General features: G+C 44.0%; 53 protein-coding genes and 1 pseudogene (1 of these 54 running past the window's edge). 17 read left to right on the top strand and 37 right to left on the bottom strand.

Going from position 1 to position 57671, the window contains the following annotated elements:
- The 7 genes and pseudogenes from MHH60_RS14905 to MHH60_RS14935 form a co-directional block, all read right to left on the bottom strand.
- Positions 1-608 (bottom strand): annotated as a pseudogene (locus MHH60_RS14905) (hypothetical protein); the annotation flags it as partial.
- 150 nt (positions 609-758) lie between these two features.
- On the bottom strand, positions 759-1316 hold the full coding sequence (locus MHH60_RS14910) for an outer spore coat protein CotE (protein ID WP_036687755.1): 558 nt from the start codon (positions 1314-1316) through the stop codon (positions 759-761).
- Between the two features lie 226 nt (positions 1317-1542).
- Positions 1543-2565, bottom strand: a complete 1023-nt coding sequence (locus MHH60_RS14915; protein ID WP_051491532.1) for an HD-GYP domain-containing protein — start codon at positions 2563-2565, stop codon at positions 1543-1545.
- 164 nt (positions 2566-2729) lie between these two features.
- Positions 2730-3716 carry an aromatic acid exporter family protein gene (locus MHH60_RS14920; RefSeq protein ID WP_036687757.1) on the bottom strand — a complete coding sequence of 329 codons (987 nt, stop codon included), beginning with the start codon at positions 3714-3716 and terminating at the stop codon, positions 2730-2732.
- 93 nt (positions 3717-3809) lie between these two features.
- Positions 3810-4646, bottom strand: a complete 837-nt coding sequence (locus tag MHH60_RS14925; protein WP_076133791.1) for an ABC transporter permease — start codon at positions 4644-4646, stop codon at positions 3810-3812.
- Positions 4646-5455, bottom strand: a complete 810-nt coding sequence (locus tag MHH60_RS14930; protein WP_179088864.1) for an ATP-binding cassette domain-containing protein — start codon at positions 5453-5455, stop codon at positions 4646-4648. Before MHH60_RS14930 ends, MHH60_RS14925 begins: the two co-directional genes overlap by 1 nt.
- A 17-nt stretch (positions 5456-5472) precedes the next feature.
- On the bottom strand, positions 5473-6495 hold the full coding sequence (locus MHH60_RS14935; protein WP_076128360.1) for an ABC transporter substrate-binding protein: 1023 nt from the start codon (positions 6493-6495) through the stop codon (positions 5473-5475).
- Positions 6496-6766: 271 nt separating this feature from the next.
- Between MHH60_RS14935 and MHH60_RS14940 the strand changes: the two genes are divergently transcribed.
- A complete protein-coding gene (locus MHH60_RS14940) occupies positions 6767-8473 on the top strand; it encodes an alpha-amylase family glycosyl hydrolase (protein ID WP_076133793.1) in 1707 nt (568 codons plus the stop codon).
- On the opposite strand, the gene MHH60_RS14945 is transcribed toward MHH60_RS14940, so the two are convergent.
- Entirely contained in the window at positions 8460-9140 is a 681-nt protein-coding gene (locus tag MHH60_RS14945; protein WP_076133794.1) for a hypothetical protein, read from the bottom strand. The two genes, MHH60_RS14940 and MHH60_RS14945, sit on opposite strands and share 14 nt — an antisense overlap.
- A gap of 142 nt (positions 9141-9282) precedes the next feature.
- Here MHH60_RS14945 and MHH60_RS14950 point away from each other — a divergent pair, with 142 nt between their 5' ends.
- A complete protein-coding gene (locus tag MHH60_RS14950; RefSeq protein ID WP_036687997.1) occupies positions 9283-9522 on the top strand; it encodes a hypothetical protein in 240 nt (79 codons plus the stop codon).
- A gap of 2126 nt (positions 9523-11648) precedes the next feature.
- Here MHH60_RS14950 and MHH60_RS14955 read toward each other — a convergent pair.
- The gene (locus MHH60_RS14955) at positions 11649-11876 is read right to left on the bottom strand and encodes a hypothetical protein (RefSeq protein ID WP_038571602.1); all 228 of its coding nucleotides are present in this window, start codon (positions 11874-11876) and stop codon (positions 11649-11651) included.
- Between the two features lie 122 nt (positions 11877-11998).
- Here MHH60_RS14955 and MHH60_RS14960 point away from each other — a divergent pair, with 122 nt between their 5' ends.
- Positions 11999-12625, top strand: a complete 627-nt coding sequence (locus tag MHH60_RS14960; protein ID WP_076128352.1) for an FMN-dependent NADH-azoreductase — start codon at positions 11999-12001, stop codon at positions 12623-12625.
- A 103-nt stretch (positions 12626-12728) separates the two neighbouring features.
- Here MHH60_RS14960 and rsgA read toward each other — a convergent pair whose 3' ends face one another.
- From rsgA to MHH60_RS14980, 4 genes are all read right to left on the bottom strand, one after another.
- A complete protein-coding gene (rsgA, locus tag MHH60_RS14965; protein ID WP_076133795.1) occupies positions 12729-13820 on the bottom strand; it encodes a ribosome small subunit-dependent GTPase A in 1092 nt (363 codons plus the stop codon).
- A 382-nt stretch (positions 13821-14202) separates the two neighbouring features.
- Entirely contained in the window at positions 14203-14874 is a 672-nt protein-coding gene (locus MHH60_RS14970) for an HAD family hydrolase (RefSeq protein WP_076133796.1), read from the bottom strand.
- A gap of 160 nt (positions 14875-15034) precedes the next feature.
- Positions 15035-15490: a DUF3939 domain-containing protein gene (locus MHH60_RS14975; protein ID WP_036688004.1), complete on the bottom strand. Its 456-nt coding sequence runs from the start codon at positions 15488-15490 to the stop codon at positions 15035-15037.
- 120 nt (positions 15491-15610) lie between these two features.
- The gene (locus MHH60_RS14980; protein ID WP_076133797.1) at positions 15611-16207 is read right to left on the bottom strand and encodes a DUF2087 domain-containing protein; all 597 of its coding nucleotides are present in this window, start codon (positions 16205-16207) and stop codon (positions 15611-15613) included.
- Between the two features lie 179 nt (positions 16208-16386).
- Here MHH60_RS14980 and MHH60_RS14985 point away from each other — a divergent pair, with 179 nt between their 5' ends.
- Together MHH60_RS14985 and MHH60_RS14990 are read left to right on the top strand one after the other, a co-directional pair.
- Positions 16387-17391: a YpdA family putative bacillithiol disulfide reductase gene (locus tag MHH60_RS14985; protein ID WP_076133798.1), complete on the top strand. Its 1005-nt coding sequence runs from the start codon at positions 16387-16389 to the stop codon at positions 17389-17391.
- A gap of 1 nt (position 17392) precedes the next feature.
- Positions 17393-17836 (top strand): DUF441 domain-containing protein, encoded by a 444-nt coding sequence (locus tag MHH60_RS14990; protein WP_036688009.1) that lies wholly within the window; start codon positions 17393-17395, stop codon positions 17834-17836.
- 68 nt (positions 17837-17904) lie between these two features.
- Here MHH60_RS14990 and MHH60_RS14995 read toward each other — a convergent pair whose 3' ends face one another.
- The 3 genes from MHH60_RS14995 to MHH60_RS15005 all read right to left on the bottom strand — a co-directional run bounded on the left by MHH60_RS14995 (position 17905) and on the right by MHH60_RS15005 (position 21288).
- On the bottom strand, positions 17905-18840 hold the full coding sequence (locus tag MHH60_RS14995; RefSeq protein ID WP_076133799.1) for a DUF4179 domain-containing protein: 936 nt from the start codon (positions 18838-18840) through the stop codon (positions 17905-17907).
- On the bottom strand, positions 18833-19351 hold the full coding sequence (locus MHH60_RS15000) for a sigma-70 family RNA polymerase sigma factor (protein WP_076133800.1): 519 nt from the start codon (positions 19349-19351) through the stop codon (positions 18833-18835). Before MHH60_RS15000 ends, MHH60_RS14995 begins: the two co-directional genes overlap by 8 nt.
- Before the next feature lie 188 nt (positions 19352-19539).
- Positions 19540-21288, bottom strand: coding sequence for an ABC transporter ATP-binding protein (locus MHH60_RS15005; protein ID WP_076133801.1), 1749 nt, complete (start codon positions 21286-21288; stop codon positions 19540-19542).
- A gap of 122 nt (positions 21289-21410) precedes the next feature.
- Between MHH60_RS15005 and MHH60_RS15010 the strand changes: the two genes are divergently transcribed.
- Complete coding sequence (locus MHH60_RS15010) at positions 21411-21926, top strand: hypothetical protein (RefSeq protein WP_038571616.1); 516 nt, start codon at positions 21411-21413, stop codon at positions 21924-21926.
- A gap of 113 nt (positions 21927-22039) precedes the next feature.
- Here the strand turns inward: MHH60_RS15010 and MHH60_RS15015 are convergent, their stop codons facing one another.
- Positions 22040-22357 (bottom strand): HesB/YadR/YfhF family protein, encoded by a 318-nt coding sequence (locus tag MHH60_RS15015; RefSeq protein WP_076133802.1) that lies wholly within the window; start codon positions 22355-22357, stop codon positions 22040-22042.
- Positions 22358-22851: 494 nt separating this feature from the next.
- On the opposite strand from MHH60_RS15015, the gene MHH60_RS15020 reads away from it, so the two are divergent.
- The 3 genes from MHH60_RS15020 to MHH60_RS15030 all read left to right on the top strand — a co-directional run bounded on the left by MHH60_RS15020 (position 22852) and on the right by MHH60_RS15030 (position 28090).
- Positions 22852-24600 (top strand): ABC transporter ATP-binding protein, encoded by a 1749-nt coding sequence (locus MHH60_RS15020; protein WP_076133803.1) that lies wholly within the window; start codon positions 22852-22854, stop codon positions 24598-24600.
- A gap of 58 nt (positions 24601-24658) precedes the next feature.
- A complete protein-coding gene (locus MHH60_RS15025) occupies positions 24659-26746 on the top strand; it encodes an ABC transporter ATP-binding protein (RefSeq protein ID WP_076133804.1) in 2088 nt (695 codons plus the stop codon).
- A gap of 108 nt (positions 26747-26854) precedes the next feature.
- Positions 26855-28090 (top strand): winged helix-turn-helix domain-containing protein, encoded by a 1236-nt coding sequence (locus MHH60_RS15030; protein ID WP_076133805.1) that lies wholly within the window; start codon positions 26855-26857, stop codon positions 28088-28090.
- Here the strand turns inward: MHH60_RS15030 and MHH60_RS15035 are convergent.
- The 5 genes from MHH60_RS15035 to MHH60_RS15055 form a co-directional block, all read right to left on the bottom strand.
- On the bottom strand, positions 28085-28549 hold the full coding sequence (locus MHH60_RS15035; RefSeq protein ID WP_038571625.1) for a hypothetical protein: 465 nt from the start codon (positions 28547-28549) through the stop codon (positions 28085-28087). The two genes, MHH60_RS15030 and MHH60_RS15035, sit on opposite strands and share 6 nt — an antisense overlap.
- A 44-nt stretch (positions 28550-28593) precedes the next feature.
- Complete coding sequence (locus MHH60_RS15040) at positions 28594-29307, bottom strand: hypothetical protein (RefSeq protein ID WP_076133806.1); 714 nt, start codon at positions 29305-29307, stop codon at positions 28594-28596.
- Between the two features lie 16 nt (positions 29308-29323).
- The gene (locus tag MHH60_RS15045) at positions 29324-30268 is read right to left on the bottom strand and encodes an ATP-binding cassette domain-containing protein (protein WP_076133807.1); all 945 of its coding nucleotides are present in this window, start codon (positions 30266-30268) and stop codon (positions 29324-29326) included.
- A 253-nt stretch (positions 30269-30521) separates the two neighbouring features.
- The gene (locus tag MHH60_RS15050; RefSeq protein WP_036688030.1) at positions 30522-30869 is read right to left on the bottom strand and encodes a four-helix bundle copper-binding protein; all 348 of its coding nucleotides are present in this window, start codon (positions 30867-30869) and stop codon (positions 30522-30524) included.
- A gap of 91 nt (positions 30870-30960) precedes the next feature.
- Entirely contained in the window at positions 30961-31980 is a 1020-nt protein-coding gene (locus MHH60_RS15055) for a CobW family GTP-binding protein (RefSeq protein WP_076133808.1), read from the bottom strand.
- Positions 31981-32145: 165 nt separating this feature from the next.
- On the opposite strand from MHH60_RS15055, the gene MHH60_RS15060 reads away from it, so the two are divergent.
- The 5 genes from MHH60_RS15060 (at position 32146) to MHH60_RS15080 (ending at position 36882) form a co-directional block, all read left to right on the top strand.
- Positions 32146-32664 carry a MogA/MoaB family molybdenum cofactor biosynthesis protein gene (locus MHH60_RS15060; RefSeq protein WP_076133809.1) on the top strand — a complete coding sequence of 173 codons (519 nt, stop codon included), beginning with the start codon at positions 32146-32148 and terminating at the stop codon, positions 32662-32664.
- Between the two features lie 501 nt (positions 32665-33165).
- Positions 33166-34203 (top strand): ArsR/SmtB family transcription factor, encoded by a 1038-nt coding sequence (locus MHH60_RS15065; protein ID WP_081388868.1) that lies wholly within the window; start codon positions 33166-33168, stop codon positions 34201-34203.
- Positions 34204-34356: 153 nt separating this feature from the next.
- Positions 34357-35025 (top strand): ABC transporter permease, encoded by a 669-nt coding sequence (locus tag MHH60_RS15070; protein ID WP_179088865.1) that lies wholly within the window; start codon positions 34357-34359, stop codon positions 35023-35025.
- A gap of 22 nt (positions 35026-35047) precedes the next feature.
- Positions 35048-36067 (top strand): ABC transporter ATP-binding protein, encoded by a 1020-nt coding sequence (locus tag MHH60_RS15075; protein ID WP_218640667.1) that lies wholly within the window; start codon positions 35048-35050, stop codon positions 36065-36067.
- Positions 36064-36882: an ABC transporter permease gene (locus MHH60_RS15080; protein ID WP_076133813.1), complete on the top strand. Its 819-nt coding sequence runs from the start codon at positions 36064-36066 to the stop codon at positions 36880-36882. The genes MHH60_RS15075 and MHH60_RS15080 overlap by 4 nt, the downstream gene beginning before the upstream one ends.
- A gap of 305 nt (positions 36883-37187) precedes the next feature.
- Here MHH60_RS15080 and MHH60_RS15085 read toward each other — a convergent pair whose 3' ends face one another.
- Both MHH60_RS15085 and MHH60_RS15090 read right to left on the bottom strand, forming a co-directional pair.
- On the bottom strand, positions 37188-39494 hold the full coding sequence (locus MHH60_RS15085; RefSeq protein ID WP_076128294.1) for a thiamine pyrophosphate-dependent enzyme: 2307 nt from the start codon (positions 39492-39494) through the stop codon (positions 37188-37190).
- A 25-nt stretch (positions 39495-39519) separates the two neighbouring features.
- Positions 39520-40530 carry a 2-oxoacid:acceptor oxidoreductase family protein gene (locus tag MHH60_RS15090; RefSeq protein ID WP_143766640.1) on the bottom strand — a complete coding sequence of 337 codons (1011 nt, stop codon included), beginning with the start codon at positions 40528-40530 and terminating at the stop codon, positions 39520-39522.
- Between the two features lie 322 nt (positions 40531-40852).
- Here MHH60_RS15090 and MHH60_RS15095 point away from each other — a divergent pair, with 322 nt between their 5' ends.
- Together MHH60_RS15095 and MHH60_RS15100 are read left to right on the top strand one after the other, a co-directional pair.
- Complete coding sequence (locus tag MHH60_RS15095; RefSeq protein ID WP_036688050.1) at positions 40853-42196, top strand: amino acid permease; 1344 nt, start codon at positions 40853-40855, stop codon at positions 42194-42196.
- 20 nt (positions 42197-42216) lie between these two features.
- A complete protein-coding gene (locus tag MHH60_RS15100) occupies positions 42217-42693 on the top strand; it encodes a hypothetical protein (RefSeq protein WP_143766636.1) in 477 nt (158 codons plus the stop codon).
- A 135-nt stretch (positions 42694-42828) separates the two neighbouring features.
- On the opposite strand, the gene MHH60_RS15105 is transcribed toward MHH60_RS15100, so the two are convergent.
- The 10 genes from MHH60_RS15105 to MHH60_RS15150 form a co-directional block, all read right to left on the bottom strand.
- Positions 42829-44280, bottom strand: coding sequence for a nicotinate phosphoribosyltransferase (locus MHH60_RS15105; RefSeq protein ID WP_076128292.1), 1452 nt, complete (start codon positions 44278-44280; stop codon positions 42829-42831).
- 51 nt (positions 44281-44331) lie between these two features.
- Entirely contained in the window at positions 44332-44871 is a 540-nt protein-coding gene (locus MHH60_RS15110) for a cysteine hydrolase family protein (protein WP_076133815.1), read from the bottom strand.
- Between the two features lie 29 nt (positions 44872-44900).
- On the bottom strand, positions 44901-45671 hold the full coding sequence (locus MHH60_RS15115; protein ID WP_036688055.1) for an NUDIX domain-containing protein: 771 nt from the start codon (positions 45669-45671) through the stop codon (positions 44901-44903).
- Between the two features lie 241 nt (positions 45672-45912).
- Positions 45913-46362 carry a RicAFT regulatory complex protein RicA family protein gene (locus MHH60_RS15120; protein WP_076133816.1) on the bottom strand — a complete coding sequence of 150 codons (450 nt, stop codon included), beginning with the start codon at positions 46360-46362 and terminating at the stop codon, positions 45913-45915.
- 25 nt (positions 46363-46387) lie between these two features.
- Positions 46388-47974: a tRNA (N6-isopentenyl adenosine(37)-C2)-methylthiotransferase MiaB gene (gene miaB / locus MHH60_RS15125; protein ID WP_076133817.1), complete on the bottom strand. Its 1587-nt coding sequence runs from the start codon at positions 47972-47974 to the stop codon at positions 46388-46390.
- 273 nt (positions 47975-48247) lie between these two features.
- Positions 48248-49342: an NADH:flavin oxidoreductase gene (locus MHH60_RS15130; RefSeq protein ID WP_076133818.1), complete on the bottom strand. Its 1095-nt coding sequence runs from the start codon at positions 49340-49342 to the stop codon at positions 48248-48250.
- Between the two features lie 148 nt (positions 49343-49490).
- Positions 49491-50336 carry a rhamnulose-1-phosphate aldolase gene (gene rhaD / locus MHH60_RS15135; protein WP_036688060.1) on the bottom strand — a complete coding sequence of 282 codons (846 nt, stop codon included), beginning with the start codon at positions 50334-50336 and terminating at the stop codon, positions 49491-49493.
- Positions 50337-50379: 43 nt separating this feature from the next.
- Positions 50380-51636, bottom strand: coding sequence for an L-rhamnose isomerase (gene rhaA, locus MHH60_RS15140; protein WP_076133819.1), 1257 nt, complete (start codon positions 51634-51636; stop codon positions 50380-50382).
- A 39-nt stretch (positions 51637-51675) separates the two neighbouring features.
- Positions 51676-53142, bottom strand: coding sequence for a rhamnulokinase (gene rhaB, locus MHH60_RS15145; RefSeq protein ID WP_076133820.1), 1467 nt, complete (start codon positions 53140-53142; stop codon positions 51676-51678).
- Positions 53143-53169: 27 nt separating this feature from the next.
- Positions 53170-54321 (bottom strand): iron-containing alcohol dehydrogenase, encoded by a 1152-nt coding sequence (locus tag MHH60_RS15150; protein WP_076133821.1) that lies wholly within the window; start codon positions 54319-54321, stop codon positions 53170-53172.
- Between the two features lie 358 nt (positions 54322-54679).
- Between MHH60_RS15150 and MHH60_RS15155 the strand changes: the two genes are divergently transcribed.
- On the top strand, positions 54680-55435 hold the full coding sequence (locus MHH60_RS15155) for a DeoR/GlpR family DNA-binding transcription regulator (protein ID WP_076100077.1): 756 nt from the start codon (positions 54680-54682) through the stop codon (positions 55433-55435).
- An 84-nt stretch (positions 55436-55519) separates the two neighbouring features.
- On the opposite strand, the gene MHH60_RS15160 is transcribed toward MHH60_RS15155, so the two are convergent.
- The 3 genes from MHH60_RS15160 to zwf all read right to left on the bottom strand — a co-directional run.
- Complete coding sequence (locus tag MHH60_RS15160) at positions 55520-56161, bottom strand: class I SAM-dependent methyltransferase (RefSeq protein ID WP_076133822.1); 642 nt, start codon at positions 56159-56161, stop codon at positions 55520-55522.
- Positions 56162-56344: 183 nt separating this feature from the next.
- A complete protein-coding gene (gene gnd / locus MHH60_RS15165; protein WP_076133823.1) occupies positions 56345-57238 on the bottom strand; it encodes a phosphogluconate dehydrogenase (NAD(+)-dependent, decarboxylating) in 894 nt (297 codons plus the stop codon).
- Positions 57239-57309: 71 nt separating this feature from the next.
- Positions 57310-57671, bottom strand: partial view of a glucose-6-phosphate dehydrogenase gene (gene zwf, locus MHH60_RS15170; RefSeq protein WP_076133824.1) — the final stretch only. 1174 nt of this gene lie beyond the right edge of the window; only the last 362 of its 1536 coding nucleotides appear in the window; its start codon lies beyond the right edge, outside the window — the gene reads right to left on this strand; the stop codon is at positions 57310-57312.

Genomic DNA, 57671 nt, shown 5'->3' on the forward strand with positions numbered 1-57671 from the left:
TACCGCGACGCAGGTACGACGCGGCCGGTGGATTCCCGGAGGATGATAAACTCCGGGTCCATGCCCATCAGCAAGCCGCTGCGGCCCGGCTGCTCCAGAGCCAGCTTTCGTTCCAGCGCTAACGCTGCGGACCGATAAGGCTCGGGCAATCGTTGCCCGGAGGTCCTTACTAGTGGAGTGACTCCCTCCACCACATACCTCCGGTTCCCCATTGCCCTCAGCAGGACCTCACCGCTATCCAGCCCCAAGCTGTACAGCGTGCGGACAGCAATCCGCTGGAGCAATTTCATCACCCCGCGAAGCTCTCCCCGCGCTCGGCCTCCCGTGGTATTGCTCTCGGTATTAGCAAAGCTCACAGCTTCGTTGTAATTATCGGTGGCCGCACGCATTCCAAGACCCGCTCCAAGCAAAGAGATGTGGAGCACAGTCAAATGATAAACCAATATCTTATAACACTGCCTGTGGCCCTTCTCAGTAGCATGTGAAGCATATGTATCGACAAAACGTTTTCCAGCTGGCGTCAGCGTCGCTTCAACCCCGCTTCTAAGCAATCTAGACTCTCTCTCTGCCACAGACAATTCTGAATACACCTTATGACCTTCATTCATACGCTTTAGCGCCTCCATCCGAGCGTGAACCTTTTTTCATCCTAAAAATAAATAAAAAAAAGGAGGGCATTCGCCCTCTACGCCGCCGCACTCCCTACATATAATGGACCATAACCCATTGATACTCAGTTAACGGCGGCGTATCCTTCCTTACAGCTCATCATCCAGATTGTCAGGGTCCAGATCATCGTAATCGAAGCTATCACCTTCAAAATCATAATCCTTGTCTTCTGGATCATCACTTTGCTCAGTGACATACACACGGACTTTGGTCTCAGCCACCAACTCCACTTCGAATTCGCGCTCTACGCGAAGTGTCACACTGCCTCCGCCTGGCGATACGCCCGCTTCTACACAGTTGGGTTCCTGCGTTGCCTCCGCAGAGACCTCAACTGTTGAAGTGCGGTGTCTCGTGTCCAGGTAGGAAAGCGGAATGAGCTCCACATAAGAGACTGTTTCCTTTGCTACCTCGGTCTGCTTGTTCTTGTCGTACGAGTACCAGATGTTTACATCATAAGTACCAATTACTTCGATTCCGTTCCCGGCGGCAACCGCTTCGTATTGGTGGTTGATAATCCAAGCCCCCAAAATACTAGTCGGATGATGTGGCGGAGTCACGGTATGGGTTGCTGTAGAGAACTTACGACCTTTGCCGCAAATTGCCTTCGTAATGATCTCCCTTGTTTGACGTTTATGGCTTAATGACATCTTTGAACCTCCTCCATACAATCATTCACTATCAAGTGTATGCAGGTTCTAGGCATTTGTTGATTGTTAGACTATAAATAAATTTGAGTAAGCCCTCAAGAAGGCTTTTTCAGGAGACTCATAGTTCATTTTATTTCAAAATTTGTACATATATGAGTAGATTCCAAAAATGGTCCAACCTGTTCCAGAGCCATTCCTAACCCCTCTAAAAACCTTAAAACACCAGCTATTGCGGGATTACCCGCACAATTCCAAGCGATCTATGTTTGCTTAAGTCAATAAAATCCTCATCAATATTCACCAGAGGCCGCAAAGGGTCTGTAGCAAGAATCATAACAATTTTTCCTTTTCGCCCATCTGTCAATTCCACTTCGTTCCCTAGCATTGACTGCATTAACTTATTAATAAACACTCTGCAAATATAAGGGTCGAGCTTACCGAACACACTCTCCTCCATTTGCAGTAATACTTCGTATAAAGGAGCCGCTTTGCGATAAAAACGGTCGGAGGTCATTGCGTGAAACACATCAGCCACAGCAACGATCTTACTGAAATCAGTAATCCGGTTCCCAAGCACACCAAATGGATAACCACTGCCGTCCATTCTTTCATGATGCTGTAAGGCTACTAGCGCTTGGGTATGGTTTGTGCCTACCGTATCCCTGATCATCTCATACCCAAAGGTCGTATGCTTTTTCATCAGCTGAAACTCTTCGTCGGATAATGGACCGGGCTTGGTTAATATGTCATCCGGGATTCTCATTTTGCCGATATCGTGAAGAGTCGCTGCAATGGTCAACATGCTCAAATCCTCAGACTTTAGCTTCAACCATTTGCCTAGCAAGGTAGATATTATGCCCACAGCTACATTATGTCTGTATGTATAATCATCTTTGGTCTGCAAAGCAGCCAATACTCCGTAGAAGTCATTTTTTTCGCTTACCTGCTGGATAAACGGAATCACTTCATTTCTAACTTCCAGCATAGGAATTCTTTTATTTTTGTTATGACGAATCTGTTCAAAAATATTCTCAATCGCAGCTGTACAATCATCAATTGCAAGCTGGAAAAATTCCGCGCTATCCAGCTGGACGACGTCATGAGATTCCAGAGTGATCTTATGTTGACGAATTAATCTAATATGTTCAGCACTCAATAAAGTCAATGCGGGTAAAACAAATACTCCTTTGTCATTAAAGAGGTTAGCTACTAGTTGTTTTCCGATAAATGATTCCATATCTTTGTCCATACGCCTCACCTGCCAATGCGGAAAATTCGTATATGAATTTCCTGCTTGAATTTGAACTCACCCTATAATTGTTAATCCCTTTCGGAGATCAACTTTTAGTTCATACATATTTTATCGTGATTTCAGGGGCGAATGTTAATACTTCACTTTATTAAAGCCTAATTTTAAGCTTTTTTACGGGTGAGCAAACGTTTCTCAGGCTTATAGCTAACCGGTATTTTATGGCGTTTTGCAATTTTCAAATAAAGTGCCAATTCTCTGCAAAGCTGCAAAATCGCTGATCGCACTTCGAATTCCTCACGTGTCTCTGGCAAATCCATGCTTTCAAACTCTTGTTCAAGCTCTTCCAGCAAATGTTCAGTGCGGCCTGTATATTCTTCAGCCAAAACATCTCCGCTAAGCTGGTCGAACAATTCAGCTACCATCTCTCCATGCGGTAAATGGCGATATACTTGAGAAATCAGCTGCATCATGCTTTGTATCGATTCCAGCTGCTCCTTACGCATATAGAAGTAGACATTCCAAGCTTCATCAGGATGAATCACATGATTCTCCATCTCGCGAGTAGCTGCTGTTAGTCCCCGTTGCACTGCATTATCCGCATCAATTAATTCTTTGCCATCCCACATATACGCAGGTTCACGCAAAGTGCGGGCCATCTGAGTAAAAATAACTGAGAAGTATCGATCCACTTCCTTGCGGATTCCATAAATAACTCCCCCAGTCTGTGGCATGTAAATTAAGTTGACCACCCCCGCTGAACCGAGTCCTATGGCCAGTAGCTCTACTTGCTGCAACAACACATGTAGCGATAACTCAGCTTGTCCAAACACACGAAACACAATAACAGAGCTAGTGACAATCCCTTCCTTGTAGCCGGACTTCACAATCATCGGAAAGCCAACAAGAACGTACAGTCCAAGTACCCAGTAATGAAACCCTAATATCCAAAATAAAATGCACCCAAAAAAGAGTCCCACGAGCGAGGCCAAAAAACGCGCCGTTATCGTCCGGAAACTCCTTTTCAAGGTAACCTCCACACCCAGAATGGCTAAAAGCCCTGCACTTTGTGCATTGGGTATGCCTACTGCAGACGCGAGAAGAACGGACATTAACGTCGCAGCAGCTGTTTTAATCACACGAAATCCCATAACCCTATCTCTCCTTAAAAGCACTAACCGTTAATAGGTAAAGATATAGTCATGTTACAAGATTTTGTGAACGGACACAACGTTACATTAGACTTACCGCCGGTACAACAAGCGCTTCTCCAGATACACTACCAGTTGATACATTGCTGTTGCTACGGCTGCAATAATCAGCAGACTGGACATCACAAGCGTGAAATTAAACACCTGGAATCCATATATGATCAGGTACCCAAGACCGGATTTTGCTACTAGAAACTCTCCTACGATAACCCCGACCCATGACATTCCCACATTCACCTTTAGGGTAGAGACCACCGTTGGAAAAGATGCCGGAAGAATCACTTTAAAAAACACCTGAACTTTAGTAGCTCCAAAAGAGCGAACCACCTTCACCAGATTAGGATCCACACTGCAAAAACTATTGTAAACAACAAGTGTAGTAATAATCACTGTAATCGATAAGGTTGTCACAACGATTGCGGTGAAACCCGCCCCGAACATTACGATGAAAATCGGCCCCAAGGCCACCTTCGGCATACTGTTAAAGACAACCATAAACGGATCAAGCACCGCTGATAAAAACGGAGACCACCAAATAATCACTGCCAGCAGCGTTCCTAACAAGGTTCCCAGAACAAAGCCTACCGCAGTCTCTCCTACCGTCATCCCTAAATGAGGCCACAAGCTTCCACTGATCATATCCTGCCAAATCTGCTTGAAGATTTTTGTCGGGTAGCTGAACAATAACTCATCAATCCAGCCCATTCTTGCTCCCGCTTCCCACAACACAAAGAACAGCAGCAATAGACTGCTTCTTACAGCAATAACCTGATTACGCCGGCGCTGTTTAGTTTTTTTGAAATCCACATGCATTTGCTGCAGCCACAGTTCACGGGAAGCTAAGACTCCCGCTTGCTCTGTTCGTTTCATTAGCTTTCCCTCCCTTCTATCTCCATCTCTGTCCATACTTCATGAAAAAGCTCTGCAAACCCTGGCTGATCACGCGCATACAGCGGTGGGGCCGAGCGGATTAGCTCCGGAACAGGAAAAACTTTACGAATCTTCCCTGGATTTCGCTGCAATAAAATAACCCTACTGCTGACCGCAATCGCTTCTGACAGATCATGCGTGACCAAAATAGCCGTGGTTCCCCGGCTGCGTAAGGTCTCTGAGACTAAATCTTCCAGCTGAAGTTTGATCTGATAATCAAGTGCCGAGAACGGCTCGTCTAGCAGCAGCAGTCCTGGATTGGTAGCTAATGTTCGTACAAGAGCCACCCGTTGCCGCATCCCTCCGGATAACTGAGAAGGATAGGCCTGTTCTTTCCCTTCTAATCCCATCTCGCGTAGCAGCTCCAAAGTCCGTTTATGACTTTCCTCGTTTAAGCTTCCGGTCAGCTCCAGTCCAAGCACGGCATTGTCAAGAATACTCCGCCAAGGAAAAAGATAATCCTGCTGCAGCATATATCCAACCTCAGGTGAAGGGCCTAGAATGGGTTGGCCATTTACGAATACTTCACCCTCAGAGGGCTGCAGCAGTCCAGCAATAATCGATAGGAGAGTCGTCTTGCCACAGCCACTTGGGCCTACTAAGCTGACGAACTCTCCTTGCTCGACATTAAGATTTAGATCCTCAACGGCCAGTGAAGCTTCCCGATCGCCGAGATAGGCATGCGTTACTCCCTTTAATTGCACTACTGGAAGCAAGGTCATCCCCTCCTTATAGTTAACAAAATCCATTTAGGATCTTATCTCTCTTATTTAGAGCTACTGCTCTTTATGGTCTTTTCAGCTTTTTCAGCAAAAGTATTGTTCACGATTTTTTCTGCTGGAACACGTTCTTTAAGTTCACCTGCGTTATCCATAACATCCAGCAGATTATTCCATTCTTCGTTATCAACAACCGGATTAATGGCGTAGGTGTCCTGCTCCTTGTAACGTTTTACAGCAGAAATCACAATGTCACGATCCGTTTTATCAAAATAAGTTATTATGGCATCCGTAATTTCTTCAGGACTATGTTCCTTCACCCAAAGCTGAGCACGCTGGATGGCATTAGTGAACTTTTGCACGGTGTCTCCATTTTTGCTAATGTAGCTGTTTTTTGACATGAATACCGTATAAGGTAAATAACCGCTCTCCACCCCAAACGATGCCACTACAGCTCCCCGGTCTTCTCGTTCGAAGATAGAGGCCTGCGGCTCAAACAGCTGCACATAATCCCCAGTACCTGAAGCAAATGCACCGGCAATATTAGCAAAATCGATATTTTGGATCAAGGTAATATCCTTCGCAGGATCAATTCCCTTTTTAGATAAAGTAAACGCGCCTGCCATTTGTGGCATTCCGCCTTTTCTTTGACCAAGGAAGGTAGAGCCCTTCACTTTATCCCAATTAAAATCTCCATCAGCCTTCCGGGCGAACAGGAATGTTCCATCCCTTTGAGTCAGCTGTGCAAAATTAATGACCGGATCATCCGAACCCTGCTGATACACGTAAATGGAGGTTTCTGAACCAACCAACGCCACATCAATAGCTCCTGAGAGCAATGCGGTCATCGTTTTATCGCCACCGGGAATCGTCTGCAGCTCTACATCCAGCCCTTCATCTTTGAAGAAACCTTGAGTCAAGGCAACATACTCGGGTGCATAAAAGACAGAGCGGGTAACCTCCCCAATCTTCACCTTTACCGTCTCTGACTTTCCGCCGCAACCGGCAAGTACTGAAAAGCATAAAGTAATGATCATGAGCGACAATGACAGCTTTTTCCGAATCTTCATTCTTCATTCTCCTTTCTTACCGGGTCCTTCGCCCTTGCTTAAAGCATATGCACATGCCTACTGAAAGGTTAAAATCCCGAATATCGCGGGGAATTAAAAGAATATCCATGATAATAGCGGTTTTTATTGAATTTATGGATAAATATCACTGGATTTGCTGTTTTTATATCTGTGCAAACGTTTTACCTGAGGATTTGATTACAGTACTATAAGAATTAAAGCGCTTACCATTTCCTTTATAGGAAAATTGCAGCAGAAGGAGTTATTTTATATGAATAAACGAGCAACACCTATCGCCAAAAAACACACAATAAACGGACTTTTGAGTCTTAGCTTAACTGCCTTTCTGCTATCCGGTTGTTCAGGAAATAATAACAATATCCCTTCCTCTGCCTCCCCTTCTCCATCGCCAAAAGCAAATACAGCTCAGAATACTACTACTACACCTCCCGCTGCAAAAACGATAACCACTGACGAACAGCCCTCAACGGTTTATTATGAGATTTTTGTTCGTTCATTCTATGACTCTGACGGGGATGGTATCGGTGATCTCAAAGGGATTACCAAGAAATTAGATTATTTAAATGACGGAAATCCTGACACCACAGACGATCTGGGGATCGGTGGGATTTGGCTTATGCCTATCAACCCTTCACCAAGCTATCATGGTTACGATGTGACAGATTATCGTGCAATCAATCCAGATTATGGGACGATGGAGGATTTACAAGAGCTCGTTACGGAGGCGCATAAACGTGGGATTAAAGTAATTATGGATTTGGTCGTGAATCATACCTCTAAAGAACATCCTTGGTTCGTAGATTCCGCTAAAAATAAGGACAGCAAATATCGCGACTGGTACATATGGGCTGAAGATCAAGGACGCCCTGCCAATGGAGCTAGTGCCGCTGGTAGTGGCAGTGCATGGCACTCTTTACTGGGTAGTCATTATCTAGGTGGCTTTTGGGAAGGCATGCCTGATTTAAACTTCGATCATACGGAAGTTCGTAATGAAATGAAGACTATCGGCAAGTTTTGGCTGGAACAAGGGGTTGATGGATTCCGTTTAGACGCTGCTAAACATATTTACGAAGACCTTCTAAGCGACAAAAGCCAAGCCACAACTAATAAAAATGTATCTTGGTGGCAGGATTTCCGCAAAGCGATGAATGAAGTAAATCCTCAAGCTTATATTGTCGGCGAAGTATGGGAGAATTCTGCAGTCACCGTAGGGGCTTATTTGGATCAAGCCTTCGACTCTAGCTTTAACTTTGGGTTAGCTGAGACCCTTATTAATTCCGTGAAAACTGAAAAAGACAGCGGGACTGCCTTTACGCTGGAACGTACGTATAATTTGTACTCCAAAATATCTGATAGCCATTTTACCGATGCAATTTTTTTGACAAATCATGATCAAAACAGAGTCATGAGTCAATTAGACGGCAATCTGGATCATGCAAAAATGGCAGCAGCCCTGCTGTTAACCTTGCCTGGAAATCCTTTTATTTATTATGGTGAAGAAATAGGAATGCTTGGTGTAAAACCAGATGAAGGAATTCGTGAGCCCATGAGATGGATGACAGCGGATCAGGGTGAGGGGCAGACTACTTGGGAGGTCGGCAGCAATAACGCTGATGATGTTAGCATTAATGTCGAAAGCCAAACTAACGACAGCAGCTCACTGCTTAAAAGATACCGCGAACTCATTGCGTTAAGAAACAAAGTCCCTGCGCTCCGTGATGGCGGAATTCGAGACTACACTTCTGGCAATGCAGGGGTAATGGCTTACGAACGTATATCAAAAGAGGATCAAGTCCTCGTTGTTCATAACCTAACTGGAGATGAACAAATCATTACGCTTCATCCAAATGTCGAGGGTATCTCTTACACCAAGATCCAAAAGACAACTGCTGACAAAGTGACCTTAAATTCAGATCAGCTTACTCTTCCTCCCTATTCAACGGTTATTGTGGACTAGGAAAAGAAGAGGAATGAAACACCCACTCTGCCACAGAACCACATAATTGTGCTTTCGATATAGGAAGAGCTACAATCCAGTCTTGGGAAGGATCGCTGCTCATTCGCAGCAACCAGCCACTTGAATGATCACTTATGAAGCTAGCATACTGAAACTTCCAGCCATTTTCACTAGAAATACAGAGTCGCAATTCTCCCTCTGCGTCGAAGCATTTCATCACTCGTGCAAGATGGTTGGAATGGACATCATCTCCTGTCTCAGCAGCTAAACACTCTGAGAGTCTGTGAACCGTAGAGGAATCAGAGCCTTTTTTCAGCTCCTCGAACCTTTTTTTTGACATTAGTAAAGCCGGAATCCCGTGAGCAAAGGGCTCCATCGCTCTCTCACATTCGAACAACTCGAGACAAAAGCTCTCTGTTTCATCTCTGTTCTTCAGCACACACGGAGGAGAGTCCGGTGTATTATTGCAGTAGGCTAGTATTTTATCCTTATGTATTTGTAAACACAGATCTTTAGTTATCTCCTTCTCTCTATATTTGAATCTACCTATCCTTTCTGCTGTAGACGCAGTATTTAATAATTCATTTAATACTACTTGGTCGGTTACCCGATCTGGAAATAAAAATTCCGTTAAATCCGTTAAATCCGTTCGTTCTTTCTCATTCACATTATTGTATCCTTCCTGTATTACATATAAATGTATATTAAACTAGCAATCTTTATGTTATCATAAGCTAATTTTAAGGTAAAATTAAGAAACAAGGGGTATGATCATTAACATGAAATACTTGTAGCGAGGTGATTTCAAAATGAGAATGCTCATCACATTTCAGAACAAACTTGTACCTGTGTATTTCACAACAGAAAATAAACAGCCCACTCAAAAAGTACTTAGATTACTTAACAGTACGCTGGAGCTCAAAATTCAAAAGGGCAAAAGTGCCCTCCAGAAATGCCTCAATTCTCTGATTAGTATCGAAATTAAAGGCTCTGAAGCTATATTGCACAGTTACAGTGAAAATGATTCATTGGCGCTATCCCTCTATTAATGGAGGGGTAGTTTTTTTGTCACAACATTGCTGTCCTAAGCTTCTAATAAAGATCATCCTAAAAGCAGCTAAGAACTGCTGCTTGGACTCGTTGTCCTTTTGAAGCTAAACTTGATCAAAAATGACACTCCGTTTGATTTAGATACTATTTACGCATAAATAGGCATACATAGCTTAACTCTCAAAGTCAGGGACCTTGGTTCTGCTTGATGCTACATGGTTCTGCTTGGTTCTACTTGGTTCTACTTGGTTCTGCTTGGTTCTGCTTGATGCTACTTTGTACTGATTTGTGCTAATTCATAGCACATTAGGATTGCTGCTTGCCGGCCATCCCCATAGCCGACTGCTATCGGACTCAGCTGACCTTAATCGTAACTTTTTGGCTCATACGGAATCCTATCGGACCCCAGAGTCACTATTGGCGCGAAAAACACTAATTATCTACCTCAAAAAGCTGAATAGCTGCGCTGGAGTCCGAAACTCTGCTCTAATGCTCATAAATTCGCAAATAGCGTCATCTGAGTCCGTTGGGCGCGGTGGATGTTTATTTCTGTGATACAGATGTATGTATATCGGGTTAACCTGACATCCCATAGAGTTGTCACTCAACACTACAATAGCCACTGGGACTCTGGACCATTTTGGGGCTTTCCCTAGCATCTTGATCTAAATCCGAGCCTTCATTTATATTAGATACATTCACGCATACATAGCTTCTACTATTAGAGTACACGAGATTGGTTCTGCTTGCTGTTTGGGTTCTTCTTGGGTTCTTCTTGGGTTCTTCTTGGGTTCTTCTTGGGTTCTTCTTGGGTTCTTCTTGGGTTCTTCTTGGTTCAGCTTAGTTATGCTTGGGTTCTTCTTGGGGCTGCTATATAGCACATTAGGATTGCTGCTTGCCGGCCATCCCCATAGCCGACTGCTATCGGACTCAGCTGACCTTAATCGTAACTTTTGGGCTCATTTGGAATCCTATCGGACCCCAGAGTCACTATTGGCGCGAAAAACACTAATTATCCACCTCAAAAAGCTGAATAGCTGCATTGGAGTCCGAAACTCTGCTCTAATGCTCATAAATTCGCATATAGCGTCATCTGAGTCCACAGTAATCTAAATTCGAAACTCAGTTTGCTTTAGTTGCTATTGTCGCGTATATAGTTGCAATTATCGTGTACATAGTTGTTACTGTCGCGTGCATAGTTGCTACCATCGTGTACATAGTTGTTACTATCGCGTGCATAGTTGCTACTATCGTGTACATAGTTATTACTGTCGGAGCTTTAGTCGCTGCTTTTGAACTTATAGCCACTGCTTTCGGACTCATAGTTGGATGCTATCGGACTCAGTTGACCTTAATCGCAGCTTTTTGACTCATTTAGAATCCTATCGGACCCCAGAGTCGCTATTGGCACTAAAAACACTAATTATCGACCTCGAAAAGCTGAATAGCTGCGCTGGAGTCCGGAACTCTGCTCTAATGACTAAAAATTCGCATATAGCGTCATCTGAGTCCGTTGCCCGCTAAGGATAACTTGGAAGGTCACTTAGCGAGTGATTTATTGTCTGACGTTAACTTGGTTTGTGACTCAGTGAGTTACTCAGTAGGTGACTAGTTGTGTCAATCAGTGAGTTACTCAGTAGATGATTGGTTGTGTTAGTCAGTGAGTGACTTAGCCGTTAATATTGGTGTGTGACTCAGTGAGTTACTCAGTAGGTGACTAGTTGTGTCAATCAGTGAGTTACTCTGCGGGTGATTAGTTGTGTTAGTCACTGAGTTACTCGGTAGGTGATTAGTTGTGTTAGTCAGTGAGGTAACTCAGCCGTTAGCTTGGCGTGTGACTGACTTAGTGTGTAACTCGACAAATGACTTTGCATTGGTTAGCAGATTAGATGTAGCGGGTGGCCTGACCCTACTATGTCACCTGCCAAAAGTGACATTTGTCGTAGGTTGGCTTTCATTTGCTGACCCTTTATGCTGAAGCAATCTGCCCAGGACTAAAAAACGCAGAGCAGTGATCCCCCCTTAACGGGAGGATCACTGCTCTGCTATATTTACGGACTTTTTTAACCCAAGGACTCTGTCTCATTCAGCGAAAAATCTACTATTAGGAAGAGATAAGCAATTATCAGCTGATCTTGTAATTCTTCTGCTCTGCTTTTTCAGCTTTCTGGATTCGAAGTCTAAATAGCTTCACTAAATTCTGACGCGTATGCTCTTCGTGACAGCTGTCCAATTTTTTAATGATAAACCGATCGATGGACATGTCAATCGCTCCTTTTAGATCATTCTGGAACTTATAAAGACAGGAAATTATTTCCTGTTCTCTTGTATCACCTATTAACCTTGTTTTCATTTTTTCAAACTCTTTAAGCACAAACAAATTTCAAGAACAAAAAAATAATTTACAAACAAAAGATTACATGCTATATTAAATATAGTTAATATTAAATACACACATGCAAGGGAGAAATCATAATGTCTAAAGTTCTATTTATTAAAGCAAACAACCGTCCAGCAGAACAATCCGTAAGTGTTAAGCTTTACAATGAATTCTTGGAGAGCTACAAACTCAACCACCCAGAAGATGAAATTACTGAGCTTGATCTGTTCGCAGAGCAACTTCCATACTACGACAATACCCTGATCACTGGTATGTATAAAGCCGCTCAAGGATACGAAGCAACACCTGAAGAAGCAGCTGGTGCCGCTATCGTTAATAAATATCTTAATCAATTCATCGCTGCAGATAAGGTAGTATTCGGTTTCCCACTATGGAACATGACTGTACCTGCTGTATTGCACACTTATGTAGATTACCTTTGCCAAGCTGGTAAAACATTCTCTTACACTGCTGAAGGTCCAGTTGGTCTTTTGACAGGTAAAAAAGCAATCGTTCTGAATGCAAGAGGCGGTATCTACTCTGAAGGTCCTGCAGCAAGTGCTGAAATGGCAGTAAACTTCATCGTTGGTAACCTTAACCTGTGGGGAATTAAAGATATTACACAAGTAATCATCGAAGGCCACAACCAACTTCCAGCACAATCCGCTGAAATCATTGAAAACGGATTGCAACTGGCTAAGGAAACTGCTGCATCCTTCTAAACCATAACCATTTAGATTCAATTCAATAATTAAGGGCGCCCCTTAGCTGTCAAAAGCTAAGGGGCGCCCTTTTTCAATGTCTATGCCGTTATATCAATTCTTTTTAATATTCATCCAGCTCTTTACGCCACCCATAGCCTCTGGTTCTGGATGAACTCACTTTAGTGGAAGCTGCGCTTTTTCTCTTAAGCTTGGCTTCTTTATTATTTTGGTACAATACTTCTCGTTGTGTTTTTCGGTAGTTGAATAGCCTCTTCTCTTCCAGTTCACCTGTTTGGACTGCTTCCAGTACAGCACAGCCCTCTTCGCGTTCATGTCTACAGTTACTAAACCGGCACTTAGAAGCTAGACCGCTGATATCACTAAACGCTAGATCAAGTCCACCTTCATCTTCCCAGAGCTGCAGCTCCCGCATCCCCGGTGTATCTACGATAATCCCCCCATCCGGCAAAACAAACAGTTCACGGTGGGTAGTAGTATGACGTCCGCGGCTATCCCCTTCTCTAACATCCTGCGTAATCTGAAGGTTCTTCCCGCATAGCCAGTTGACCATTGTCGACTTCCCACAACCGGAAGAGCCCGTAAGAGCTACAGTTTGACCCTCACCAATGTATGGCAGCAGCTTCTCGCGTCCTTCATCTTGTATTGCACTAACAGCATGTACTGATACTCCGGGAGCCGCGCTCTCCATTTCAGCGATTTTACTGTCTGCATCCGGACAAAGATCCGCTTTAGTGAGTAGAATAACTGGATTTGCCCCACTATTCCAAGCCATGATCAGATATCTCTCCATCCGGCGAACATTAAAGTCATCATTCAACGCGCTGACCAGAAATAACGTGTCTACATTGGAGGCAACAATTTGCTCATCTTGTGTATTTCCTGCGACCTTGCGTGAGATCACACTCTGCCGGGGCAATACGCCATGTATAATTCCATGCTCACCGCCATCTTGCATCGCCAATGCTACCCAGTCTCCAATGGCAGGAAAATCACCCGAGGCTACAAATGTGTGTCTCAGCTTCCCGGCAAGCTCTCCCCACGTCTCTCCTACATCAGTTAACACTTTGTACTTACTGCCAAAATCACCAACGATTCTCCCGGGTATAAACTGTTTATCCTCTGCATGACTCCACTTTTCATTCCATTTTGTACTCCAGTTTTCATTCCAACCATATTGCTTTATGCTATTCATTCATTTCCTCCTAAAAGATATGTTTATGTTTTTTTCTTGCCCCTTGGCGTTTTCCGAGAACACAAAAAGCCGCCGGAAATAAAGACTCCGGCGGCGGTATATAGACATGTGGATTTATTACACCGAATCCAATCTTTCTACACACGCAAAAAAGCCACCGGACCCTATACGGTTCCCGGCGGCTCTAATAAGCATAATTGAGCTTACCTGCTAAACTGCACGAATCAATTATTCGGTAGCAGCTGTTCCCGGAAGACACGTATCCACAACAGTTGAGTTCATTACATTTAAAACTGTCATAAAACATCGTCTCCTTCCGAAATTTAAGATGCTGTTATCATAATTGGTGCAGCAGTAAAATGTCAACCCCAAATTTTCCAGATTACAAAATAGCCTTTAATTCTTTCAGCTCACGGATCATTTTCCAAGGTTGAATGTCCAGCTGATCGTCCCAAGGATGTTTCCTTTGCAGCCATATCCCTTCAAGGCCAGCCTTACCTGCACCCCAGATATCATTTACGGGATGATCCCCTATAAACAAGGTTTGATCCGCAGAGGCACCCAGCCTGTCTAGTGCCAATTGATAAATCGCAGGATCAGGCTTCGCAATGCCAACTTCTCCAGATATAACTATAGCTTCGAAGTACTCTCGCAGGCCGAGAATATCGATTTTGGTGTTCTGGATTTCTTTTTTACCGTTGGTGACCAGCCCCAAAGTATATCCATGCTCCACACAATACTCCAGAATCTCCAAAGCATGCTCCATGGCCGCACCATGATTGATGTAGCTCGCATCATAATACGCCCGGATATGTTCAGCCGTCACAGGCTTTTCCCAAGGCAGGATCTCACTAAGTTCTAAGAAAAACCCGTCTTTATCACGATAGCCATCAGCGTCTCTATGAATCATATCCTCGATCACAGCCTGCGCTTCCGCAGGTTCCAGATGCCCAAGAAAATCCTGCACGAACTGAGTGCTAAAGCTGCGAAATGTATAGTCTCGATCCATTAAAGTATTGTCCAGATCAAATAAAATAGCTTGTACTTCCTTCATCAAGCGATTCCCCTTACATGCTGTTAATTTTCAAACCAAACCTACAGAATGTAATTGTACTATGCCTTTAGAGACAAAGAAAAGACTATTCAACAAAAAGGATTTGTGGCTTCCCTTTTACTGAACAGTCTTTGTGAAGATTCGTATCTGCGTCATTCCTTTACTCGAAATGCTCTGCCCGATGGGTCAGCATCATTTCTTCATCCGTAATATACAGCGGAAAAGGAGGCGTTTCTTTTAGATAACTTTCTGTAGATAACAATCGATAATGAACCTCTGGCAACCAGGTATCTTCAAGAAGCGGTAGCTTGCCTGTATCACTAATATAACTGTCTACAGCAGCCTGAACTAAATCCAAATAATACGGCACTAACTTGTCTTCTTCCTCGAAAATTTCATAGGTCTCCCGAGACATGTAGAAATTCCGTTCGGGTATTCCACCTAAATAACGTTTCAGACGACTCATATCGATTCTTTTGTCCTCTAAGATTAATGCTGTTCTATTAATAGGTCCAGGCATATCTTCTTCGAACTTTCGAATCGCCTGTTTCACTTGGGGTAATGTGACGGTTACATGATCTGATTTGGGTTGCTTTTTTGTGCGTTTAAATAACATAACGAAAGTCTCCTTTCTAAATATGTCTCAGATAACGCTTACAATTCCATTTTATTCGAAATTCGAATAATTAATCAGTACATTTCAAATCGACACAGAATGTTAATATTTAAAAGATCATTATTTGACATATTCCCACCGAGTCCATACTTCTCGAGGATTTAGTTCATACTTGTCCTTCTCACGATACATAAACTGATGCATGATGAATTCACGACGAATAGTGGCGAAATCTTCATGAAACTGCTTAATAAACTCATTGATTTCCTTTTCCGTATAAACTACACCTGGCTCCAGCTTCTCAACCATGTATTGAAGCGCTATCAATTTCTTCTTGTATTGTGCTGGAATTTGACGCAGCCGGCCATCTTTAGAGAAAAAATTACGGATTACAGTATCCTGAAGACTATTCTCAGGCAATTGCTCTTCCATATTCTCAGCTCCTTTCGAAAAAATAAATCGCAGTGAAGCTTCAGCCCCATTATTGATAAACTCCGGATTCAGTTTAAAGTAAACTGTATTTTTGTCGCGTCTTTCCTTTATTAGAGCCGCTTCACGTAATTTAGCCGCATGATGAGTGACTGTAGGCTGCGATAAATTCAACTTTTCAGCCAGCGCTTGCCCGTGCATTTCTCCTTGGGACAAAAGCAACAATAAGCGAAGACGCGTTGGATCAGCTAAAGCTTTATGATAACTCACGATTTTCTCCAACTGCACAGGGTTCACGCTCCTAGAATTTCACACTAAATTGATACATTAGATATATATCTAATTATATAATAATCAACGTTGTTCTTGCAATGGTTATTATACTCAATCTGCCCTTATGGAAAAATTCATGAATTTAGGGTAGGATTTAAAGAAAAGATAGTAACAATCAGGAGGTAACCCGCTTTATGAAAGATGTCATTATTATCGGTGCAGGTCCTTGCGGCCTCTCGGCAGCTATCGAATGCCAACGCCAAGGACTGTCCAGCCTTATCATTGAAAAAAGCTTTATTGTGCACTCCATTTATTTGTATCCAACAAATATGCAATTTTTCAGTACGGCTCAGTTATTAGAAATCGGGGATGTTCCGTTCACTTCGACCAACGACAAACCTTACCGTCACGAAGCGCTTGTCTATTATCGCCGAGCTGCTGAGCAATATGGTCTGGAGATCGCCGCTTATGAAGAAGCTTTATCCATTGAGCCGCTTGAAGATGGAACCTTTGCCGTACATACGTCAAATATGCGTGGTGAGCATCAGAAACGTATCACTGCAAATGTAGTTATAGCAACAGGTTATTTTGATCAGCCGAATATGATTGGCATTCCAGGTGAAGAACTACCTAAAGTTACTCATTATTTCGGTGAAGCTCATCCTTACACGGGAATGAAGGTAACTGTAATTGGCGGCAGTAATTCCGCTGTAGATGCAGCGCTGGAGCTTATGCGTGTAGGAGCTACGGTAGATATGGTATATCGTGGTGAAAGCATCTCAGAGAATATTAAACCTTGGGTTCGGCCAATCTTTGAAGGCATGGTGCAAAAAGGGAAAATCACTCTGCACTTAGGCTCGCGTGTCACTGAAATTACTGCAAGCTCAGTAATTGTTACGGATCATAAGGGGGACAAGAAAGCATTGGATAATGATTTCGTTCTTGCCTTGACTGGTTTCCGTCCTAGCCGTACCCTCCTCACTTCAGCGGGTGTGATCATGGACGACGACATGGATAAGCCTGCTTTTAACACCTCAACCATGGAAAGTAATGTTCCAGGGTTGTATGTTGCTGGAGTAATCGCCTCTGGCCGCAATGCTAACGAAGTGTTTATTGAGACCGGAAGAGGGCATGGTAAACTTATCGCAGATCACATTGTGTCAAAAGAAAGTTCTAATCCTAAGGAGTTGAAACTTTAAAATGGACATGACCTCTTTGCTTTTGCTTGGACTTGCAGCGCTTGGAATTATCAGCAGCAACTCCCCTGTAACAATAGCAATGGTCGTCCTATTACTGCTAAGAGTACTTGGCCTGCAGCAAACCTTTCCTTGGCTAGAAAAATACGGTTTAACCATTGGGATTATCATCCTGACCATCGGGGTCATGACCCCATTAGCCAGCGGCAAAATATCGCTGCAGACAGTCGGTCAATCCTTCTTGCACTGGAAGTCCTTGCTTGCTATCGCTATCGGCATTCTCGTCGCTTTTCTTGGAGGCCGCGGTGCTACCCTCATGACCAACCAACCCACAGTTGTAGCTGGTCTGCTGATTGGCACGGTGATCGGGGTTGCGTTATTTAAGGGCGTTCCGGTCGGTCCGCTGATCGCAGCCGGCATTTTATCACTTATGATCGGCAAAATGTAATAAAACAGCACAAAAGACCGCTTTCGGCGGTCTTTTTGTGTGTGCCTTTTATATAACCATCTTCTTCACTATTCCTCCACCTGAGAAATGGACTGCGGAACTTGCTGCACCGCTCTTTTTTCAACGACTAATAAATCTTCAACGCCATACTCTGTCTTAATTTTCTGCAACTGCTTCAAAGCCTCTTCTTCTGTATTAAAATATCCTGCTTCCACGAGATATAAGCCTTTCTGATCCTTTAACATCCGCAAATCCTCTAACCCATATAACATTTCTTCAGCCATACCCAGCGCCTCACCGGAAGGCTGTGAGACCGTTCTTAACGAATATACAGAGCCCCCTTTTGCTTCGTTTCCTTTCTCTTTTAACGTAATCACTACCTGTGCTGGCTCTTTATATTCTTTTACCTCATAAGCAACCGAGTCTGTAAGCGTGACATTGAACCGAATGGCCGAATCATCTAGTGTAATTAGTGGATAAGCATCCTGAACATATCGGCTTTGTTTTAATGTCTCTAGATCTTTAACTGCTGAGAATTTTCTCGCCCCATTCACTGTAATTGTCATTGTTGCCGGATTTTCCGTAAACTTTACGTTATATGAGCTTGCTAACTGTTGCGTTTCATCCGGATTTGCAAAATTCAAAATCAATTGATCGCTATTCTTCAGTTGTTTGACCGAAATAAAGTTCACATCTACTCCATCCTGAATGGTTCCGCCTCCTGCACTTCCCTCTGTAAATTGCAGAACACTGACCAGCTTACCTAGAACCGGTATTTGATCCATACTATTCGCAAAGGCAGGGACCGTATTTACACCCACCGTAAAAGAAATCAATACAGCAGCAGCTACTGATCCTGACCATTTCAAAGTACGTTTTGAAGAACTGTTTTTCTGTTTATAGATTTTCCCTCTTTCAATTCCTTTACGAGAAGCGAATGATAGTTCTTTAGGAATTTCAATCTCATTATAGGCTTGCTGTAGACGTTCTAGTTGCTTATCCAAAGTACTCACTCTCCTCCATACTTATTTTTAATTTTTCCAAACCTCTATAAATAACGGTTTTGACGCTGCTCAGGGGCATATCAAGAACCTCTGCAATTTCCTTTATGGGCAAGTCCTCCAAATATCTCATCACAATCACCATTCTTGATTTTTCATCAAGACCGCTGAGCGCTTCATGCAAGTCCATAACTTCTTCCCTAGATTTCGGAGCATAGCTGCCTCCTAGCTCTTGATCCATATACACGATTTTTTTAGATTTACGGATAAAGTCCAGCGCACAGTTGACAGCGATCTTGGTGAGCCAAGTTTTAAAATATTGCGGTTGCTTCAATTTATGAATGGAGATATAGGCTTTGAAGACGGTTTCCTGCACAATCTCCAGCGCATCCTCTTGATTCCGCACATAGGAGTAGGCCATTCGGTATAAACGCTCCTGCATGCCGTCAATAAGCGCAGTAAAGCTGTCTTCATCACCTGCTATCGCCTTTTCCTCAAGCGTGGTTTTATTCACGTTCCTCACTTCCTTTCATGATGTTTATAAGCTTTAGACGCACATGATCTCCGAAAAGACTCAAATCCTGTGTAGAATTTTTGCAATAGTATAAGTTACTGTGTGCCGCAAGCCTGATTGGAATTCAAAAAAAGTGGCCTTCTCTTTCGAGAGGACCACTAAGGTGTTTAATTATTTTCCAAAACATATTAGGCGTCTAAATGCTGTACGTTAAATAATCGCGCATAACTACCCTCTATCGCCATCAGCTGTTCATGCGTACCCCGTTCAGTAATTTCACCATTCTCAAGTACGACAATCTGATCTGCATGTGTAATCGTTGACAGTCTATGCGCTACAATTAATGTAGTACGTTCCGAAGAAAGGGACTGCAACGCTTGTTGAATTAAATGCTCTGATTCCAGATCCAGCGCCGATGTAGCTTCGTCTAATATAAGAACCTTCGGATCCTTAAGAAATACCCTTGCGATAGCAACCCGCTGCTTCTGTCCTCCAGAAAGCTTAACACCACGTTCTCCCACTTCTGTCTCATAACCCAGTGGCAGCTGCTCAATAAAATCATGCGCATTGGCAGCTTTTGCTGCTGAAATGACCTCTTCTTCCGTGGCGTTAGGATTACCGAATAAAATATTCTCACGCACAGATCCGCTGAATAAGAAATTATCTTGTAAGACCATACCGACAGACCTACGCAAGCTTTCCTGTGTTAATTCCTGTATATCATAACCATCCATTTGGAGGCTGCCTTTACTGATGTCATAGAATCTCGGGATCAAGCTGATAAGAGAGGACTTTCCTCCTCCGCTCATTCCGACGAACGCAATGGTCTGTCCGGGCTGAATTCTCAAATTAATATCTTTTAAGACCCAATCATTCTCTTCGTTATATTTAAACCATACATTCTGAAAAGCAATCTCACCACGTGAATCCTTAAGCACTTTTGCTCCCGGCTTGTCTACAATATCATAAGGCTCATTCAGCAGCTCAAGCACCCGTTCAAGAGAAGCAGAGGCTTGTGTAAGCACCGTCGAGGAATTAATCAATCTCCGCAGCGGGGAATACATCCGGTCCAGATAGCCAAAGAAAGCTACAAAGGTACCTACTGTCAAATTGCCATGAATGACCTGATAACCACCATATCCGATGACCAAAAGAGGTGCTATATCCGTTAATGTATTAATAATTGCGAAGGTCATAGCGTTCCAGCGGGTTTGCGCCATCGCTTTTTTAAGAAAGTTGCCGTTGATGTCTTCAAACTGCTTTTGATCCACTTTTTCCATCGTAAAGCTGCGGATGATTGATATCCCTTGAATCCGTTCATGGAGATAACCTTGAATGCCAGCCAGAGCCTGGGATCGATCTTTCGTTAAAAGCTTAAGCCGCTTATACAATTTGTTAACAGCAATTGCGTAAAAAGGCAATACCGAGATAGACACGAGCGCCAGCACCGGATTTAAATAAAACATAAATCCCAAAGCAAAAACTAGCGTAAACGTGTCGAGCCATACATTCATCATGCCGACTTCGACCAAATTTTTGGTCTGCTCAACATCGTTAATAAATCTGGAGATGGCTTCTCCCACCTTGGTATTCTGATAATACCGCAGTGACAGCCGCTGTAAATGACTGTAAAGCTTATTTCGCATATCGAACAACACTTTACTTGTGATAAGCTGAGCAAAGTATTGGCGATAATACTCCACGGGTCCTCTTACGATTACAAATAAAATTAAGGCACCACCCAGAATAAACATCAAATGCGATACCCGTTCCTCAATACCCATGCTCGGGTTCATTAGGAGGTCATCGACCACGTATTTCAGAATCATTGGCAGCGTTAGCGGAATGCTGAATTTGATCATGCCGATAAACAGCGTAAACACAATCAATTTCATATAAGGTCGTACAAAAGTAAAATATGATTTCCATTGCTTCACAGGAATATTCTGTCCCTTCTCTTTAGTGAGTTGCTAAGTACAGTTGACTTTTGCTCTCTACAGTGTTTTTATAATTTTAGATCATAAGTACAATTGCAGTACCGAACTTCAGGAGGATAACGATGTCTAGACAATTTGTGACGGAAGCCGTCATGATGGCGATTTACGGCCAGCTTCTCGTATCGAGCAGCCCTGTAGAATATATAGTGCCTTATACTACCGTGATGGAACTATACGAACTGCGAGACAGCGATGATCCGTTGATGAACCGTCCGGACGACGACAAGCATGTTAAGTTGAAGATTAGTGAGCTCATTGCTTATTTTGAAGAACCGCTCAACGCGAAGAAGATCAACCGCTGTTTAGCTGTGCCTTGGGCGAAAAGCTCAGGTATTCTCCTTGGCGGGCAATCCAAAATCACCATCATTAACAGTATGGATACCGCTGTCTACGGTGAGATGTTCGATCCCATCGAAACAGAGCTTCTACTGTCCTCACAACGTGAGAAAGTCCCTATCCTAACGGATCAATTTGAATTGATTCAACGGATCATCGAGGGTGGAGTTCCGGTTCAGGTGTACGATATTGACGACTTCGACTTCGCTCTGGAGGAAGAAACCTCTCGCAATTTGCACTGATAACACCTATGTATCTCCAACTGGAATACCCTCATTTTTAAAGACAGCATTTGAAAAGCCCCTGCCTTTTGGCAAGGGCTTTTCCTGATTAAAATTAACAATCATTAAGACAACTATACCTGCACTTCGCCGGATACCCGCTTTGGTTCGTACTTATATTCAATGTCATCCTCTGACTCAGAGTATACGATAGATAGGTCATAACCTTCCATATACCACAAGTCCTGCTCCTCCATGTAGAACACAATATCATCCTGTTTGACCTGAATAGCTGGACGCCCAGGTGCTTCTGTAGCAATGCCCAGCGAGAAACCGGGGTGAAGTCCACCTCCCGAGCTATAACGGGGAAATAAACGAATATAGTCTCCATTCTTAAGGTCCAATTCTCTCTTAAACCAAGCTGCCGCTGCTTGACTAATTTCCATGTTCATTTCTCTCAGCTCCTTTGTATATTCTAATCATAACGAAAATAAGTCGATATTCAAACAACTTTATGCAATTAATAATTTCCCGACCCATTTAAAATTAAGTTTGACAAATTCGCGAACCGGATGATAAACTCTGAACATAACTAAACGTCTTCTAGTTATTACCAAATTAATGAAAGGGGTGAGCGCGGTGTTTACGAAGTTACAGCCATATTATTTTACTATTGTTGGAATTTTTACTCAACCGAATACCGAAGCAGCCCAAGTGATTAAGCCATCCTGAAGTTTTTGCGGGTCTTATGGACCGTATAACTTTAGTTCTTGAAGGTCTCTCACATGCTTGGTGCTGTAACGCACCGTGCGCATGATAGCTGTAAATTACAGGCATATCGTCCGTTTTCGGATGATATGCTTTTTTTTGTTTGCTGAAGAGATAATCACTTGCGCTTTTATCAGCATCACAAGCAATCATTACAACCTGAAAGGAAGGGATTTACTTGTTCTCTGTTCTTCGCGATCTCGGCTGGTTTTTTCGCCGAGAAAAAAGGCGTTACCTGATTGGACTCATATTACTCATAGGTGTGGGCGTTCTTGAATTACTCCCTCCACGTCTGCTAGGCAATGCCATTGACGACATAGTACGCGGTTCGATTACTACAGCTTCGCTTGCCAAATATATCGGCATGATCTTTATTTTGCTGCTAGTAATTTATTGGATTACCTACATATGGATGCACAAACTTTTCGGAGGTTCCAACCTTGTTGAGCGCCTGCTGCGCTCCCGATTTATGAATCATCTTATGACTATGACGCCCTCGTTCTTCGAGAAAAATAGAACTGGTGACCTCATGGCCCGGGCAACCAATGATATCAGAGCCGTCTCAGCTACCGTAGGATTCGGAATGCTTACACTGGTGGATTCTACAATCTACCTCACGGTTGTGCTGTTTGCGATGGGCTTTCTCGTCAGTTGGAAGCTGACCCTTGCAGCAGTATTACCATTACCCTTAATTGCAATAGCTATGATTTTTTATGGTAAAGCTATTCATGATCGATACAGCTTAGCGCAGGATGCATTCGGAGATATGAATGACCAAGTGCTCGAATCTGTCTCTGGTGTGCGCGTAATCCGTGCTTATGTCCAAGAGCGTCTTGATGAAAAACGTTTCTCGGATATTACTGAGGATGTTTACAACAAAAATATGGCCGTAGCTCGTGTCGATGCTTTCTTCGAACCAACTATCCGCTTCTGTGTCGGACTCAGCTACATTATTGGTCTTACTTATGGGATTTACCTTGTATTCCGCAATCAGATCACACTGGGTGATCTAGTCTCCTTTAATATGTATCTCGGTATGATTGTATGGCCGATGTTCGCTATTGGAGAATTGATCAACATTATGCAGCGTGGTGGAGCTTCCCTCGAACGTATCGACGAGACGTTAAACTCCAAACCCGATGTTCAAAATGCTGCCCATCCCGTTCAAGTTCCCCACCCTACTCGAATCGAGCTTAACGATGTGACTTTCCGTTATCCTTCTTCGACGATAGACAATCTAACCCATGTCAACCTAACCCTGAACCAAGGGCAGACATTAGGTGTAGTCGGGCGTACAGGAAGCGGGAAATCTACACTGCTCAAACAATTGCTCCGCGAATATCCGACAGGTAATGGAGAAATCCTTATATCTGGCGTGCCTATTCAACAGATTTCCCTGGATCAGCTGCATAGCTGGATGGGTTATGTTCCACAAGAGCAAATCCTTTTCTCCAAATCCGTTCGGCAAAACATTCAGTTTGGTCTAGACAACGCCGATGACGATACGATTATGCAAGCCATTACAGCTGCCGCTTTCCAAAACGACCTGGGCGCATTGTCCGATGGTCTGGATACTCTGGTGGGTGAACGTGGTGTATCTCTCTCCGGTGGACAAAAGCAACGTGTCTCTCTGTCCAGAGCTTTTATCGCTAATCCTGATATTCTTATTCTGGATGATGCCCTATCAGCCGTTGACGCTCGTACGGAAGCTCAGATTATCGACAATATCCGGAATGAACGTGCCGGAAAAACCACATTAATCTCTACTCACCGTCTCTCTGCCGTCCAACATGCCGACATGATTGTTGTACTGGATAACGGACAAATTGTTGAACGAGGTACACATCAGGAACTATTGGATTTGAATGGCTGGTACCGTGAGCAATATGATCGGCAGCAAGTCGAAAATAACTTATCGAATGATTAAACTACAACCATAAATAAACGAGCTACGACTACGCAAAACATTTTAGGAGGTGTCACGGTTGACAAAAAGTACAGGCAAACGCCTGCTGGAATATGCATTGACCGCAAAGAAAACCTTTATCGCAGCCCTTCTGCTGCTTTCAATCGGGGTAGCGGCAGAGCTGGCAGGTCCATTTATAGCCAAAAGCATGATCGACAATCACATGCTGGCCATCGAGAAGCCCTATTTCAGCACCACGTCTCCCGATAAGGCGGCTGAATATAACAATAGTTTATACAAACGCGGCGATCGCTTTGAGCCTGGTGAAACTAAAGGCCAAGAAATTCGTGTTCTTCAAGCAGGGAGAAGTTTCTATTTTATTAACGAAGCTGTAACACAGCCTGACGGTGAACGACAGTTCATCGATGGAGAGATGCATATCACCCGTGGTGATAATGAAGTTATCTATCCGGCGGTTAAGCTGTCGGCAGATGAGCTGTTCGCTTTTTACAAACCCGAGCTTCCTGGGATCTATCAGTTGGTGGGAATGTATGCTATTTTTCTTGTAATCTCCATCTTTGCTGAATTCGGAAAAACCTACTGGCTGCAATCTTCGGCGAATCAGGTAATCCGGAAGCTGCGGACAGATGTATACGCGCATATCCAGCGACTACCCGTTCATTTTTTTGACAATTTACCTGCTGGTAAGGTAGTGTCGCGGGTTACAAATGATACCGAGGCGATTAAGGATCTATTCATTGCCGTCCTCTCCAATTTCAGCACCGGTATTATCAATATAACTGGGGTATATATCGCTCTGTTCTTACTTGATGTCCGTCTGGGTCTGATCAGCTTGTTCATTGTACCTATTCTTGTGCTGTGGATCGTGCTCTATCGCAAAATTGCGACCAAATACAATACGATCATTCGCTCACGTCTAAGTGAAATTAACGCCATTATTAATGAATCGATTCAGGGGATGTCAATCGTCCGGATATTCCGCCGTCAGAAGCAGCTTAGTGCAGAATTTGAGAACCTGAACGATGATTACTTGAAATATCAGAATAAAATGTTAAATCTGAATGCCTTCACGTCCCACAATCTGGTGAACTCACTTCGTAGTCTCTCTTTTGTGATGGTGCTTTGGTATTTCGGACATGGCAGTATTACTGGTTCAACCTTTGTATCCTTAGGCGTACTGTATGCCTTTGTCGATGTGCTGGGACGTTTGTTCCAGCCTATCACAGGTATGGTGAACCAGTTGGCGAACCTGGATACTTCTATGGTATCTGCGGGACGTGTGTTTACGCTTATGGATGAACCTGGAGAGAACGTTACGGACGGCTCCATGCCACGCTACAAAGGGAATGTGGAATTTAAGAATGTATCTTTTGCTTATAAAAAAGACTACGTCCTGCGCGATATCTCCTTTGAAGCACGCCCGGGTGAAACTGTCGCTCTTGTAGGTCATACGGGTTCCGGCAAAAGCTCAATCATCAATTTGTTGTTCCGGTTCTATGATCCACAAAAAGGCGATATTACGATTGACGGGCAAAAGGTTACGGATATTCCAAAGCAGTGGCTACGGAATCATATGGGCATCGTACTGCAGGATCCGTACCTCTTCACGGGCACCATTGCTTCGAACGTCAGTCTAGGGGATGAACGAATTTCCCGTGAACGGGTAGAACGAGCTTTGCGTGAGGTTGGTGCGGATAAGTTACTTGCTCATCTTCCACAAGGATTTGATGAACCTGTCATCGAAAAAGGAAGTACTTTATCTGCAGGTCAGCGGCAATTGATTTCTTTTGCGAGAGCTCTCTCCTTTGACCCAGCTATTCTCATTCTTGATGAAGCTACCTCCAATATCGATACAGAGACGGAAAGCGTCATTCAGGATGCGCTGGAAGTTCTCAAAAAAGGACGCACCACTTTCATCATCGCACACCGCTTATCCACGATTCGCAGTGCAGATCAGATTCTAGTCCTGCATCACGGAGAGATCGTAGAACGCGGCAGCCACGATGAACTGATGGCGCTTGGCGGAAGATACTTCCGGATGTACCAGCTGCAAGTAGGTGCTGCTGCTAACAGCTCTGGCGATAACGCTGGCGCAAGCAACCGTCCAGCACTCGGAAACTTGCAACCCTCTCTTGAGAAAATGTAATTTACAACCCTGAGTCACTTCATTGTGATTCAGGGTTTTTTCCTGCTTGATCTTAGAACAGATGTTCTGTATTATGGAAATTAATACATAACCTTGGAGGAGCAAAGTATGCTTACTTATAATTTGACTAAGAAACAAGCTAGGCTTTTTCTGCTATCTCATCAAAAGTTAACTGCTGGAGCTATCCCTTCTGGAAAACATAGTATTTATGACTATGTTCGTCACGTAGGCTGCATCCAATATGACCCCCTTAATATCGCTGGCCATAATCATGAGCTGGTCCTTCAGGCACGGATTCCGGGATTTACGCCAGAACTGGTCCAAGAGCTTCTGTATAAAGACAGGCTGCTCGTTGATGGCTGGGACAAGAACATGTCTATTTATTGTACGGAGGATTGGCCTTATTTTAAGCGGAGAAGAACTGCTGCTGCCTCCCATCATCAGGCTAATGAGCCTGTAATGGTCGCTGTAGCACAGGTTCGTGAAGAGCTTCAGAAGCGTGGTCCTCTCTCCTCTCTGGATTTAGACGGAAAGGAGAAAGTAGATTGGGCTTGGGCTCCGACAAGATTATCACGGGCTGCAATGGAAAGCATGTACTTTTGGGGAGAGATTGTTGTCCACCATCGTGTACATACCCGGCGATATTATGATTTCGCTGAACGTTTGTTACCCTCAGAGCTGCTGAGTTCAGCCGATCCAAATGTCACGGAAGAGCAATTTCACGATTGGTATGTGTTACGTAGAATAGGAAGTATCGGCTTGTTATGGAATAAATCTGGAGACGGATGGCTGGGCATATCTGGACTGAAGAGCAAAGAGCGTGCTGCGGCGATTCAGAGATTGCTGGAGAAGGATAGTCTCAGAGAGGTTTGGGTCGAGGGGATTAAGGTTCCGCTTTATATCCGCAGTATAGATGCTCCAACCTTGGAGTCTGTGATGCTGCAAGAATCCGAAGAGACTGGGCTTCAACCACGTAATTCATTTGCGGCTGTTTTGGCTCCGCTGGATAATTTGTTGTGGGAACGCGAGCTGGTTCGGCAATTATTTGGATTTCATTACCGCTGGGAGGTCTATAAGCCGGCAATAGAACGAGAATATGGTTACTATGTACTGCCAATATTATATAATGATCGTTTTGTTGGCAGATTTGAACCGGTGATGGATAAGAAGAGCCAAACATTGAATATTAACAATTGGTGGTGGGAACCTGGAGAAAGCCTAACACCGGAGATGATTCCGGCATTAGGCGAAGCTTTAACTGCACTCTCTCGCTGTGTTAGAGCTTCTTCGGTTCATTTTAGACCAGAGGTTGTAACAGCTTGCGGCTTAGAAGGATTATTATAATAAGTTTTCCTCCTCTAACCCAAGCTTCGTGAACATTTCTGTGCAGTAGCCTTGCAGTTTAACTTCAAGTCTACTTGCCTTATTTTTAAATCGTTTCAGCTCCCGAATCATTTTAGCCCTTCCGGCAGGCGTAAAGGTTTCCTGTATACGTTCTTTAAAGTAATCATGAACGATGTAATTACGTTGTTTCCACACTTCCTCCAACTGAGCGGTTTCTTGCTCCGAGAATGGAAAATGATGTTGGATTTCTTTGATGAGTTGGCCGAGTGAATTGCTGAGTTTTCGCTGATAAAGGTCTGTCAGATCTGCTTCTGTTGGCGTTTTTCCTTGTGATAGCTTAGTAAGCAATAGCAAGTTGGTAAGCTGCTGCTCGAGGGCCTGTCCATAATAAACTGCCAGTCCAAAATAGGCGAATAACTCTTTCGATTGTTCACTCTCAGGTACATATGTATCCTTCATCTTTTCCCCCACTTCTATATCCTTGTTCCTTTTATCTATACAAGTTATGTTTTGTTGTAATCCCTCTGTCTTGATCTGTACAAATAAAAACCGATAAGCAGTGTTATATATACTAATGCATGTGCAAAGGAACCTAACAACTCCGCTAATGACAATGTATCAGCTTTCATCATGGCCTCCATTACAGGAGTTACTGGCGGCAACAACCAGATCAAAAAATGAAATATACCAGGCAAACTTTCGCTGATTTGTGCTCCGCCCAGTGATAGTACAACGATAGCTAACAACATACCTGTTGCGTGACTGCCTTTTTGAACCCATGAAGATTGAAAGAATAGAGCTATAGCCACACCAAGCATACCCAATAATCCATGTCCTATGAGCGCTAGAATTAACCGATATGACCCGGGTGATTCTGCGAAATGACCCGTTACCCAAGGATATAGGACAATCAATAGATCTAGCAGCAACGTTAGAAAACAAAGCGTTAAGATACTACCTGCACTATGTTTTGCCGCACTTCGCATGTGAACAACTGCAATCTGCCGATGAACAGCGTGCTCATGATTCAAAAAACTAAGACTCATCCAAGCGCAGCTTATAAAGAGCATTACTGCTGTAGCGGCATAGCTATTCATAACTGGATTAGGCTTATAAGAATACAATATCAAGACTGCAATCACAATCCCCGCTAACGGGCCGAAATAACGCTGAGATCGAGTATAACTTCGCAGCATGTAAACGATAAACGGATACACGTTAGCCCCCCTTGGTTCAACTCCTAGGATTCATCCATTTTTCTAAGTCATGCGATCCTCCGCGAGGTTCTACCGATTGTATTGAACCACCCGACTCCAAGATAACCCGCAAAAAAGTATCTGATTCTGATCTTGTTACTGTCAACGCCGTACGTTCTATGTTACAACTATCCTTAAACGTATTTATTGCAATGAAACCTGCCATTTCCTTCAATTGCTGCAATTTCTGAATCGACAGATTAGACAATAGTATGTATGTAGAGGGTTTAAAGTTCAGCTTCTCTGACCCCTGAATTGACTTTACAATTTTCCCTTCATGTATGACATGAACCTGATCCGCAAGCAATTCAATCCATTGGGGTTCATGTACAGAGAAGACTATAGCAGTACCCTTATTTCTCAAACCGATGAGCAGATCAGCTAACTTATTCATTGAGGGGAGATCAAGGCCCGACATAGGTTCATCAAGAAGCAGCAACGAGGGACTTCCCAACAAGCTTTGAATCAAATTAATTTTTTGCAGCATCCCTTTGGAGAAATTTAGCATCGACTGCTTGCGAAAGTGCTCCAGTTTAAAAAGTTGAAATAACGTTGTTAGCTCCTGCTCGATCAGGACTGGCGCAAGGCCGCTAATTTGTCCCATACTTCGCAAGTACTGTTCGGGGGTTAGCTTCAATCCTGGAAACATCTCAGGTGCATAACCAATTCTCAGATTTGGATCCTTACAAGTCAGCCTTCCTGAGGAAATATGGACTAGTCCAGCTAAGATTGACAACAAGGTACTTTTACCGGATCCGTTTCGTCCGATCAGAGCAGTTGCAGTCCCCTTCTCAATAGTGAACGATACATCTTCCAGTACGGGTCGGCGTCCATATTGTTTACTGATCTGTTCTAATTCTATTAGGGAAGTAGCAACACCTATACTACCGCCGGAAAAGTTACGATCTACTAAGTTCGCCACTTAACATTCTCCCTTCATATCTACTGTTAATTCTCCGGTTCCCTACGAATTTCCTCTTCTAGGAATCAAAAAAAAAGAAAGAACTGCCATGGCAGCCCTTTCTAAAACTTACTTTCAATCCAGTATTCCTCCTCTTTTTTTCTACCAATCGCATGAATCAAACAGACCTGGATATAAAAAACCAGACTATTGCTATATTTCTACAGCAGCAGTCTGGCTATTAGTTCATATATGAGAGTTAAGTTATACGATCTTACGCATATACCTCAACAGCATCGCTAATCAAACGGCATGCCTCTGCAGCTTTACGGCAGGCATTAATACATTCTTGGCAGTGATTATGTATATGCTTGCTGCTCTCATCCGCGCATGCTTCACATATTTCTGCACATAGTTTTAGAATTCCAGATACAAACGGACTTTGACGGGTCATTGCTTGAATGGCATAAGAACAAATATCCGCACATTCACGATCGAGTCGCATGCTCTCACGAAGAGATGCAAGATCATATTCTTTTAGGCTTGAGACATAGCTGTAGTTACAGGCATTCATACTTTCGAGACAAGCGTCAATGCACTCCTGATATTGAATTCGGGTCATAGCCTTCAACCTCCTGCATTTTTAATGGTATGCCTTACTATTAACCTACAAGATTAGGAATGAACCACAGCTTCTTCTGAAGCAGAACGGATTATAGGCTTCTTTTGATCGTACCAGGCCGAACTAAAATACGTCCTTCCATCTCCAGCAGCTTCGTACGTAACTCACTGGATGAGAAATGTTCCCCGATAAATACAGCCACATCTGGCACTTCGCCTTGAGGTGTGATTTTCATAAAATCAGCTTCACGGTAAGCATATTGAAAAAGAAAGCGACTGGAGGTGTCATTAAAGGTCACAATGCCTTTAGCCCTATAAACATCACGCGGAAGCTCCTTGACGAACTGTTCAAAGGTCTCGCTGTTGACAGGTCGTTTGAAGTAATGTGTGTATGCCATCACGTGATCGTGGGAAGCATGGGTGCCTCCTGAAGGTTGCAGAGCTTCCTCATGCACATGGCTTTCGCTGTCATTCTCTTCAAGCTGTGTATCCGTAAGAACTCCACCTGCGCTACGCAGGAGCTCCTCTGTGTCGATCTCACAACGCTCCGCTGGCATAATCGGTGCATAAGAATTCCATTTTCGCAGAACGGTTGTGATCTCTTCCGCCTCATCAGCTGAGACACGGTCAGTTTTATTCAGAATCAAAACAGAGGCGCAGCGAATTTGCTCCTGCATCAGTCGATAGGTTGCGCCCTGCTGCGCACGGTACAATTCGAGCAGATGCGCGGCGTCAACGACGGTGATCAAGCTTTTCAGCTCTACTTTTTGATACAGTGAAGTTTCGGTTACGCCATCTACAATTTCCAGCGGGTTCGCCGCACCTGTGGCCTCAATAACAACCACATCCGGTGATTCCTTCTTGATAAGAGTTGTTAGCTCTGTACTGAGATCTCCTCGGATAGAACAGCAAATACAGCCGCCGAGCAGCTCTGCCATAGGAACGGTTTGCTCAACCAGCAGCCCATCCAGATTCACTTCACCCAGCTCATTCATCACTACTGCCGGGCGTAATCCCTGATCTTTCCAATGTTCCAGCAGGCGCTGCAGCAGGGTAGTTTTGCCGCTTCCCAGAAATCCTGACAATATATACACAGGTACAACCTGTTCCATGATTCATCGCTCCTTGCAAATTACGGGTATGGTAGCGAGTTTACTACATGATGCCAAAGCACGCAAGCGGCATCCCTATAACCTCAAAAGATTAGCGCTGGATAACGAAACTTGTCTTTGCTTCCCCCATAACCTATCATGAGAACATCTCTAATTTAGGAGCTGATCTCATTGTCATCCGTTGAAGAACATCGGAAGGAAGCACCACAATCCGTTTCCTGCTATATCATTACCGTCTCAGACACCAGAACTACCGAAACCGATACCGGTGGAGCATTAATCCAATCCATGCTTGAGGCTGCCGGATATGAAGTTATAGGGCGCACCATTATCAAAGACAACTATCAGGACATTCGTGAACTACTTTATAAAAACGCTGATCACACTGGAGTTGAAGCCGTGCTGCTCACGGGTGGAACAGGAATTTCTCCCCGTGATACCACCTACGAAGCAGTTTCATCCTTGTTGGATAAAACGCTGCCGGGCTTCGGTGAAATTTTTCGAATGATAAGCTACACAGAGGACATAGGTTCGGCGGCAATCCTTAGTCGAGCAATTGCAGGTACGATTGGCAACACAGCTATTTTTTCTATGCCCGGCTCCACTGGAGCCGTTAAATTGGCTATGGAACGGCTCATTATCCCGGAGCTTCGTCATGTAATGCGAGAGATATACAAACAATAATCCCACCCATTTTTTTATAAACTAGACAAATAACCAAGCATACCTTTGTTCTGTGCGTATAATACGGTAAGTTCACACACAAAGGAGCTGAAGGAAATGTCAGAAGAATGTCCAAAATGTCCGGCCCAAACTGTCACTGACCCACCTAAGGTGGTTTATCAAGATTATTACCACCCTCAAGTTGTGAATGTTATTCACCCGGTAGAAATCGTTAGACGCCATCACTGTGTCCCAGTTCCTCGCCATTGCTACACCTATTCTGTTAAAGATATCATGTGCGATAACACCATGATGCCTAGAGGCAGAAGATAACTCTACTTCATAACTCTATTAAAAGAATCCAATAAGTGAGAGAAACATCCATGATCAACGCATGGGGATGTGCTCTCGCTTTTTTCTGCATAAAAGATTTGACAAACTTGACCATTCCCCCTATAATTTTGAACACTTTACGCGAAAGTGGTTTTTGATTAACCAGACAGTTAATCGGAAAGGAAAGAGATGAGCTCACTCCAAACTTTAAATCGAAAGATCAAAACGGTCGTCAGTCCTTTTCATGAGTTATTATGCAGTCTGCATGTCTTCCATCAACCAGAACACCATCCAACAAGATTACATTGGGCTCTGGAGCTCAAGAAAAGGATGCCTCTTGCTCTACAGGAGAACATCCACACACTTGGGCAGTTGTCAGACCGTTGGATCGCTTTGCTAGATTTACCGGACCGTATGGGTGTCCCTATTTCTTGCAATCAAGGAATCACCCTACTCAAAAAACTTCCGGATGCAGAGCTAGTCTATCTATTTATGAATCAAGAAATTGCACTAAGTATCATAGTCGAATGGCTGAATGAATCTGAAAGCAAGCGTTCTCTGATGAAGTTGAGCGGAAACGTGAAGTACCTGATAAACAATCTGGCTGGTGTTCGCAAGCTGTTAATCTCAACATTAATTACATACGAACAAGATTACTTTGAGAAGGAATGGGACTATATTGAACCATTTATGAACATCTCAGCCGCTCAGTTTCAAGACTTAGCCAGTCGTTCCCCGGAAAAGGCACTAAATACGCTCCACCCACGTCTCCTCTCGGAGAACGGGACTCTAACAGTACAAAAGGCTGTAACGTATTACTTTCCTTATGACCAGCTTGGACAAGTGTACGTTTTTCCTTCTACATTCATATTTCCGCATCTGCTTGTTGGCTGGTTCGAAGACACTTTATTTTTGCCTCTCACGGTGGATGTTCCCGGTCTTGCCTTTAGTGAGGGACCGCCGAGTGACCTGTTGCGCCAACTCAAAGCTTTAAGTGATGATACGCGGATGCGAATACTGAAACTGCTGTGGAAAGGGCCGCATTGTACCAAGCAGCTTGCGCCAATATTGGGTATTTCTGAAGCTGCGGTCTCTAAACAGCTAAAACAACTAAGTGAAGCAGGATTTACCCAATCACAGCGAAAAGGGAATTATTTATTTTATTCAGTGAACAAAGAAGTCTTTGATAATCTGCTCATCCTGCAAAGGCAGTACCTTGAACAATGAGGTTAATGAAAGGTGTGAGTACATATGTGGCATATCGCTATCGCAACCCTAAAAAGAAACCAAAAATCTAATCTTAGAGCCTTTCCCTGGACCTTTACTTTCGGACACATTATTGATGGAGTTTATCTAGTCATCATCTCTTATTTTTCTTATGTGTATCTAATCAAAGGGGATATAGATTCAAAATTTGCTATCTATAGTGGCAGTGATGACTATCTGACCTATGTAATTATTGGAGGTATGCTCAGTATATTTTCCGTCAGTATGATGATGAATGTATCCAGGGCACTTATTACCGAATGGAGAGAAGGTACACTTGAGGCACTGTTGCTCTCCCCTTCAAGCCGGAGCGGTTATTTTCTAGGAAACGCAGTCCAGCAGTTGTATCGAAGTGGGGCGGAATTGCTGGTGGTTCTCTTCTTTGGTCTTTTGGCAGGACTTCGGCTCCCCTCTGTCCATTTCATATCTGTCCTCGTGGGAATTTTGCTGTTTTTACTATCTTGTTATGCGATGGCGCTGGTGCTAGGAAGCATTATGCTTTATACAAGGGACACCTTCATTGTGCAAAACACTCTATTTACGCTAACTGCTCTACTGTGTGGATTTCAGTTTCCAAGGCAATACTTACCTGACTACTTGCAGGCTATAGGTGAGATCTTTCCATTGACCTATGCGCTACAACTCCTTCGAGGTTCGCTGCTAACTGGAGAAGCAATACGATTACCTGATATATGGCCAATCATACTGCTTAGTGTTGTATACATAACGGTTGGTCAATGGACAAATCGGCGCATAGAGCGCGGGTTGTTCGAACGATTCTAAAACCTTGGAGGGGTGAAAAGTATTGATTAACATGCATGAAGTAACTAAAATTTACGAGAGTAAACATAAACTGGGCTGGTTTCGTTCGGAAAAAAGATCAGTGACAGCAGTGAAATCACTATCTTTAGATATCGCCGCGGGGGAAATCGTAGGTCTTCTCGGTCTAAATGGCGCTGGAAAAACCACTACAATACGTATGCTTTCTACTCTCCTAGAGCCAACCTCCGGCAGTATTGAAGTCGATGGAATGTCACTACACAAGAATCGACAGGCCATTCAGCAAAAAGTAAATATGATCGCCGGAGGAGAACGAATGTTGTACTGGCGACTCACTGGCAGAGAGAATCTTGAATACTTCGGTAAACTCTATGGAATGAACAGCTCTCAAATCGCTAGAGAAGCAGGACGTCTTCTAGAGGAAGTAGGTTTGACCCAAGCTGCCGACCAACCTGTTGAGCAATATTCTAAAGGGATGAAGCAACGGCTGCAAATCGCCCGCGGACTTATCAACGATCCACAATACTTATTTCTAGATGAGCCCACACTTGGCCTAGATGCCCCCATTGCCAGGCAGCTTCGCAGTACAATAAGGAAGCTTGCACTGGACGGTGGAAAGGGTATCCTTTTGACCAGCCATTATTTACAAGAGGTCGAAGAGCTCTGTGACCGAGTTTATGTACTGAATCGAGGCGAGCTTCTGCTCTGTGACAAACCCGAGCGGATTGTTCATCAGGTTGCAGGCTCGCAAACTGCTCATTTAGAGGTTACAGGCTGGCATGAATCACTTCGTCCAAAGCTACTGGAGCATCTACGAACATTTACTCAGCCTGCAGAATTAATGGCTGTCTGCGCAACAGAAAAACTTGAACTTCGAAGTGATGGACTGCAGCGCATTTCTGTAAAGACACCAACGGCTGATAGGATCATTACAGAGCTGCTGCCATGGACTACGGAGCATGGGCTTAGCATTAAAAGCTTCGCATCCGAAAAACCAAATCTGGAGGATGCAATTATCCTCCTTTCGGAAGGAAGGGTATCATGAACTTACATAGCTTATGGTTTACCCTTAGCGCGGAGATCACTAAGCAGCATCAAAATAGAGTTAAGGGACGCGCAGTGTTTTTTTCACTTTTACTCTGGCCGGCGCTCACCTTTTTAACCACCTACTTTACCATGCAGCCCTTTAGAACCGGAGCAGGATCAGCACTCTCAAAAGTAATCCCAGATGGACGGATTCCCCTTTTTCTGCTGAGTGGATATCTCGTCTTTCAGTTATACTGGACGGTTGTGCAAGCCGCATGGTTATTCGAACAAGAACGCAAAGGGGGCACACTGGAGGTAGTGTTCCTAACTCCAGCGTCAAAAATGGCCTTCCTGTATGGACGTTCCGTATATTCACTATTTCACGGAATATGGATGTTCGCTTGCTTCTCCATTCTGACTTTCATTTTTCTTGCGGATGTAACGACTGTTAACTGGGGCGCTTTATTACCTGTATTAGTACTTATCATGATATCAGCGGTTATATGGGGAGCTTTGCTGTGTGCGATATCTCTATTCTCCAGGGATTCAGGCCTACTCTATTACATCTTTCAAGCACCAATGGAGCTGTTTGGCGGGGTTCGTATTCCACCAGCAGTATTTCCAGCATGGGCAACGGGTTTATCTCTTCTGTTTCCACTCACGTATAGTCTGGTTCTTGTGCGCGGGGCGTTATACGATAATATTGGCATTAGCTGGTGGTGGGCTCTCGGTGCTTTAATCATAGGCAGTGCTTTTCTTGTCATTTGTACCCGCTATCTTCTAGTTAGAGCTGAACAACATGCAAGAGTAAAAGGGAACTGGACTTTATTCTAACTGTAAATGACCATGTCTTTAACACATAGGACCTAAGAGACGTTATTTGCCGGTTTTTAGCTTTTTCAGAAGTTTCGCGGACTCCATGGACACTATTCCTTCAAAAAGGGTTCATATTGGGAGTTTTTAGGGCCGATAACTGCTATGTAGTCCGTTACAAATCCAAATGGGAAAGAAAACTATGTTTAAGGTCAGTGGTGTCCGATAACTGCTTCTTACGCGCAAATGCTCCCTAATTACAAAATAACCCGGCAGACAAATCTGCCGGGTTATTTCATATTTTATATACTGGAGAAAAACACATTTTATAAGTCAGGATGTTCGTGTTTTGCCTTGAGACGATTCCAACGGCGCTCAACTTCTTCTTCGAAACTGTGCAAAGCAGGCTCATTCTCAGGTTTCAACAAGTGACGAGTTTTACCCATTGTCTTCAGCCATGCTGAGAGCTCAACACGTTTACCCTTATCTTCGGGATTATATGTGATATTCGTAGAACCATGTTCTACTTCATATAACGGGAAGAAGCAAGACTCAACAGCTAATGATACGATGTTAGTGCCTTCCTTATCATCAGACATCCAGTTTAGCGGACATGCGATCAGGATTTTACCATACACCAAACCTTCGTTTTGTGCGTACCACTGTGCTTTTGCCGCTTTTTTCACCAGATCCTGTGGATACGCCTCCGAACCCGTGAAGACATAAGGAATGTTAGTAGCCGCCATAATTTGTGCTGTATCTTTATGCTGAGTAACTTTACCTTGCTGCTGCTTGCCGATACTGGAGGTTGAAGTACGGTGACCCAGTGGAGTCGAATAGGACTGCTGTGCTCCAGTGTTCATGTAACCCTCGTTATCGTACTCTACAATAATCATTTTGTGACCACGCAGTGCAGCTCCAATTGCCGGTCCCATCCCGATGTCCATACCGCCATCTCCGGTTACCATAACAAACGTAAAGTCCTCTTTAAGCCCTAGTCCATCCAACTCACCGCGACGTTTGCGTTCCCAGAACATCTCTACGACACCGGACAAGGTAGCCGCTCCATTTTGGAAAAGATTATGGATAAACGTTGATTTATGGGAGGAATACGGATACCCCGTAGTCGTTACCATGGCACAGCCTGTATGATAAAGTGCGACGATATCCCCTTCAATCCCTTTGAAGAAAGTCTCCAGTCCTGAGAAAATCCCACAACCTGGACACGCACCATGCCCTGGGGAGAGCCGTTTAGGTTTCTTCGTCAAGCTGCGCAGCGGCGGAATCCGTACGCTTAATTTGCCTGTTGCTTCATCCTGTTTCACAGTGATTAAGCCTGTCTTCAGTGAGTCAAAGTCCATTGGCTTCAAAAGACGTTGCGGAGCTTTATCTGGTGTACCCGGATTGTGGCCATAATAATCAAATGGTATGTCTACTCGATCTGCAGCAACAGCATCTATTGCTAATTGGAAAAATGCATGACCATCTTCTGCGTAGAAGTCCTTACCACCCAAACCGTAGATACGGCTAATTACTTTAGTCGTAGTGTTGCCATATGTGAACAGGGCTGCCTTGATTTCATTAACCATGTTACCACCGTGTCCGCCAACAGAATCTGCACGGTCACCAACGGTGATTGCTTTAACATTTTTCAGCGCTTCAGCAATTTGCTTTTGCGGGAAAGGACGGATCATATTCGGCGAGATTGCACCGGCTTTGATCCCTTGCAAACGAAGCTGATCCACAACATCCTTAATAATCTCAGAGGCAGAATTCATCAAGAATACAGCTACTTCAGCATCTTCCATCCGATATTCCTCGATCATTGGATAATGACGTCCGGTTAACTCAGCAAATTCCTTCGCAATTTCTTCAAAAACTTCACCCGCATTGTACATAGCTACGGACTGCTGATAGCGGTTGTTAATATAGTCAGGTTCATTCATATAAGGGCCAACCGTTACAGGATTATTGCGGTCTAAAGTATCGGTAAAGCCTGTTGGAGGTTGTGGTCCAACAAATTTATGAACATCCTCCCGATGAGTAAAAGCTTGAACGCGGCGTTTCTGGTGGGAAGTGAAATATCCATCTGAAGCCACCATTACCGGAAGACGAACTTTAGCATGTTCCGCAAGCTTCAATGCCATTAGGTTCATATCATAAACAGATTGTGGATCCCGGCACATTAAAATAGGCCAACCTGTATTCAAAGCAAAATACAAATCAGAATGATCCCCGTGAATATTCAGTGGTCCAGAGATCGAACGGCAGATTAGATTCATAACCATAGGCATACGCGTACCAGCTTGTACAGGCAATTGCTCAAGCATGAACATATAACCTTGGGCACTGGTAGCATTAAATACCCGTCCGCCAGCCGTTGAAGCGCCATAACAGATTCCAGCAGAGCTATGCTCGCCATCAGACGGAATCAGCATAATATCATGCTGGCCGTTCGCTTTCATCGTATCAAGAAATTGCGCTACTTCTGTCGATGGAGAAATCGGAAAATACCCCATTACATGATAATTGATCTGATGAGCAGCATAAGCTGCCATTTCATTGCCGGATTCATATAAGAATTTCTGCTCTACTTTAGCAGAGCCTACTTCTTTTTCATAATCTATAGCCACGTGTATTCCACCTTTCCTCCGTTAATTAGGCCTCAGTAACGAGATCAAAAATATGCCGGACCGTATGACTCTCTGCGTAGCCCTCTTCCTCACGTTCGCCAGACAAGGCAGTTGTAGGACAAGCTTCTACACATTTTAGGCAGCCTTTGCAGTATTGATAATCAATACCTTGCAGGAACATTTGTGGACGCCCCTTCTTATCAGGCTGCTCATCCCAAACAAAACACAGATCAGGACACACCGTATCGCACTGCGCACAATGAATACATTCCTCCTGCTTAAAATGAGGCAGCAAACCGGAGCGAGAAATGCTCAAGTTCTTTAAAAAGCTGCTGCCAGGATTCGTAATGGTACCGCCGATTGGCTGTGTTTCATAACCCAATGCGGAAATATCAGACCGCACGAATTCAGGCATTGTCGCACCCGCAGGCAGTGGAAAATGCATAAACTTAACTTCATTAAATCCACGGTCGAAAGTAGACAACGCTGACTGTACTGCCTGTGGATATTTTTTGCCTAGTGATTTCTCTATAACGCCTTTCATAATTTCAGGGTCCAAGAAATCACACATCCGGAACAACGCGCCCAGCATCGCCATATTAACGCGGTTTTTCTCATCTAAGGCGATAGTTGTAGCATCAACGACTGCAATAGTTCCTGCCATCATATTCAGAGAGGATTTCAATTCCTCCGGCGATTTTGCTGAGTTCACCAATACTGTGCTATGTTCATAAATTCCGCTAATTACGTTAACTGTCTTTGCTAGTGCTTCGTGAAATACCCCAACAACATGCGGACGCTCAACCGGAGACGTGTCACGAATAGGCGTATTCAAATCACAAAACCGGATATGTGCTTTTACCGCTGATCCCTTCTTCTCCGAACCATATGACGAAAAGCTGACCCCATTCATTCCAGCACCGACAACACCTGCTTCCGCAAGCATTTTACCAGCCAGGTTCGCACCCAACCCTCCAATTGACTCCAGACGAATCTCAAAAAATCCGAGCTCGTTCACTTTTGGTAACTGTACCACCGACATAGCCCCTTTCAGAATGTCATCTAGTATAATATCCTTTTGACTTTTTCAACGATTGTAACTTGATTTTGCAAGACGCGAAGTGACAAATCTTGCATTTTCCAAGTGTTGCCTAAGCTTATTTATCTACTTTCATTTAGCAATAAAATTAAAAATTAAGATGTTAAATTCATCACATTCTTCATGATAAATATCACACACCGATGAAAAATCACCTCTATTTCTACAATTGTGTATCATTTATACTTTTCAACTAGTCCATTTCAGGATAAACTGATTCTTGGTGTAATTTTTTGAACCTACTTAGGAGGCATTAAATGTGAAGTCAAACGAAGCATCATTACAGAAAAAATTGCTTCCACGGCATATCAGCTTTATGGCGATGGGCGGCGTAATCGGTACGGGGATTTTCAAAGGAAGCTCTGAGACGATAAGCATTGCTGGACCAGGGGTTGTTCTCTCCTATGTATTGGCAGGCTTGCTGCTACTAGTCGTTATGGGTGCAATTGCCGAAATGGCCACGGTATACCCGAACAAAAATATGAAGGAATTCATTCGCGAGGCTTTTGGAGAACGGCTCTCCTTTATCGTGGGTTGGCTATATTGCTTCATGTGGTTGACTGTCTGCGTAATCGAAGTGCTGGCGGCAGGAAGCTTCTTGCAATACTGGTTACCGGATGTTCCGTTATGGCTACTGAGTCTAGCAAGCGGGGCTTTAATTATTGGCATCAATATGATGAGTGTAAGCGGTTATGGAGAGACGGAGTTTTGGTTAGCGGGAATCAAAATTGCAATGATTATCATCTTTATTATCTTGGGAGCTGCATTATTGTTTGGGCTATTGCCTATGTCTGAAGGGACTCCCTATTTAAGTAATTTTACGGATTATGGCGGATTATTCCCACAAGGCTGGACACCTATCTTCTCTGCCCTTCTGGTCGTCATGTTCTCCTACGGCGGATCTGAGCTGATTGGACTAACCTTAACAGAAACTCAAGATGCAGAAAAAGTGTTGCCTAGAGTTGTCAAAAGCTTCATTTTGCGTGTTATTCTGTTCTACACCATTCCAATTCTGATCATCTGTGGGTTAATTCCTTGGAATCAGCTTAACGAGCATACCAGCCCCTTTGTGCAGGTGTTAGCGGCTACAGGACTTAAGGGTGCTGACCATGTTATGAACTTCATACTGATTACGGCTGTGCTCTCTGCTGCTAACTCCGGTATCTACGGCGCCACACGGATGTTACACTCTTTGGCTTCACAGGGTGAAGCTCCACGTAGCTTAGCAAAGACCTCAGCAAAAGGTGTGCCGATCAACAGTCTTAAACTTTGTGCTATAGTTCTTTTTGTTGGTTCTATGTTAGCGTACTTCGCACAGGATGGACTTTTCCGGCTGCTGATGGCTGTTCCCGGCTTCGTAGTAAGCTTAGTATGGATCAGCATCTGTCTATCACAGCTGAAGCTGCGGAAAACCTATCCTAAAGAGCCAAGCTTTAAAGTGTGGGGCTTTCCTTATATAACGATTTTGACGCTTATCTGTTTGTCGGTTATCACGATTTCCTTCCTTTTCGACACTCAGAACCGGATCAGCATAGGCACATGTCTGGGCTTCCTGCTGATGCTTACCATCTGGTCATTCGCGAAATTCCGGAAGAAGAACTAAACTATATATCTCGCATTTACATGAAAAAAGGTGTATCCATTGTTCCACGCGATAGCGTAGAACGGGGATACACCTTTTCTTATAAGACCGTTGATTTGCCTCCTCGCACCGGATTCGCCCCATTCTTCGGGATTTATACCGTTGATTTGCCCACTCGCAACGGATTCCCCTCATTCTGCGGGATTTATACCGTTGATTTGCCCACTCGCATCGGATTCCCCTCATTCTGCGGGATTTATACCGCTGATTTGCTCACTCCACCGGATGCGCCTCATTTTGCGGGATTTATACCGTTGATTCGCTCACTCGCATCGGATTCCCCTCATTCTGCGGGATTTATACCGTTGATTCGCTCACTCACACCGGATACGCCCCATTCTTCGGGAATTACTTATTCTTTTAGGTGTATGGTATTTTGTCGATATACTGTAACTAGTGTTCTGTTACACAAAATGCAACAAAAACCAAATCAAATATTCGCGAACAAACTAGCTTAATATACACTGAGAAAATAAAATCGCGGCGTTCGAAGTTAACAAACGCAAGCTTCACCCAAACATCGGCTTCACCCAAACGCAAAAGAGCACGGGAAACTAATCTTCCCGTGCTTCTTTCCATCGAAACTACAAAACCTACTCGATCTCCGGCTGAATATGCTCCGCGATCAATTGTTGCTTGCTGGTCCAGACCTTCTCACTCAGATTCACCCGGTACACCTCAGGATTGAGCTTACGAAGATATTCCGGCCAGAACAGATCCTTTTGTTCCCGATGGTAACGGCGAACTTCATTCAGATCCGGCAAAGTGTAGACCTGGAAGCCGTTCACGTAAATCGGCTCAAGCATAGGCAGTGCTTCATAACGCTCCACATACTTGTGCATATATGGATGCAGCGGATTAAACAGCTTCACCCGACCGCCATTGCGTGGAGCTTCCTCTTCCGGGAAGCAGATATAATCTGCTAGCGCTTTGCCATTTTTCCCGATAATCCGGAATACGTCTTTGCTGCCTGGTGTGGATACTTTTTCAGGGTTAGAAGAAATCTTGATCGTCGGTACCATTTCTCCAGTTGCAGACTCAATTTCTACCAGCTTATAGACCCCACCCAAAGAGGGTTGATCCGAAGCCGTAATCAATTGTGTGCCTACACCCCATGTGTCGATGGCTGCACCTTGCAGCTTCAGATCCATGATTGTATTCTCATCCAGATCGTTGGACGCCACAATCTTCACATAATCTAGCCCCGCTTCATCTAGCATGTTCCGCGCCTGCCGGGATAGATAGGCCAAGTCACCGCTGTCTAAGCGGATACCGATCATTTTTTTACCTTGAGCTTCAAGCTTTTTGGCGGTTCTAATCGCATTCGGCACACCACTGCGCAATGTATCGAAGGTATCAACTAATAGTGTAACTTCATCCGGCATTACCTTAGCATAAGCATCAAAAGCTTCCTGCTCGCTGCTGAAGCTCTGAACCCAAGAATGAGCATGCGTACCTTTGGTAGGGATGCCAAACATTTTACCTGCCAGCATGTTGGAGGTTGCATCAAAGCCGCCGATATAGGCCGCTCTAGCGCCCCAGACCGCCGCATCCGCTTCTTGTGCCCGCCGGGTACCAAACTCCAGCAGGATATCATTTGGAGCTACCTGCTTGATTCGGGAAGCCTTCGTAGCGATCAGCGTCTGGTAGTTCATGAAGTTCAGAATAGCAGTCTCCACCAGCTGAGCTTCCATGATCGTCCCTTCCACACGGATTAGTGGTTCATCCGGAAAAATCAATGCCCCTTCTTTCATCGAATAAACGTTGCCCTGAAAATGAAATTGCAGCAATTCTTCCAAAAAAGCGGGAGCGTAATTTTCTTCTTGCTCCGACAAGTAACGGATATCATCTTCGGTGAAACGCAAGCCGCCGATGTACCCGACGATACGCTCTAGTCCTGCGAACACGGCATAGCCGTTTCCGAAAGGCAATTTGCGGAAATAAGCTTCAAATACAGCTTTTCGCTTATGGCTTCCATTCACCCAGTGAGCATACATCATATTGATCTGATATTTATCTGTATGTAGCGCAAGTTCTCTCTTCAAGTCCTCATCTCCTAATATCCACGTTGCTGTATGTGTATGTTTTTTATAGTATTATGCCTTAACAACGTCTGCTCCTAAACTTCCCCGGAAATGATTTAGTGCCCATTTATGTCCATCCGCGTTGAAGCTGGCGACCGCATCTTCGTGCACAGTAATAGTAAAACCTTTGTTATATGCATCCACCGCAGTGTGCAACACACATATATCTGTACATACGCCAATCAAATGAAGGTCAGTAATGCCACGTTCCCGCAGCTTAATCTCCAGATCAGTTCCACTAAAAGCGCTATATCGAGTTTTGTCCATCCAATAGATGGAATCCTGGTCAGCTTCATAAACAGTTTTCAAACTTCCATAAAGCTCCCGCCCTATAGTCCCTCGTACATTGTGAGGTGGAAACAGTTTACTCTCAGGATGACAAGGATCATTGTCTTCATGTAAATCTACAGCCATTACAACATAATCACCATTTTGAACAAACTCAGACGTTAAATGGCTGATTCTTGGTTCGATATCGATTGCAGGCTGCCCAACAGGTAAATTCCCATCGACAAAATCATTGGTAAAGTCAATTACTATTAGTGCTCTCATGAGAATCATCCCTCCCCTGATTTAAGACACTACGTATAAATGGACAACAATGGCTCGTGATCTGTAAACATATACAGCTGAGCCGGGCGTTGTGAGTATTGATTGGAGCTGAGTGCATTGCCCTCTTCATCTCTCACTTCTTTTAATATACCCTGACGGCTGCGTGTTGACGTGATTTTCCGAATAAAATTTGGCTCTTTAAATTCCGGCACAACTGTCTGAATCACCTGATAAAGCTCACTTAGCGTAAAATGTCTAGGCAAAAACTGTCTTGCTATCGTTGTCTGCAGCATTTGCTGTTGGATACGTACGTATGCATCCTTGATGATTTCATGGTGGTCAAAAGCGAGCTCCAGTTCTTCTAACGCTTCCTGTAAAGTAAATAAACCCACTTCACCCGCATCGTCGGAAGCTTGTCTTTGCTCCAGCATCCACTCTTCTACTAAGGCGAAAAAGGCATGGCTGATAATCCAGCCCCGAGGGTCGCGGCCAGGTGTACTATAAACCCCAAGATATTCTAAGTGGCCTCCATCGACACCGGTCTCTTCTTTCAGCTCACGAGTTGCAGCATCATAAATAGACTCATCTTCCTGACAGAATCCGCCTGGTAGAGCCCACATGCCTGCACATGGCCATTTTTTCCGTCTAATTAACATTACCTTCAACTCACGTAAAGGCAGCGTCTTGGTGACCGTCTTCCGTTCGCGTTTGGTCAGTGTAAACATTACAATGTCGGCCGGAACACCATCCGGTGTACGATATTTTTTGGCGTTATAGGTTAATTCCCCATTGTCGCTCATAATTGCCCCATCCTTTTCCGAAGCTGTAGTTTTACTTATTCGTATCTTTAAATGTACCAAACATGTTCTTCATAAATCAACAGTTGAATTCCATTATTTTACATTATCCTACAAAAAAGACTATATGAGAAACGACGTTGTCGTTGAATTATAAGATTATGTATATTCATGCACTTTACTTCTACCTCTTATATTGAAATAAAGGGACGGATCTGCATCCGCCCCCTGAACTGAGTGTGGGTTATCCGCATGTGGTCGGAGGCGCTTCAGTGCCGGCTTCCACATTTATTTTTTCCGAAACGGTATCTCTAATTACGGAAATTACCAGCTGGAGCAAATAATTAATGTCGCTCTGGCTTTGCTGAAATTCGTTCACGACTGGAATACCGTCGATCTCATCTTGCAGCACTTCAATTTCACGTTCAATTTTGGCGACCATATCTTTATTATTGAAGCTTTCGAAGGCCACGATTTCTTTTTGTTTTTTCTTAATGGTTGCAATCAGTCCTTGCACACGCTCGTGATTAAGAATTTTTTGCTCCGCCTGCTGAAAATGGCGTACCTCTTCACTGGTTGAGATTAATGATGCTAGTTCTTTAGCTTTGCCCATAATATCCTCGCGAACGATCAGATCACGGGTATTATAAGTTTTCATTCCATATTTATTCAACTGATGTTCTTCTGTACTCATTAGTCATCTCCCCATTCGTATGTGATTAATGAACAGCTGCGGCCTCAACCACAATATCCCCTTTAATGTACCATGTTTTGGTATCTGTAATTCTCACGTTTACAAATGTGCCGATAAGCTCCTTAGGACCTTCAAAATGGACCAGCTTGTTAGCTCGGGAACGGCCGGAAAGGACTTGGGAGTTATTCTTACTCTCCCCTTCTACCAGCACCTCTACAACTTCACCCAGCATCCGGTCATTAATGATCCGGCTGTTCTCTTTGATGAGATCATTTAATCTTTGCAGACGTTCACTCTTCACCGACATCGGTACATTATCTTCCATCGCCGCTGCTGGGGTGCCCTCCCGTGGAGAATAAATGAACGTATATGCCATATCATACCCAACCTGACGCACAAGCGATAGGGTATCTTCAAATTGCTCATCAGTCTCCCCAGGGAAACCAACGATAATATCGGTACTTAATACAGCATTCGGCACACTTATCTTAATCTTGCGTACTAATTCCAGATAAGCTTCCCGGGTATATTTACGGCTCATTTTCTTAAGAACGGCAGTACTTCCCGATTGAACCGGCAGATGGATATGCTCCACCAAGTTGCCGCCTTTGCCTAAAACCTCAATCAATTTATCGTCAAAATCTCGTGGATGCGATGTCATAAAGCGAATGCGTGGAATATCAATCAGACGCATATCATCCATCAGGTTACCGAAGGTGTAATCAATATCTGTAAAATCTTTACCGTAAGCATTTACGTTCTGCCCCAGTAGCGTTACTTCCTTGAAGCCTTGGCGCGCAAGCTCTCTCACCTCAGCGATGACGTCCTCTGGACGACGACTGCGTTCTTTACCGCGCGTAAACGGTACGATGCAATACGTGCAGAACTTATCACAACCATACATAATGTTCACCCAAGCGCGCATGCCTTCCCGCTTCTTCGGCAAGTTCTCAATAATGTCGCCTTCTTTGGACCATACCTCAACCACAAGCTCTTTACTAAATACAGCTTCTTTAATGAGGTGTGGCAACCGGTGAATATTATGCGTACCGAAGATCATATCCACGAAGCCATGCTTTGACATAATCCGGTTGACTACGCCTTCCTCTTGGGACATGCAACCGCATACCCCTAACAACAGACCCGGCTTCTCGATCTTCAGGTTCTTAAGATGTCCAAGCTCTCCAAATACTTTATCCTCGGCGTTCTCCCGAATCGCACAAGTATTCAGCAAAATGAGATCCGCATCATTACGGTCAGCGACACTGCGGTAGCCCATCTGTTCCAATAGGCCCTTCATCGTTTCCGTGTCATGCTCATTCATTTGGCAGCCATAAGTCGTTATATGATAATATTTGCCCACTCCGAAATTCTGCATCTCTTCAGGAATCTCGAAATCATAATGAACTTCTATTTCTTCCTTGCCGCGCCGTTTTCCTTCTTTATAGTCAGGCTGGCTATTAATTTGCACATTTCTTCCTTTAATCCGGTAAGTAACTTTACCTTCTTCTTCACTAATTACCTTTGCATCACTAAAATCAAAATATTTCGAATAATCCTTAGAACCCTTGCCGGATTTTAAGTCCGGTGAGTTGTGGTTCCCCTTTGTCATGCTGTTTTCACGTCCTCTATTGTTCAACAATTATTTTTATACTTTGCTAATTTAAAATTATAACATATTGCTGGCCTAACATAGAAGTGCCCGGTCTATTAATGATGTAAAGGAGCGTTGCATATCGACAAAAAAATACCCCGCCAACGTTTGGCAGGGTCAAGTTCTATCATATTAAGGGGGGTATGCTACTATTATAAGCAGATACACTACTCTTGAAACAGTTACACAACCTCTTACCTAAAAAAATAGTCATTGTATATTCTGCTAGTTTTAGTAAAGCGTATTCGTCGCTTCAGGAGTAAATGGGATGATTTCGTCTATCGCTCCGCTTTGTACTTTAGCGGGCCAAGCCGGATCGCTAATAAGCGCTCTGCCCACTGCAACCAAATCAAACTCCTCCCGAGCGAACCTTTCAGTTAACTCATCGATATTATCCGCAGGCTTCTGAGCTTTATCTTCTGCGAAGAAATCGCTTTGCAGGCCAATAGAGCCCACTGTAATACACGGCTTCCCGGTAAGCTTCTTAGTCCACCCAGCTAAATTAAGATCAGAGCCAGCAAATTCAGGTTGACTGAAGCGTCGGGTCGAGCAATGAAAAATATCTACACCCGCTTCGCTAAGCGGTGCCAGGAAACTCGCAAGTTCTTCTGAAGTCTTCGCCAGCTTCTCATCATACGCCCCCAACTTCCACTGGGAAAAGCGCAGCACGATTGGGAAGTCTGGTCCAACCGCTTGACGGCATGCTTTAATGATCTCGACAGCGAATGTTGTTCTTCCTACCAAATCGCCACCGTAACGATCGGTACGTTTATTCGTTCTATCCCAGAAGAACTGGTCTATCAGATACCCATGAGCGCCATGCAGCTCGATGCCATCAAAGCCAACGTTTTTGGCATTTGCCGCCGCTTGAGCGAAGGCTGATACTAAGCTTTCAACCTCTTCTGTGGTCAGCGGCTCTGTCACCGGCTCACCTGCTAAATTCAGACCCGAAGGGCCTACAGGAAGGGCTTCAACGTTAGGATACTCGCCGATTGTACGCGCCATCCCCACATGCCAAAGCTGCGGGATGATCTTGCCCCCAGCTGCGTGAACCTCTTCCACAACCTTCTTCCAGCCTTCTAAAGATGCTTCTTCATGTATATTAGGAATATCTTGGTGACTGACAGCCGCTGGATGATTTACCGCAGTACCCTCAGTAACAATTAATCCCACTCCACCCTCTGCACGTCTACGATAATAAGCGGCAACATTGCTTCCCGGCATACCATTCGGAGACTGCGCGCGTGTCATCGGCGCCATTACAAATCGGTTCGACAGCGAAAGATTCCCCACTTGAAAAGGTGAAAATAGTTGCTCTGTATTCATATGTTACCTCCAATTTATTAATTGATTACTTTAAGTAAGCTTATTATCTACCCAAAAGATGGGAAATGCAAATTTTAAGAAAAAGACAAAAAAACCGGACCTCGCAGAATCTACGAATGCCCGGTTTTTACCAAATTATAATGACTCTCTAGACTTCAAGAATCCCCGCTTTAGGTGTAACTCCAAATGCTTTAGCTAAATCCCATAGCTGTTGGTCTGTGATCTTTTGTTTGATTTCTCTACCGCCAATCAAGTTGTAGATCGTCGCAGCCTTTTCAACCGTTTCTACTAGACCAAAGGTAGCATCCATGGTGGAGCCCGTGCCAAAAATCCCATGCTGCGGCCAGATGACTAAACGGTGATCCTTCATTTTTTTGGCAGTCTCACGGCCGATTTCACTGCTGCCCGGAACAATCCACGGAATAACACTGACCCCATCAGGGAAAACAACAAGGCACTCTGTGCACATTTCCCATAACGTTTTGGTAAACTTCAGTTCGTCCAGATCATGCGTGAAGGTCATCGCGATCACATTTGTAGCATGTGTATGCAGCACGATACGGTGTGTGGGATCTACTTTCAAGCGTTCAATATGACTCATAAAATGCGAAGCGAGCTCACTCGTAGGAACTGCACCATTCCGCAATCCCCACAATACTTCCACACTTTCGCCATTGCCACTAACTCTTAACACACCCAGATTCGCTTCAGGGTCTTTAATCACATTTCTGAAATATTTGCCCGAACCTGTTACGATAAAGTACTTGCCTGCTAATTCTTTTACCGGAAAGGTGAGTTTGATCGTGCGCAACGGCTCCAGTACATTAATATACTTAGCCACTTCATTCTCATCCAGCAAATAGCTGACATTCCCACCATTCAGTTCATCCCAGCCAAGCTCCCACATATGACGGGTGATCTCTGACATTTCCTGAATAAATGGAGCTTCACTGCTGGCAATATAACCTTTTGATTCTAACAAGGACGTACTCATAGTCTATTCTCTCCTTTGTATTTGCTGCTCTCCGTATCCACTTTTATCTTAAAGACAAAACGTCTTGTTCATAATTTTTCACTTCAGTAAGCCATTGTTCACGCACCGGTGAACCTTGTGAGGCACAGTAGTAATCCCAGACCGCTCCAAACGGATACGATTTGAACTCTTCTACCAGAGCAAGACGTGAAGTGTAATCCCCGGACCGCTCGATTTGCTTAAGTTCTTCCACTGGTTCCAGCATCGCACGCAGCAACGCCTTAATAGTATTGCGGGTACCTATGACCCATGCCGCGAGATGATTGATACTGCCATCAAAGAAATCCAATCCAATATTCGTACGAGGAAGTAAATCCCCACGAACCAATTCACGGGCGATTTCCAGCAGCTCATCATCCATTGTTACCACATGGTCACTATCCCAGCGGACAGGTCTACTGACATGCAGCAGCAGCTGCTCACTGAACATCAGAATCGAAGATAATTTATTCGATATCACTTCTGTAGGATGAAAATGTCCCGCATCCAAACAGATCGCTTTTCCATTTGTTAAACCATAACCCATATAGAATTCATGAGAGCCAACCACATAACTTTCAGAACCAATTCCAAACAGTTTACTTTCCAAGGCATCCAAATTATAAAGCGGATCTATTTCCTGACTAAAAATCTCATCCAGCGACTCTTTTAAACGTACTCTTGGAGCTAGCCGATCTACTGGCGTATCTTTATAACCGTCTGGAATCCAAAAATTCGTCACACAAGGCTGACCCAGCTCCCGTCCAAAATGCTCAGCGATCGTACGTGAAGCTTTACAGTGTCTGATCCAGAAATCCCGAATCTCCGCGTCCGAATGACTGAGAGTGAATCCATCGGCTGCTTTTGGATGTGAGAAACAAGTAGGGTTAAAATCAAGCCCTAAGCCCTGCTCCTTCGCCCAATCCACCCAGGATTGAAAATGTCGTGGCTCTAGTTCATCCAAATCTACAGGTTCATCTGTATCTGCGTAAATAGCATGCAGGTTAACCTTATGTTTACCAGGAATAAGAGATAACGCCTTTTCTAAATCTTGACGTAGTTCATCTGGTGTACCTGCCCGGCCCGGATAACTTCCCGTTACCGCAATGCCCCCGCTTAGTTCTTTTTCCTTAAAAAGAAAACCTTTTACATCATCTCCCTGCCAGCAATGTATGGAAATTTTAATTTGCGCGAGTCGCTCCAGCACATTATCCACATCAATACCGTGGGCTGCGTATAGTTTTTTGGCTTCGTTATAGCTAGTGATAATGCTCTGATCCATACTGTTTATCCTCCTAAAATAGTGCAATGTCTGTTTCGCTTAGATAAGCTCATTCACTCTGGACAGATGAAGGCTTCTCCAGCGATTTAGAATGTTATCAAAATGCTTGATCGGCTGCGGAATGTATGATGTTATTTCAAAAGATTGTTCGATAATAGCTCTTGCCTCAGTTATGTCTGCAATGGAATCTGTGCTAATCATCTGCACTACTATATTTCCTAGGGCAGTCGCTTCCGTTGGTCCAGCCTTTACTTCCCTGCCAATAACGTCAGCTGTTAGTTGGCATAAAAGCCGATTGTTCGCCCCGCCGCCGACAATTTGCAATCCCTCGATCCGACCTTCTGTCAGCTCCTCCAACTCTTCCAAATAAGTTAGATAGGATAACGCCAAGCTGTCAAAAACACAACGTGCTAACTGTCCAGGTGTCTCCGGAACGGGCTGCCCACTCTCCATACAGGCACTGCGGATTTCTTCTATCATGTTGGATGGATTTAGAAACCTTGGTACATTACAAGGGATGAGGCTGCGAAACCCCTCTTCTCCCTGCGCAAGCTCTGCAAGCTCCGCAAAACTATAACAATTGTTCAGTAATCTGCGAACCTCTTGAATAAGCCATAAGCCCATTACATTTTTGAGGAATCTATAAGTTCCGTAGGCTCCCCACTCATTGGTGTAGTTGGCCTGCATGGCTTGTAGAGAATTTAGAGGCTCCGTTCTTTCTACACCGAGTAAAGACCAAGTTCCACTGCTGATATAAGCTGAACCTTCTTGAAGTGGAGCACCTAGCACTGCTGAGGCCGTATCATGGGAAGCCACACAAATCAGTTGGCATTCAGGCAGGTCATATTGTTGGATTAAAGCTTCGTCAAGAGGACCAACCACTACACCAGGCTCAGTTAATTTTGCAAATTGATCTTTCCTGATATTCAAAAATTCTAATAGGTCATCGTCAAAATCCCGGCTTTCCAGATTCAACAGCTGTGTTGTAGATGCGATAGTAACCTCATTGATCTTGCAGCCAGTCAGTCGGTAATATAGATAATCTGGTACAAGTAAAATTTGATCCGCTTGCGCTAACTCTTCTTCTTTATGAACATATAATTGATTCAAGGTATTGATGGATAACTGCTGGATTCCTGTCTTTTCATAGACGGTTTGTGGTGAAAGCTGCTGTGCCACCTGATCCACAGCCAGATCCGTTCTGCGGTCACGGTAGGCGTATACTTCCTGAACACGATTCCCTTCCGCATCTACCAGCACATAATCTACACCCCATGTATCAATACCAAGCGTACAGGTAGTAATCCCATCGGTTTTAGCTTTCTGAAGCCCGATCATAATCTGCTCTACTAAATAATCAATGTCCCAGAAACAGGAACCCTCTTGTTCCGTAAAGCTATTGCTAAAGCGATGAAGCTCTTCTAAGGAAAGAATACCTTCTTGCAATATTCCGCGCACCAGCCGCCCACTTGAGGCCCCGATGTCAACGGCGATGTGATTATTCATAAACAATCTCCTATGATAAGGGGTGATTTATAATATTTTTTTGAACAGTGTAATAACTTCTTCTTTAGTAGGAATAAAAGGGTTCCCTGGTGCACAAGCATCCTTCATCGAATTTTCAGCCAGAAGATCAAGATCTACTTCTTCTACACCAAGCTCGGATAATTTGGCTGGAATCCCTACTTCTTTAGACAACGCCTTGATCGACTCAATTACGAAATCTGCGCATTGTTTATCCGTTTGGTTCTCTACATTAAGTCCAATCGCTTTAGCAATGGATCTGAATTTCTCAGGCACATATTTGGCATTTTCTTCTTCCACAAAAGGCAGCAGCATCGCGTTACATACGCCGTGCGGCAGATCGTATACGCCGCCCAGCTGATGCGCCATCGCATGCACATAACCAAGCCCCGCATTATTGAAAGCCAATCCGCCAAGGAATATCGCGTATACCATCTGTTCACGCGCTTCGATATCATGGCCATTCTTCACAGTACGAGCCAGATTAGCAAAAATTAGCTCCACTGCGGCTAGTGCCGTAGCATCAGTTACCGGATAAGCTCCTGGCGTCACCAACGCTTCAATCGCATGAGTCAGTGCATCCATACCCGTGGCCGCGGTAAGTGCAGCGGGTTTCTCAACCATAAGCTCAGGATCGTTGACTGAAATCGTCGCAAGGCTGTTTTTATCTACCATAACCATCTTCACTTTGCGTTCTTCGTCTGTGATTACATAGTTAATGGTCACTTCAGCCGAAGTACCGGCTGTGGTATTCACGGCAACAATCGGCAGTGATTTATGCTTAGACTTGTGTACACCTTCATATTCTTTGATATGACCGCCATTTGTGGCAAGGATACCAATGGCTTTGGCAGTATCCTGTGGTGATCCACCGCCGATGGAAATCAGATAATCACAATTCTGCGACTTGAGATAATCTACGCCATCGTGGACATTTTTACAGGTCGGATTGGGTTTCACTTCATCATAGATGGCATATTCAATCCCCGCTTCCTCCAATACCGCCAGCAATTTACCAGCAATGCCACTTTTCATAAGGAATTTGTCCGTAACTACAAGCGCCTTTTTTAATTTAAGCTCTTGGATGTATGGACCAATCTCCTGCAAGCATCCTTTGCCCATAATATTGATCGATGGAACATAATACACATGCGTGCTCATTGCTTGACCAGCCTCCTAAAGTTAATTTATCAACACCAAAGTTTTACACACAACTCTGCAAGCTAGAGCGTAGTATCCCGGCTGCAGCGTCTCAGGCTGGCCTCTGAATCGCAACTGGGCCGGCTCTGGTATCTTTCAAATCTAATTACCACTACAGAACTTCTTTTCTCCTTCATCGTATGCCCGTAAATCTTTGTTGTCAACATTTTAAATATTATTTATGTTGTTTTTATTTGTTTTATATCCGTTTTGTGAATATTATTGGAAAACAAACATGATTCTACGTTGATTTTATTGCAAAACACAGATATTTGGAGCTATGATTAAGGAATATACAGATTTCGGAAAGGTGATCCCTATGCTTGCAGCTGAAAGACGCAAAAAAATCATAGATCTTGTTCATCAGGATAAACGAGTATTAGTCTCTGATCTAAGCCGGATGTTTGAAGTTACAGAAGAGACGATACGCAGAGACTTGGAGAAGCTGGAGAAGGATGGCATCCTAAGCCGAACCTATGGCGGGGCCATGCTGAATCGTCACACGAACGAGGATTTGCCTTTTGTTACACGCAATGCGCTGAATACAGATATCAAACGGGGAATCGCCCTTAAGGCGCTTGATTTAATCAATGATGGAGATACGTTAATGGTGGATCCTAGCTCCACAGCCTTTGAGTTTCTAAAACTGCTTGGCAATAAAAACAATTTGACCATTATCACGAACTCGATTAATATTTTGCATGAGTTCTCGAATTCAGGGATGGATATCATCTCTACCGGTGGTTCTTTACGTTACCGATCCATGTCACTCGTGGGTCCTGTAGCACATGACACCATTCAAAGATACAATGTGGACACTGCGGTTATCAGTTGTAAAGGAATAGATATGGAGCGGGGCATCACAGATTCTAATGAACCGGAGTGTGAGCTCAAGAAATATATGCTACGTCAAGCTAACAAGGTCATACTCCTGGCCGATCACACCAAATTCGATAAGACCGCCTTTACGAAGCTGATCGAGCTTGGCCAAATCGACTTTTTGATCACAGACCGCCAGCCTTCTGAGGTTTGGTTGAAGCGTTTGAACAAAGAGAATATTGAGCTTCTCTATTGATCGGGCTCAAATGCCTTCGGTGCCCAATTAAAAATGCCGTTCCCCAATGAGTAATGGGTGACGGCATTTGTTGTATAAAGATGATTATCTTTTTGTATAAACCTGAGAGTTTGGGACTACGTTGACTGTTGATTTGGGATTTTCGCGTTGCACTTGCGTTGTGGTTTTTTTCCTGCAAATATAAACTAGCGCTGGTGGGAAATTCAGCAGCACCCACTTCGTGTGGAGGATCTCAAAATGCTGGCTCAACTCTGTTTTCATCCGCGGAAAATATTCATAGGTTATAAACCACCCTCCTTCTTTTAAAGAAGAAATGATCTGTTCCATAAACCTAGTGCGGTCTGGCTTCGAGAAATTCATCAAAGACAAACTACTCACGATACAATCCAGCTTCTCCAGACTGCTGTTATGAAGCGCAAGACGCAGCCGGAGACAATCGTTGTTGCAGAAACATCCGGGGAATTCCTCTCTTAATTGCCTGCGAAAATCAGGATCTATTTCAAATAGAAGAACATTCATACCGGTCTTTTCTCCACGCGGAATAAACCTTGTGATTGCACCAGTCCCCGCACCCAACTCAGCCATAGAATGCACTTGGTTCCAAGGCACTGGATCAAGCAATGTCTGGGCCAGCCAATGTGAACTGGGAGTCACACTACCATATTGTCGGGGCGCATGCAGAAATTTATTTAGAAAATGAAGTCGCTCACGAATTCCACTTCGCATGAAATCTCCCCCTTGCTTCCTAACTTACCCTTCTACCCCTAAAATATGTAAACTGCATTAAATTCGTACTCCATCTATACTTCCCATTATCTATTCCCCTTAAAATAAAAAGCCCAAATTTCTCCGCAACATAAATTGCGGGAAATTCGAGCTTGTAAACACTCAATTCAGAGTCGGCTAATCTTATTTAGTTTCCACAGCATGTCCGCCGAATTCGTTACGCAGTGCAGCAACTACTTTGCCAGTGAATGTGTCGGTCTCAAGGGAACGGTAACGCATCAATAACGCCATTGCGATAACCGGAGTCGCCGCTTGTAGATCAAAGGCGGTTTCAAGCGTCCATCTGCCTTCACCAGACGAATGCATAATGCCCTTGATCTCATCTAGTTTAGCGTCCTTCGAGAAGGCACGTTCCACAAGTTCCATCAGCCATGAACGGATAACAGAGCCGTGATTCCACACCCGAGCTACTTCCTCAAAGTTGTAGTCAAATTCACTCTTTTCAAGAACCTCAAAACCTTCACCGATAGCAGCCATCATGCCGTATTCGATACCGTTATGCACCATTTTTAGAAAATGGCCGCTACCTGCCTTACCAGCATATAAAAAGCCGCTTTCTACAGCTGTATCACGGAAAATAGGCTCCACAATCTCCCAAGCTTCGGGATCTCCGCCAACCATGTAACAAGCGCCATTACGAGCACCTTCCATACCGCCAGAGGTACCTGCATCCATAAAGTGAATCCCGTGCTCCTTCAATTCCTCATACCGACGAATAGATTCCTTGTAGTGCGAGTTTCCCGCTTCAATAACGATATCACCTTTAGACAATTGTGGAGTGAGTTCAGCGATTACTGAATCAACGACTTGATGCGGAACCATGATCCAAATGATTCTTGGTGTTTCCAATTGCTGCACCAATTCAGGAAGCGTTACTGCTCCACTAGCGCCTTTAGCTTTCATTTCTTCTACAGCAGGTGCATTCAGATCAAAAGCAACTACCTCATGTCCATGATCCAGCAAATTTTGACCCAAATTAAAACCCATTTTTCCTAACCCAACTAATCCTACTTTCATGTAAATTCCCTCCGATTTATAGATTCTTGTGATGTATTTTAGCTAAATTGGCAAAAAAAACAGGCAGGGGCTTAAGCCCCTGGCCGTATAGATTCCTGCGCTGCTGCAACTTCTGCTTGAGCGTCGAGAAGATCTGACTCCTGATCTGCATCATCAAACCACCAGCGGTCTTCACCCAAAAGCTCCACAGCCGCATCTGGACCATAAGAACCTGAAGCATAGGTATGAAGTGGCATTAGCCCCTCTTCCATAGCTTCCTGGATTGGTGTAACCCATTGCCATGACAGCTCGACTTCTTTCCAGTGAGCGAAGAAAGTGGCATCACCACGAAGCGCATCAAAGATCAGATTTTCGTAAGCTTCTGGTACGTCTGAAGTTCCGGCTTCATAAGTAGCGAGGACAGGTTCAAGTTTCCCTTTTTGCAGCTGATCCT

Source organism: Paenibacillus sp. FSL H7-0716 (genome assembly GCF_038002705.1).
Classification (GTDB): domain Bacteria; phylum Bacillota; class Bacilli; order Paenibacillales; family Paenibacillaceae; genus Paenibacillus_AQ; species Paenibacillus_AQ odorifer.

Bases quoted from the DNA above. Each gene is read 5' to 3' on its own strand.
- MHH60_RS14985 (WP_076133798.1), top strand. From the start codon at position 16,387: ATGAAAGATGTCATTATTATCGGTGCAGGTCCTTGCGGCCTCTCGGCA.
- rhaB (WP_076133820.1), bottom strand. From the start codon at position 53,142: ATGAATAATCACATCGCCGTTGACATCGGGGCCTCAAGTGGGCGGCTG.
- MHH60_RS14915 (WP_051491532.1), bottom strand. From the start codon at position 2,565: ATGGACAAAGATATGGAATCATTTATCGGAAAACAACTAGTAGCTAAC.
- rhaA (WP_076133819.1), bottom strand. From the start codon at position 51,636: ATGGATCAGAGCATTATCACTAGCTATAACGAAGCCAAAAAACTATAC.
- MHH60_RS14990 (WP_036688009.1), top strand. From the start codon at position 17,393: ATGGACATGACCTCTTTGCTTTTGCTTGGACTTGCAGCGCTTGGAATT.
- MHH60_RS14950 (WP_036687997.1), top strand. From the start codon at position 9,283: ATGAGAATGCTCATCACATTTCAGAACAAACTTGTACCTGTGTATTTC.
- MHH60_RS15050 (WP_036688030.1), bottom strand. From the start codon at position 30,869: ATGACCCGAATTCAATATCAGGAGTGCATTGACGCTTGTCTCGAAAGT.
- MHH60_RS14910 (WP_036687755.1), bottom strand. From the start codon at position 1,316: ATGTCATTAAGCCATAAACGTCAAACAAGGGAGATCATTACGAAGGCA.
- MHH60_RS15010 (WP_038571616.1), top strand. From the start codon at position 21,411: ATGTCTAGACAATTTGTGACGGAAGCCGTCATGATGGCGATTTACGGC.
- MHH60_RS15160 (WP_076133822.1), bottom strand. From the start codon at position 56,161: ATGCGAAGTGGAATTCGTGAGCGACTTCATTTTCTAAATAAATTTCTG.
- MHH60_RS15015 (WP_076133802.1), bottom strand. From the start codon at position 22,357: ATGAACATGGAAATTAGTCAAGCAGCGGCAGCTTGGTTTAAGAGAGAA.
- MHH60_RS15035 (WP_038571625.1), bottom strand. From the start codon at position 28,549: ATGAAGGATACATATGTACCTGAGAGTGAACAATCGAAAGAGTTATTC.
- MHH60_RS15030 (WP_076133805.1), top strand. From the start codon at position 26,855: ATGCTTACTTATAATTTGACTAAGAAACAAGCTAGGCTTTTTCTGCTA.
- rsgA (WP_076133795.1), bottom strand. From the start codon at position 13,820: ATGAATAGCATAAAGCAATATGGTTGGAATGAAAACTGGAGTACAAAA.
- MHH60_RS14935 (WP_076128360.1), bottom strand. From the start codon at position 6,495: ATGAAGATTCGGAAAAAGCTGTCATTGTCGCTCATGATCATTACTTTA.
- MHH60_RS14925 (WP_076133791.1), bottom strand. From the start codon at position 4,646: ATGAAACGAACAGAGCAAGCGGGAGTCTTAGCTTCCCGTGAACTGTGG.
- MHH60_RS15080 (WP_076133813.1), top strand. From the start codon at position 36,064: ATGAACTTACATAGCTTATGGTTTACCCTTAGCGCGGAGATCACTAAG.
- MHH60_RS15065 (WP_081388868.1), top strand. From the start codon at position 33,166: ATGAGCTCACTCCAAACTTTAAATCGAAAGATCAAAACGGTCGTCAGT.
- MHH60_RS14930 (WP_179088864.1), bottom strand. From the start codon at position 5,455: ATGGATTTTGTTAACTATAAGGAGGGGATGACCTTGCTTCCAGTAGTG.
- gnd (WP_076133823.1), bottom strand. From the start codon at position 57,238: ATGAAAGTAGGATTAGTTGGGTTAGGAAAAATGGGTTTTAATTTGGGT.
- MHH60_RS14975 (WP_036688004.1), bottom strand. From the start codon at position 15,490: ATGTTATTTAAACGCACAAAAAAGCAACCCAAATCAGATCATGTAACC.
- MHH60_RS15150 (WP_076133821.1), bottom strand. From the start codon at position 54,321: ATGAGCACGCATGTGTATTATGTTCCATCGATCAATATTATGGGCAAA.
- rhaD (WP_036688060.1), bottom strand. From the start codon at position 50,336: ATGAGTACGTCCTTGTTAGAATCAAAAGGTTATATTGCCAGCAGTGAA.
- MHH60_RS15115 (WP_036688055.1), bottom strand. From the start codon at position 45,671: ATGAGCGACAATGGGGAATTAACCTATAACGCCAAAAAATATCGTACA.
- MHH60_RS14940 (WP_076133793.1), top strand. From the start codon at position 6,767: ATGAATAAACGAGCAACACCTATCGCCAAAAAACACACAATAAACGGA.
- MHH60_RS15055 (WP_076133808.1), bottom strand. From the start codon at position 31,980: ATGGAACAGGTTGTACCTGTGTATATATTGTCAGGATTTCTGGGAAGC.
- MHH60_RS14960 (WP_076128352.1), top strand. From the start codon at position 11,999: ATGTCTAAAGTTCTATTTATTAAAGCAAACAACCGTCCAGCAGAACAA.
- miaB (WP_076133817.1), bottom strand. From the start codon at position 47,974: ATGACAAAGGGGAACCACAACTCACCGGACTTAAAATCCGGCAAGGGT.
- MHH60_RS14920 (WP_036687757.1), bottom strand. From the start codon at position 3,716: ATGGGATTTCGTGTGATTAAAACAGCTGCTGCGACGTTAATGTCCGTT.
- MHH60_RS15100 (WP_143766636.1), top strand. From the start codon at position 42,217: ATGAAAAAAGGTGTATCCATTGTTCCACGCGATAGCGTAGAACGGGGA.
- MHH60_RS15155 (WP_076100077.1), top strand. From the start codon at position 54,680: ATGCTTGCAGCTGAAAGACGCAAAAAAATCATAGATCTTGTTCATCAG.
- MHH60_RS15110 (WP_076133815.1), bottom strand. From the start codon at position 44,871: ATGAGAGCACTAATAGTAATTGACTTTACCAATGATTTTGTCGATGGG.
- MHH60_RS14970 (WP_076133796.1), bottom strand. From the start codon at position 14,874: ATGAAGGAAGTACAAGCTATTTTATTTGATCTGGACAATACTTTAATG.
- MHH60_RS14955 (WP_038571602.1), bottom strand. From the start codon at position 11,876: ATGAAAACAAGGTTAATAGGTGATACAAGAGAACAGGAAATAATTTCC.
- MHH60_RS15120 (WP_076133816.1), bottom strand. From the start codon at position 46,362: ATGAGTACAGAAGAACATCAGTTGAATAAATATGGAATGAAAACTTAT.
- MHH60_RS15130 (WP_076133818.1), bottom strand. From the start codon at position 49,342: ATGAATACAGAGCAACTATTTTCACCTTTTCAAGTGGGGAATCTTTCG.